Annotated in this window: 55 protein-coding genes and 1 pseudogene (1 of these 56 running past the window's edge); 36 read left to right on the forward strand and 20 right to left on the reverse strand. The window is 28.8% G+C overall.

The window, feature by feature from the left end:
• Positions 1-216: 216 nt before the first annotated feature.
• Positions 217-1,395: a hypothetical protein gene (locus JEY78_RS12805; RefSeq protein ID WP_291851994.1), complete on the reverse strand. Its 1,179-nt coding sequence runs from the start codon at positions 1,393-1,395 to the stop codon at positions 217-219.
• Positions 1,396-1,535: 140 nt separating this feature from the next.
• Positions 1,536-2,480, reverse strand: coding sequence for a cytochrome-c peroxidase (locus tag JEY78_RS12810; RefSeq protein WP_291851996.1), 945 nt, complete (start codon positions 2,478-2,480; stop codon positions 1,536-1,538).
• Between the two features lie 197 nt (positions 2,481-2,677).
• On the opposite strand from JEY78_RS12810, the gene priA reads away from it, so the two are divergent.
• From priA to JEY78_RS12855, 9 genes and pseudogenes are all read left to right on the forward strand, one after another.
• Entirely contained in the window at positions 2,678-5,122 is a 2,445-nt protein-coding gene (priA, locus tag JEY78_RS12815) for a primosomal protein N' (protein ID WP_291851999.1), read from the forward strand.
• 213 nt (positions 5,123-5,335) lie between these two features.
• Positions 5,336-5,908 (forward strand): cobalamin-dependent protein, encoded by a 573-nt coding sequence (locus JEY78_RS12820; protein ID WP_291852003.1) that lies wholly within the window; start codon positions 5,336-5,338, stop codon positions 5,906-5,908.
• Positions 5,901-6,356 carry a hypothetical protein gene (locus JEY78_RS12825; RefSeq protein WP_291852007.1) on the forward strand — a complete coding sequence of 152 codons (456 nt, stop codon included), beginning with the start codon at positions 5,901-5,903 and terminating at the stop codon, positions 6,354-6,356. Before JEY78_RS12820 ends, JEY78_RS12825 begins: the two co-directional genes overlap by 8 nt.
• 367 nt (positions 6,357-6,723) lie before the next feature.
• A pseudogene (locus JEY78_RS12830) lies at positions 6,724-7,527 on the forward strand (sensor histidine kinase).
• A 117-nt stretch (positions 7,528-7,644) separates the two neighbouring features.
• Complete coding sequence (gene rpsF / locus JEY78_RS12835) at positions 7,645-7,995, forward strand: 30S ribosomal protein S6 (RefSeq protein ID WP_291852010.1); 351 nt, start codon at positions 7,645-7,647, stop codon at positions 7,993-7,995.
• Between the two features lie 5 nt (positions 7,996-8,000).
• Complete coding sequence (rpsR, locus tag JEY78_RS12840) at positions 8,001-8,294, forward strand: 30S ribosomal protein S18 (RefSeq protein WP_090223048.1); 294 nt, start codon at positions 8,001-8,003, stop codon at positions 8,292-8,294.
• A 13-nt stretch (positions 8,295-8,307) separates the two neighbouring features.
• Positions 8,308-8,760 (forward strand): 50S ribosomal protein L9, encoded by a 453-nt coding sequence (gene rplI / locus JEY78_RS12845; protein WP_291852018.1) that lies wholly within the window; start codon positions 8,308-8,310, stop codon positions 8,758-8,760.
• Positions 8,761-8,993: 233 nt separating this feature from the next.
• Positions 8,994-12,101 (forward strand): carboxypeptidase regulatory-like domain-containing protein, encoded by a 3,108-nt coding sequence (locus tag JEY78_RS12850; RefSeq protein WP_291852021.1) that lies wholly within the window; start codon positions 8,994-8,996, stop codon positions 12,099-12,101.
• A 66-nt stretch (positions 12,102-12,167) separates the two neighbouring features.
• Entirely contained in the window at positions 12,168-12,638 is a 471-nt protein-coding gene (locus JEY78_RS12855; RefSeq protein WP_291852023.1) for a DUF6495 family protein, read from the forward strand.
• Here JEY78_RS12855 and JEY78_RS12860 read toward each other — a convergent pair.
• Positions 12,616-13,302, reverse strand: coding sequence for a Sir2 family NAD-dependent protein deacetylase (locus tag JEY78_RS12860; RefSeq protein WP_291852026.1), 687 nt, complete (start codon positions 13,300-13,302; stop codon positions 12,616-12,618). The two genes, JEY78_RS12855 and JEY78_RS12860, sit on opposite strands and share 23 nt — an antisense overlap.
• Positions 13,303-13,356: 54 nt before the next feature.
• On the opposite strand from JEY78_RS12860, the gene JEY78_RS12865 reads away from it, so the two are divergent.
• Positions 13,357-14,040: an RNA methyltransferase gene (locus JEY78_RS12865; protein ID WP_291852200.1), complete on the forward strand. Its 684-nt coding sequence runs from the start codon at positions 13,357-13,359 to the stop codon at positions 14,038-14,040.
• Here JEY78_RS12865 and JEY78_RS12870 read toward each other — a convergent pair.
• Genes JEY78_RS12870 through JEY78_RS12885 form a run of 4 tightly spaced genes read right to left on the reverse strand, consistent with a single transcriptional unit; the run spans position 14,024 to position 17,577 of the window.
• Positions 14,024-14,395 (reverse strand): DUF4258 domain-containing protein, encoded by a 372-nt coding sequence (locus JEY78_RS12870; protein ID WP_291852029.1) that lies wholly within the window; start codon positions 14,393-14,395, stop codon positions 14,024-14,026. The genes JEY78_RS12865 and JEY78_RS12870 overlap by 17 nt on opposite strands.
• Before the next feature lies 1 nt (position 14,396).
• A complete protein-coding gene (locus JEY78_RS12875) occupies positions 14,397-15,599 on the reverse strand; it encodes an alanine dehydrogenase (RefSeq protein WP_291852032.1) in 1,203 nt (400 codons plus the stop codon).
• Positions 15,592-16,008 carry a tRNA (adenosine(37)-N6)-threonylcarbamoyltransferase complex ATPase subunit type 1 TsaE gene (gene tsaE / locus JEY78_RS12880; RefSeq protein WP_291852035.1) on the reverse strand — a complete coding sequence of 139 codons (417 nt, stop codon included), beginning with the start codon at positions 16,006-16,008 and terminating at the stop codon, positions 15,592-15,594. Before tsaE ends, JEY78_RS12875 begins: the two co-directional genes overlap by 8 nt.
• Positions 16,009-16,029: 21 nt before the next feature.
• The gene (locus JEY78_RS12885; RefSeq protein WP_291852038.1) at positions 16,030-17,577 is read right to left on the reverse strand and encodes a response regulator; all 1,548 of its coding nucleotides are present in this window, start codon (positions 17,575-17,577) and stop codon (positions 16,030-16,032) included.
• Positions 17,578-17,611: 34 nt separating this feature from the next.
• On the opposite strand from JEY78_RS12885, the gene JEY78_RS12890 reads away from it, so the two are divergent.
• The 13 genes from JEY78_RS12890 to JEY78_RS12950 all read left to right on the forward strand — a co-directional run bounded on the left by JEY78_RS12890 (position 17,612) and on the right by JEY78_RS12950 (position 29,629).
• Positions 17,612-18,841: an HD domain-containing protein gene (locus JEY78_RS12890; protein ID WP_291852040.1), complete on the forward strand. Its 1,230-nt coding sequence runs from the start codon at positions 17,612-17,614 to the stop codon at positions 18,839-18,841.
• A 33-nt stretch (positions 18,842-18,874) separates the two neighbouring features.
• On the forward strand, positions 18,875-19,912 hold the full coding sequence (gene lpxD, locus JEY78_RS12895) for a UDP-3-O-(3-hydroxymyristoyl)glucosamine N-acyltransferase (protein WP_291852043.1): 1,038 nt from the start codon (positions 18,875-18,877) through the stop codon (positions 19,910-19,912).
• Entirely contained in the window at positions 19,912-21,309 is a 1,398-nt protein-coding gene (locus tag JEY78_RS12900) for a bifunctional UDP-3-O-[3-hydroxymyristoyl] N-acetylglucosamine deacetylase/3-hydroxyacyl-ACP dehydratase (protein WP_291852048.1), read from the forward strand. The genes lpxD and JEY78_RS12900 overlap by 1 nt, the downstream gene beginning before the upstream one ends.
• The gene (lpxA, locus tag JEY78_RS12905; protein WP_291852051.1) at positions 21,309-22,091 is read left to right on the forward strand and encodes an acyl-ACP--UDP-N-acetylglucosamine O-acyltransferase; all 783 of its coding nucleotides are present in this window, start codon (positions 21,309-21,311) and stop codon (positions 22,089-22,091) included. The genes JEY78_RS12900 and lpxA overlap by 1 nt, the downstream gene beginning before the upstream one ends.
• A 71-nt stretch (positions 22,092-22,162) precedes the next feature.
• Positions 22,163-22,729 (forward strand): elongation factor P, encoded by a 567-nt coding sequence (gene efp / locus JEY78_RS12910; protein ID WP_291852053.1) that lies wholly within the window; start codon positions 22,163-22,165, stop codon positions 22,727-22,729.
• A gap of 5 nt (positions 22,730-22,734) precedes the next feature.
• Positions 22,735-23,658, forward strand: a complete 924-nt coding sequence (locus tag JEY78_RS12915) for a UDP-3-O-(3-hydroxymyristoyl)glucosamine N-acyltransferase (protein ID WP_291852054.1) — start codon at positions 22,735-22,737, stop codon at positions 23,656-23,658.
• 75 nt (positions 23,659-23,733) lie between these two features.
• Positions 23,734-24,606 carry a succinate--CoA ligase subunit alpha gene (gene sucD, locus JEY78_RS12920; RefSeq protein WP_291852057.1) on the forward strand — a complete coding sequence of 291 codons (873 nt, stop codon included), beginning with the start codon at positions 23,734-23,736 and terminating at the stop codon, positions 24,604-24,606.
• 130 nt (positions 24,607-24,736) lie between these two features.
• On the forward strand, positions 24,737-25,294 hold the full coding sequence (locus JEY78_RS12925) for a TlpA disulfide reductase family protein (RefSeq protein ID WP_291852062.1): 558 nt from the start codon (positions 24,737-24,739) through the stop codon (positions 25,292-25,294).
• 79 nt (positions 25,295-25,373) lie between these two features.
• Positions 25,374-25,808, forward strand: a complete 435-nt coding sequence (locus JEY78_RS12930) for a hypothetical protein (protein ID WP_291852065.1) — start codon at positions 25,374-25,376, stop codon at positions 25,806-25,808.
• 53 nt (positions 25,809-25,861) lie between these two features.
• Entirely contained in the window at positions 25,862-26,365 is a 504-nt protein-coding gene (locus JEY78_RS12935; protein ID WP_291852068.1) for a hypothetical protein, read from the forward strand.
• A 45-nt stretch (positions 26,366-26,410) separates the two neighbouring features.
• Positions 26,411-26,968: an RNA polymerase sigma factor gene (locus JEY78_RS12940; RefSeq protein ID WP_291852071.1), complete on the forward strand. Its 558-nt coding sequence runs from the start codon at positions 26,411-26,413 to the stop codon at positions 26,966-26,968.
• Between the two features lie 5 nt (positions 26,969-26,973).
• Positions 26,974-28,296 carry an outer membrane beta-barrel protein gene (locus JEY78_RS12945; protein WP_291852074.1) on the forward strand — a complete coding sequence of 441 codons (1,323 nt, stop codon included), beginning with the start codon at positions 26,974-26,976 and terminating at the stop codon, positions 28,294-28,296.
• A gap of 169 nt (positions 28,297-28,465) precedes the next feature.
• A complete protein-coding gene (locus tag JEY78_RS12950) occupies positions 28,466-29,629 on the forward strand; it encodes a vWA domain-containing protein (RefSeq protein WP_291852077.1) in 1,164 nt (387 codons plus the stop codon).
• Positions 29,630-29,704: 75 nt separating this feature from the next.
• Here the strand turns inward: JEY78_RS12950 and JEY78_RS12955 are convergent, their stop codons facing one another.
• The 9 genes from JEY78_RS12955 to JEY78_RS12995 all read right to left on the reverse strand — a co-directional run bounded on the left by JEY78_RS12955 (position 29,705) and on the right by JEY78_RS12995 (position 40,066).
• Positions 29,705-29,827, reverse strand: a complete 123-nt coding sequence (locus JEY78_RS12955) for a hypothetical protein (protein ID WP_291852080.1) — start codon at positions 29,825-29,827, stop codon at positions 29,705-29,707.
• Positions 29,828-29,969: 142 nt separating this feature from the next.
• Complete coding sequence (locus tag JEY78_RS12960) at positions 29,970-31,169, reverse strand: aspartate aminotransferase family protein (protein WP_291852083.1); 1,200 nt, start codon at positions 31,167-31,169, stop codon at positions 29,970-29,972.
• A 9-nt stretch (positions 31,170-31,178) separates the two neighbouring features.
• Positions 31,179-32,723, reverse strand: a complete 1,545-nt coding sequence (locus tag JEY78_RS12965) for an OstA-like protein (RefSeq protein ID WP_291852086.1) — start codon at positions 32,721-32,723, stop codon at positions 31,179-31,181.
• 102 nt (positions 32,724-32,825) lie between these two features.
• Positions 32,826-34,097: an adenylosuccinate synthase gene (locus JEY78_RS12970; protein ID WP_291852089.1), complete on the reverse strand. Its 1,272-nt coding sequence runs from the start codon at positions 34,095-34,097 to the stop codon at positions 32,826-32,828.
• An 18-nt stretch (positions 34,098-34,115) separates the two neighbouring features.
• Complete coding sequence (locus JEY78_RS12975) at positions 34,116-34,556, reverse strand: Fur family transcriptional regulator (protein ID WP_291852092.1); 441 nt, start codon at positions 34,554-34,556, stop codon at positions 34,116-34,118.
• A 105-nt stretch (positions 34,557-34,661) separates the two neighbouring features.
• Complete coding sequence (locus tag JEY78_RS12980; protein WP_291852095.1) at positions 34,662-36,881, reverse strand: RelA/SpoT family protein; 2,220 nt, start codon at positions 36,879-36,881, stop codon at positions 34,662-34,664.
• Between the two features lie 44 nt (positions 36,882-36,925).
• Complete coding sequence (locus JEY78_RS12985) at positions 36,926-38,158, reverse strand: M48 family metallopeptidase (protein ID WP_291852098.1); 1,233 nt, start codon at positions 38,156-38,158, stop codon at positions 36,926-36,928.
• A 7-nt stretch (positions 38,159-38,165) separates the two neighbouring features.
• Complete coding sequence (locus tag JEY78_RS12990; RefSeq protein WP_291852101.1) at positions 38,166-38,969, reverse strand: RNA methyltransferase; 804 nt, start codon at positions 38,967-38,969, stop codon at positions 38,166-38,168.
• Between the two features lie 23 nt (positions 38,970-38,992).
• Complete coding sequence (locus JEY78_RS12995) at positions 38,993-40,066, reverse strand: DUF3810 domain-containing protein (protein ID WP_291852105.1); 1,074 nt, start codon at positions 40,064-40,066, stop codon at positions 38,993-38,995.
• Positions 40,067-40,303: 237 nt separating this feature from the next.
• On the opposite strand from JEY78_RS12995, the gene dnaB reads away from it, so the two are divergent.
• From dnaB to bshA, 4 genes are all read left to right on the forward strand, one after another.
• The gene (dnaB, locus tag JEY78_RS13000) at positions 40,304-41,827 is read left to right on the forward strand and encodes a replicative DNA helicase (RefSeq protein ID WP_291852108.1); all 1,524 of its coding nucleotides are present in this window, start codon (positions 40,304-40,306) and stop codon (positions 41,825-41,827) included.
• 52 nt (positions 41,828-41,879) lie between these two features.
• Positions 41,880-43,124 carry an asparagine synthetase B gene (locus JEY78_RS13005; protein WP_291852110.1) on the forward strand — a complete coding sequence of 415 codons (1,245 nt, stop codon included), beginning with the start codon at positions 41,880-41,882 and terminating at the stop codon, positions 43,122-43,124.
• A 96-nt stretch (positions 43,125-43,220) separates the two neighbouring features.
• A complete protein-coding gene (locus JEY78_RS13010; protein WP_291852113.1) occupies positions 43,221-44,066 on the forward strand; it encodes a transketolase in 846 nt (281 codons plus the stop codon).
• A 158-nt stretch (positions 44,067-44,224) separates the two neighbouring features.
• On the forward strand, positions 44,225-45,358 hold the full coding sequence (bshA, locus tag JEY78_RS13015; RefSeq protein WP_291852115.1) for an N-acetyl-alpha-D-glucosaminyl L-malate synthase BshA: 1,134 nt from the start codon (positions 44,225-44,227) through the stop codon (positions 45,356-45,358).
• On the opposite strand, the gene aroB is transcribed toward bshA, so the two are convergent.
• The gene (gene aroB / locus JEY78_RS13020) at positions 45,355-46,422 is read right to left on the reverse strand and encodes a 3-dehydroquinate synthase (RefSeq protein ID WP_291852118.1); all 1,068 of its coding nucleotides are present in this window, start codon (positions 46,420-46,422) and stop codon (positions 45,355-45,357) included. The two genes, bshA and aroB, sit on opposite strands and share 4 nt — an antisense overlap.
• An 86-nt stretch (positions 46,423-46,508) precedes the next feature.
• Between aroB and JEY78_RS13025 the strand changes: the two genes are divergently transcribed.
• The 8 genes from JEY78_RS13025 (at position 46,509) to JEY78_RS13060 (ending at position 53,799) form a co-directional block, all read left to right on the forward strand.
• Positions 46,509-47,675 carry a proline dehydrogenase family protein gene (locus tag JEY78_RS13025; protein WP_291852121.1) on the forward strand — a complete coding sequence of 389 codons (1,167 nt, stop codon included), beginning with the start codon at positions 46,509-46,511 and terminating at the stop codon, positions 47,673-47,675.
• Positions 47,676-47,826: 151 nt separating this feature from the next.
• Entirely contained in the window at positions 47,827-49,596 is a 1,770-nt protein-coding gene (gene typA, locus JEY78_RS13030; RefSeq protein ID WP_291852124.1) for a translational GTPase TypA, read from the forward strand.
• 199 nt (positions 49,597-49,795) lie between these two features.
• A complete protein-coding gene (locus tag JEY78_RS13035; protein ID WP_291852127.1) occupies positions 49,796-50,434 on the forward strand; it encodes a DUF2202 domain-containing protein in 639 nt (212 codons plus the stop codon).
• Between the two features lie 21 nt (positions 50,435-50,455).
• Positions 50,456-50,959: a hypothetical protein gene (locus JEY78_RS13040; protein WP_291852131.1), complete on the forward strand. Its 504-nt coding sequence runs from the start codon at positions 50,456-50,458 to the stop codon at positions 50,957-50,959.
• 365 nt (positions 50,960-51,324) lie between these two features.
• Entirely contained in the window at positions 51,325-51,771 is a 447-nt protein-coding gene (locus JEY78_RS13045; RefSeq protein WP_291852133.1) for a MarR family transcriptional regulator, read from the forward strand.
• Positions 51,772-52,365: 594 nt separating this feature from the next.
• Positions 52,366-52,869, forward strand: coding sequence for a CAP domain-containing protein (locus JEY78_RS13050; RefSeq protein WP_291852136.1), 504 nt, complete (start codon positions 52,366-52,368; stop codon positions 52,867-52,869).
• A 16-nt stretch (positions 52,870-52,885) separates the two neighbouring features.
• The gene (locus tag JEY78_RS13055; RefSeq protein WP_291852139.1) at positions 52,886-53,011 is read left to right on the forward strand and encodes a hypothetical protein; all 126 of its coding nucleotides are present in this window, start codon (positions 52,886-52,888) and stop codon (positions 53,009-53,011) included.
• 386 nt (positions 53,012-53,397) lie between these two features.
• The gene (locus JEY78_RS13060; protein WP_291852141.1) at positions 53,398-53,799 is read left to right on the forward strand and encodes a thioesterase family protein; all 402 of its coding nucleotides are present in this window, start codon (positions 53,398-53,400) and stop codon (positions 53,797-53,799) included.
• Here the strand turns inward: JEY78_RS13060 and JEY78_RS13065 are convergent.
• Together JEY78_RS13065 and JEY78_RS13070 are read right to left on the reverse strand one after the other, a co-directional pair.
• Positions 53,794-55,029 (reverse strand): glycosyltransferase, encoded by a 1,236-nt coding sequence (locus JEY78_RS13065; protein ID WP_291852144.1) that lies wholly within the window; start codon positions 55,027-55,029, stop codon positions 53,794-53,796. The two genes, JEY78_RS13060 and JEY78_RS13065, sit on opposite strands and share 6 nt — an antisense overlap.
• Positions 55,030-55,129: 100 nt before the next feature.
• On the reverse strand, positions 55,130-55,561 hold the full coding sequence (locus tag JEY78_RS13070; protein ID WP_291852147.1) for a hypothetical protein: 432 nt from the start codon (positions 55,559-55,561) through the stop codon (positions 55,130-55,132).
• A 317-nt stretch (positions 55,562-55,878) separates the two neighbouring features.
• Between JEY78_RS13070 and JEY78_RS13075 the strand changes: the two genes are divergently transcribed.
• Positions 55,879-56,319: a cold-shock protein gene (locus JEY78_RS13075; protein ID WP_291852151.1), complete on the forward strand. Its 441-nt coding sequence runs from the start codon at positions 55,879-55,881 to the stop codon at positions 56,317-56,319.
• Positions 56,320-56,392: 73 nt separating this feature from the next.
• Here JEY78_RS13075 and JEY78_RS13080 read toward each other — a convergent pair whose 3' ends face one another.
• A protein-coding gene (locus JEY78_RS13080) for a S41 family peptidase (protein ID WP_291852154.1) crosses the window boundary here: on the reverse strand, positions 56,393-57,671 show its 3' portion. Its footprint extends 224 nt past the window's final position; the window shows 1,279 of its 1,503 coding nt (coding positions 225-1,503); the start codon falls outside the window, past its right edge; the stop codon is at positions 56,393-56,395.

Raw genomic sequence — 57,671 nt, forward strand, 5'->3', positions numbered from 1 at the left:
TCATTTCGCCTTTTTCTACTTGAGATACTACGGCTAATTTAAAGCCTAAATTATAATCTCTTTGGGTACGCTTCTTACGCGGTTTCTCTGAATAATACATAATAAGTTGATTTTGTGTCAACTTATTTTAGGACGGGACAGTTTGGTTAATTAAAAAGCCTTTTAGTTTTTAAGCTAAAAGGCTTTTTGTTTTTAAAAAATAATTCAACAATAATATTATCCTCTTCTTCTTGAGTTTGTATCTGAACTACGTTCATTTGTAGTTGATCTACTAGTACTTTTTGTTGCTCTGCTTGAATCTTTTGAACTTCTATCTGAAGTTTTGGATGTATTTGCATTTCTGTTTTCAACTTTCACAGATTTTTCTGGAGCTCGTTTTGTAATAGTTGTAGATCTTTCATTTGAATTTCTATTTACACTAGTTTCTCTTTCTCTAGAAACATTTCTGTCAATTTCATTTCTGTTTGTATTTATTGAACGATTAACATTTGTGCTTCTGCCAGCATCATTTCTATTCGTATTTACAGAACGATCTACAGTGGTGTTTCTTTGTGTTGTTGTATTTCTACCTGAATTATTATTTCCATAATTTATAGATCTGTTGGTCGTATTTCCTCTTTGAATACTGTTATTTGAATTACTTTCAGTTCTTCTGTTAGTGCTTGTAACTCTAGAATTACTTCTGTCATCATTTCTTTTTGGAACGTTATTAGTTGTAACTCTAGAATGTGAACTATTATTTCCGCCTCTTTGGCTATAATTTCTATAATTTTTATTATAGTATGTGTTTTTAGAATGATCACTGTAATACGCGTAACGAGTTGGTTTGTAGTGATCTCTATAAGGTTTGTAGCTTACTATTCTAAAATCGAATAAAGGTCTCACAAAATAATTATGGTATGGATGATAATTATAATTACGGTTGTAACTATTTATATATCCTGAACAATGAGAATAATATCCTCGGCTGTTGTAATACACGTGCAATCCACCTAAACTAATTAATCTACCACGATTGTAATTAATTCTAATATTTCCAACTCTAGAAACTCTTCCATAATAATCATAATCTATATAAATATCTTCAACTTGAATTATTGCTCCAAAATTGTCGTATTGTACATAAGCATCATAGTTATAACCAGAGTTAAAAGTAATGTCCATTCCGTTTCCGTGATACCCAACGTGAAGTCCGTTTCTCGGATTGATATAAAAATCAAATTCTCCATTTTGAAAAACAGCAAAAGTAACGCCTCTTTCTACAAAAGTGAATGAATTGTCATATTCATTATAATCTGGATATACATATGAAGAACTTTCAGTATTATTTGTTGAAGCAATTGCTCCAAAGCTAACTAATACAAATGTTGCGAATAAAAATAATGTGTTTTTCATAATAAAAAATTTAAAGGGTTCATACTATATACTAATGATTAGCATTACGCTTTAGATTATACAAACAGCGTGCCAAAAAAAAATACGCCCAATATTGTGGACGTATTTTTTTAAAATTTAAGACTATAATGTATTGATTGTTAGATGTTTTTAGGTAGCTCTCCTGTTAGAGAATTTAAAAAAGCAATTAAGGAATTTAAATCTTTTTCAGAAAGATCTTTATTTAATTGAACCTTAGCCATTATACTAACAGCTTCTTTTAAATTGTTTACACTTCCGTCATGAAAATACGGATATGTTTTCTCAATATTTCTTAATGATGGAGCTTTAAAAACATATTTATCACCGTCTTTTTTACTAACAACAAATTTTCCTTCATCAATTTTTGTGCTTTTAGTATATTTCCAATAATCATCATACACTCCAAATTTTTGATAGATATTTCCACCTAAAACATTTCCTGAATGACAAGCAATACAACCTGTACTTATAAATAGTTGCATACCATCTTTTTCAATAGTTGATAAAGCGTTTAAATCACCTGCAATAAAATCATCAAATCTAGATGGTGTTATTAGTTTTCTTTCAAATGCTCCAATGGCATTTTGAATATTTTTGTAATTAATAGGATTTTTCTCATCTGGGAAAACTTTTGAAAATATAGTGTTGTATTCTTCAATTTTAGACAATCTTTCTACAACAATTTTTTCACTTGGCATTGCCATTTCAACTGGATTTAAGATAGGTCCACCTGCTTGTGCTTCAACATCAGGCTCTCTGCCGTCCCAAAATTGAGACATATGCAACGCGGCATTAAATACTGTTGGCGAATTTCTTGTTCCAAAACCACCATTATTTCCTGGAGAAGTACTTAAATTATCAACTCCATAGGTTTCTAAATTGTGGCAAGTATTGCAACTCTGCGTATTGTCTTTAGACAATCTATTATCAAAATAAAGTTTTTTACCTAACAAAACTTTATCTGCTGTTATAGGGTTATTTGGGTTGTCAGCAACTAAAGGCAATTTGCCAAATATTGATGAAGCAGTTTTTTGTAAAGCTGCATATTCAGGGTTAGTCTCCATCTTTTTTTCTTTTTTTGTATTTGTACAACTTATAAAGCTGACAATTACGACTAGTAATAGTAGATTTTTCATTTTTTTATAATTATTTTATTATAAATTTAATCTTAATCTCTGAAAATAAAGCAACTTAGATTACAGTTTTTGGTAAAATTTAAATTGATTTGAATACTTTTACTTTTTGTTAAAATTTAATTGATTTGAACTACTTTATAGATGTTATTTTACCCATTCCGATTCAAAAACAATTTACTTATAAAATTACGGAAGCAGAAGCCGCATTTTTAAAGTCTGGAATGCGTGTTGCTGTAGAATTTGGTAAATCTAAAATATATACGGCTTTAGCATATAAAATTCATACAGAACCTCCAGTTGGATATGAAGCCAAAGAAATTTTTCAAATATTAGATGAGCAACCAATAGCAAATGCTACTCAATTAAAACATTGGGAGTGGATTGCATCATATTACATGTGTTCTTTGGGTGAAGTTTTTAGAGCTGCATTGCCATCGGCTTTTTTGTTGGAAAGTGAAACTGTTATTCAGCAAATGGTTGGTTTTAATACTGAAGAAATTTTAAATGATGATGAATTTTTAATTTATGAAGCTTTACAACATCAATCGCAATTAACAATTAACCAAGTTGTTGATATATTGGGTAAAAAGGCTGTTTTTCCAGTTATTAAAGATTTAATTGAAAAAAATGTAATATTCGTTAAAGAGCAAATTTACGAACAATATAAGCCTAAATTAATAAAATACGTTCGCCTAAATACAATTTGGAATTCAAATGAAAAGCTTTCAGAATTATTAGAAACACTCAATAGGGCTCAAAAACAACGCGATGTAATTTTAACGTATTTTCAACTTCAAACAACTAAAAAGCCTATAAAAGTTTCAGATCTTCAGGAGAAATCTAAAAGTACAAATGCCGTTATAAAATCGTTGGTAGATAAAAATATTTTAGAATATTATTTTATTCAAACTGATAGAATAAATTTTAATGGAGATTCAAAAGAAATAAAAGTACTAACAACATTTCAAGAAGAAGCTTTTACAACTATTGAGAAATGTTTTGAAACCAAACAAGTAACCTTATTAAAAGGAATTACAAGTAGCGGAAAAACAGAGATTTACGCCAAATTAATAAAACAACAACTTGAACAAGGAAAGCAGGTATTGTATTTATTGCCAGAAATTGCCTTAACTACGCAATTAATTGAGCGTTTGCAAATATATTTTGGTGAATATTTATCCGTTTTTCATTCTAAATACTCCATGAATGAACGCGTTGAAGTTTGGAATAATGTATTGGAAAATAAACAAAAAGCGCAATTACTTTTAGGGGCACGTTCATCATTGTTTTTACCATATTCTAATTTAGGTTTAATTATAGTGGATGAAGAACATGAGCCTTCCTTTAAGCAATATGATCCATCACCAAGATATCATGCTCGAGATGCTTCAATTGTTTTAGCAAACCAGCACAATGCAAAAGTATTATTAGGATCAGCAACACCAAGTATTGAAACATTTTTTAATGCACAACAAGGAAAATATGGCTATGTTGAATTAAATAGACGTTTTGGAAATGTACTATTGCCTGAAATTGAATTGGTTGATGTAAAAGAAAAACATCGAAAAAAAAGAATGAAAGGTCATTTCTCTGATCGTTTATTAGAAATGATTTCAGATGCATTAAAAGAAAAAGAGCAGGTTATTTTATTTCAAAATAGGAGAGGATTTGCGCCAGTTGTTGAGTGTCAAACGTGTGGTGTTTCTCCGCAATGTCCGCAATGCGATGTGAGTTTAACCTTCCATAGTTATAGAAAAGAATTGCGCTGTCATTATTGCGGTTATAGGCAAGCTATGTTGCATAATTGTGGTGCTTGTGGAAGTGAAAAATTAAATACAAAAGGTTTTGGTACTGAGCAAATTGAGTTAGAATTACAAGAGCTGTTCCCAAATGTAAATATTGGAAGAATGGATTTAGATACCACGCGAGGAAAATATGGTTATCAAAAAATATTAGGTCAATTTCAAGCGCAAGAAATAGATATTTTGGTGGGTACACAAATGCTTTCAAAAGGGTTGGATTTTACAAATGTTTCATTGGTTGGTATTATGAATGCCGATACAATGTTAAATTTTCCTGATTTTAGAGCTCATGAGCGCAGCTTTCAATTAATGGTTCAAGTTTCGGGTAGAGCAGGGAGAGATCAAAAAAGAGGAAAAGTGGCTATTCAAACTTACAATCCATATCATAAAATATTACAACAGGTTTCAACCAATTCTTATGATGAAATGTTTAAGGAGCAATTAGAAGAACGTTGGCAATATCATTATCCACCTTTTTATAGGATTATTAAAATTACGTTGCGGCATAAAAATTTTAATAACGTTGAAGAAGGTGCTAATTGGTTGGGAAAATCTTTTTCTTCAAATTTAAAAGAACAGGTTTTAGGACCAACAACACCTGCAATTTCAAAAATTAGAAACTATTATATCCGTCAAATTATTATTAAAATTCCACCAAAGCAATCTATTGGAGGAACAAAAAATAAAATTAGTAGAATTATTAATGCTTTTCAGGCAGTAAAAGAATTTAGATCTATTAAGTTAACTATTGATGTTGATAATTATTAGCTGTGGGGAATGCAAATTTCATCACTTTTATTGTATTAATAGCTATTTCCATATTAATATCCAGTACATTTATTGGTGACTTAATATTTTTTTTGGGTCATACTGATGTTTAAAATTCAGGAACAATAAATAATGGTTGAAATAACTAAAAATTTGCAAGAAAATTTTCTTGAAAAATTACTTATTGGAAATAGATAGGAATGTTCATTAATAGTGCAATCATTATTAAAAAAGGATGTTTCAATTAAAATTATTTATGAAGATTTATTAAAGGTATCGCTATACGAAGTTGGTAAACTTTGGGAATACAATAAAATAAGTGTTGCATCTGAACATTTGGCCTCTGCAATTGTTGAAGCAATTTTAAATGATAATTATTTAAACATTATTTCTGAAAAAAGGGTCAATAAAAACGTATTACTTTCTTGTGTTGAAAAAGAATTCCATCAAATTGGTGTTAAAATGATTGGTGATATTTTTGAAATGAATGGTTGGACATCTTACTTTTTAGGGTCTAATACACCTACAAAAGATGTTTTATTATTTTCAAAAACTATTCCTATTGATATTATAGCAATTTCACTAAGTATTTATTCTCATTTACCAGAACTTACAAAATTAATTGAGAAATTTAGATTAGAGTTTCCTGAAACTCCTATTTTAGTTGGTGGTCAGGCTTTTAGGCATGGTGGAGAAAAAACGCTTTTAAAGTATTACAAGGTAATTTATAAACCAGATATAGCTAGCACCGAATTATTTATAAATAAAATAAACACTTATGAATAAAGCATATTTATTACAAACTTGCGGAGAATTGAAAAGGTTTTCTGATAAGGCATCTGAAGAATATTTCATAAAATCTGAAGTATTATTATCTGAAATGAACACCATTATGTTAAAAAGAGGTGACATTAAGGATTTAGTGGGTGAAGAAAATTTATTAATGATGCAAGATAATCACTCCAATCATATCAGATTTATAGCATCTATATTAAAAGAATTCAATCCGGAAGTATTAGTAGAAACAATACTTTGGGTATTTAGAGCGTATAGAAGCCACGGTTTTTCAACCAATTACTGGGCAGCTCAATTAAATACGTGGATTGAGGTGCTTAAAAATCAGCTATCTGCTGAGTCGTATCTAGAAATAAATCCGCTATATAATTGGATGCAAATTAATATTCCTATTTTTGTGAAATTATCAGATGATAATTTAGAAATTCCAAACAATTAAATTATTGATGCAAAAAGAAAATGTATTACAATTATTTTTAGATTTTGAAAAAGAATTTATAGAAACGTTAAGTACATCTAATAATTTTTGCATTGCACTTTTTAATAGAAATAAAGAATTGCTTTTTTCTAATGATGCTTTTCAAGGACTTATTAAAGGGAAGGCTCCAGAGAGTTTAATAAATCCAACTTTTGATAAACTACTTAAGTTAAATTCTAATAATGCTCTCATTTTTGAAGGAATACTAACCATTGGAGATAGTTTTTCAATTAATCCAAGCATAGAAGCCAAAATTTTCAGTAAAAAGAATAAAATTCTGATTTTAGGAGAAATAAGTGCTATTCATTTGTTGGAACAAAATGCTACAATGCATCTTTTAAATAATGAAATTAATAACTTACAGCGCAAGTTAATTAAAGAAAAACATTTACTGCAACAAACCCTAAAAGAGTTGGGAAAGGCGAATGAAGAATTAAGTGAATTGAATGCAACTAAGGATAAGTTTTTTTCAATTATAGCCCATGATTTAAAAAGTCCGTTTAATACAATTTTAGGTTTTAGCGAATTATTGTATTCAAATACGTCAAGTTATTCTCCTGAAAAAAACGAAGAATATGCCGGGCATATTTTTAAATCTGCAAAAAGTACATTTGATCTTTTGGAAAACCTGTTAGATTGGTCAAGTCATCAAACGGGTAAATTAGCACCTAAAATAGCTCCAATTAATTTACTGCAAGTAATTGAAAATGTTGCATTACTATGCACGCCAATAGCAAGTTCAAAAAATATTTTATTAGAGCTAAAGTTAGACGAACCACTTAAAGTTCAGGGAGATTCACAAATGATAAATGTTATTTTAAGAAATTTGGTAACAAACTCCATAAAATTTACGTATCCGAAAGGAAAAGTGACTGTTGAAACTAAAAATTTAAAGAATGAAGTGGTCGTAATAGTTTCAGATACAGGAATTGGTATAGAAACTTCAAAATTAAATAAATTATTTTCAATTGAATGTGAGTTATAGGTTAGAGGAACAAATAATGAAAAAGGAACAGGTTTAGGTCTTATTTTATGCAAAGAATTTGTAGAAATACAAGGTGGAAAAATTTGGGTAGAAAGTGAATTGGGAAAAGGAAGTTCTTTTAAGTTTACCTTGCCAATGGCTAAATAATAATAGAATAAAAAGTGTGTGTTTTTAAATATAAAATATATTTTACCTAAACATTTGCTGAATAGTTATAAAATTGTACATTTGCACCCTTAAAAGTAAAACTTAAAATTATTAATTATGAATCATTACGAAACTGTTTTCATTTTGAATCCCGTTTTATCTGATGTTCAGGTAAAGGAAACAGTAAAGAAGTTTGAGGACTATCTTGTTTCTAAAGGTGCCGAAATGATATCAAAAGAAGATTGGGGGCTAAAAAAATTAGCTTACACAATCCAACACAAAAAGAGTGGATTTTATCACTTATTTGAATACAAAGTTGCTGGAGAAGTAATTGCTCCATTTGAACTTGAATTCAGAAGAGATGATAGCATTATGCGTTATTTAACCGTTGCGTTAGATAAACATGCTGTTGCTTGGGCTGAAAAGAGAAGACAAAGAAATAGTAACGCGAAAGCAACTAAAAAATAAGAGATATGTCTATAGAACAACAAGCAAAAGGAGGTAAAACGGGTGATGTTCGTTACCTAACTCCATTAGATATTGATACTAAAGAAGTAAAAAAATACTGTCGTTTCAAAAAGAACGGTATCAAATATATTGATTATAAAGATGCTGATTTCTTATTGTATTTAGTAAATGAACAAGGTAAAATTTTACCTCGTCGTTTAACTGGAACTTCATTAAAATATCAACGTAAAGTTTCTGTTGCAATAAAAAGAGCACGTCACTTAGCTTTAATGCCATATGTTGGTGATTTATTAAAATAAAAGAAGAAGGATTATGGAAATTATATTAAAACAAGACGTTGAAAACTTAGGTTTTATTGACGATATTGTAACCGTAAAAAACGGTTACGGACGTAACTTCTTAATTCCTCAGGGATTAGCAGTTTTAGCAACTACATCAGCAAAAAAAGTATTAGCTGAAACTTTAAAGCAACGTGCATTTAAAGAAGAAAAGTTAATAAAAGATGCTACTGTAATTGCAGACGCTTTAAAAGAATTAGAGATTAAAATTTCTGCAAAAACTGCAGATAATTCTAAGTTATTTGGTTCTGTGAACAACGCAGATGTTGCAGAGGCTATAGCTGCTGCAGGTCAGGTAGTTGATAAAAAATTCATTAAAGTTGAAGGTGGTACTATTAAAAGAATTGGTAAATACAATGCTACTATTAGATTGCATAGAGCAGTTGTAGTTGAATTACCAATTGATATTATTGCTGAAGCCAATTAAAAGTATATAACTTTTTATAGTTATTAAAACCCACTAATTTTAGTGGGTTTTTTTTGTTTTAATATTTTGATTATTTGAAATGTAAAATTCAATTATACAGTGATTTACTCATTGTTTTTTAAAGAAGTAATTAACATAAGAAAGTTAATAAAGATATTTTTCAATTATTATATGGCTTTTCTTTTTGATTATTTTTGTCTGAAAATCAAACAATAAATTAAACATTAAGACGTATGAAAAAACATTTATTCTTTTCTTTATTAATTATGATATTTGCTTTTTCTACTGCATTTTCTCAAATGACAACTTCTAAAATTGAAGGAAGTGTTTCAGACGATACAGCAGTAGGTTTATTTGGAGCAAATGTTGTCGCTAAACATCTTCCAACAGGAACAGTTTCTGGAACTATGACTCTTGAAGGAGGAAGATATTCCATCACAAATTTACGTGTAGGTGGTCCATACACAATTACATTTAGTTATGTAGGGTATAAAACTATTGAATATACAGATGTATATTTAGATTTAGGTAATGCTTTTGACCTTGACGTAAAAATGAGTACCGAAAGTGAACAATTACAAGAAGTGGTTATAACTAGTGCGAAAAGTTCAATTTTTAATAATGATAGAACAGGAGCTGAAACAAGTGTTGGTAAACGAGAATTAACAAATTTACCTACTATTTCTAGATCTGCATCAGATTTTACACGTCTTGATCCATCAGCTTCTGGTGGTTCTTTTGGTGGAAGAAATGACCAATTTAATAATTTCACCTTAGATGGTTCAATATTTAACAACCCTTTTGGTTTAGATGCAGCAACACCAGGAGGACAAACAAATGCGCAGCCAATTTCATTAGATGCTATTGAACAAATAAGTGTATCAACAGCACCTTATGATGTAACTTTATCTGGCTTTACCGGTGCTTCTGTAAATGCCGTAACAAAAAGTGGAACTAATAAAATTTCAGGAACTGTTTACGGATTCTTTAGAAATCAAGATTTAACAGGTAGTAAAATTAAAGGACAAGATATTTTTGTGCCAAAATTAGAGCAGAGCCAATATGGGTTTAGTTTAGGAGCTCCTATTATTAAAGATAAATTATTTGTTTTTGCAAATTTTGAAAAAGACGAACGATCAGATTTAGGACAATCTTGGTTACCAAATAGAGGAACAGGAGCTATTAATGAATCTAGGGTTTTAGTTGCAGATTTAAATAATGTACAAACTGCTTTGGCTAGTATTGGCTATGATACCGGAGCTTACGAAGGATTTACACATAATTCTAACAGCACAAAAGGTATTTTAAAATTAGATTGGAATATTAATGAAAGTAACAGATTAGCAGTTATTTATAACTTTTTAGATGCCTCTAAGGATAATACAGCACATCCAACAGCTTTAGGATTTAGAGGTCCAAATTCTCAAATGTTGCAATTTGAAAATTCTGGATATCAAATAAATAATAAAATTCAATCTTTTTTAGTTGAATTAAACTCGAAATTGAAAGACAATGTTTCCAATAAATTACAAATAGGATATACACACTTTGATGATTTTAGAAATCCGAAATCCGCTCCAATGCCAGCTTTCAGAATTCAAGATGGAAATGGAGGAAATTATATAATTACGGGTCATGAGCCTTTCTCAATTCATAATAAATTAGATCAAAAAGTATTTCAAATTACAAATAATTTAACTATTAATAAAGCAAATCATAATTACACATTAGGGTTTTCATTTGAAAAATTTCAATTTGATAACTCTTTTAATTTAGGTGCGTATGGTTATGGAGATGCCAGAGGTTATGTTGGAGCATTTTTTGGGGATTTTGCTAATATGGCAGCGTTTAATACTGCAATTTCAAACGGATTATTAGCGGATGCTATGGCCAATGCAGAGGCTGTTTATGCTGCAGATAATTGGAGTTTAGCAGAAACTAATGTTGGTCAGTTAGCATTTTATGCTCAAGATGATTGGAATGTTAATGATAATTTTAAACTGTCGTACGGAGTAAGGTTTGATAAGCCATTATTTTTTGATTCAGCTAAAAAAGCACAGGATGTAATTGATAGAGGATCAGTGTATGTTCCTGAAATTCCATATATTGATCCAGCTACTGGTGAAACGGTTTACTTTGATTCAACTAAAATGCCTAACAACGATTTTCTTATTTCCCCTCGTTTAGGATTTAATTGGGATATGAAAGGAGATAAAACTACGCAATTGAGAGGTGGAACAGGCTTATTTACAGGACGTTTTCCTTTTGTATGGTTAGGAAACCAAATAGCAAATTCAAATGTATATTATTACCAAGTTGTAGATCCAGAATTTAAATTTCCTCAAGTTTGGAGAACAAGTTTAGGGTTAGACAAAAAATTAGAGGATGGGGTAGTACTTTCAACAGATGTATCGTACACAAAAGATATCAATGGTGCTCACGTTCAAAACTGGGGATTAGATAATCCTTCGGGCTTCTTAAATGGTGTTGATACACGTCCAATTTATACTGCTGCAGATAAAGGGAATACAGCTTATGTTTTTACAAATTCTAATAAAGGAAGAACTTTTAATGCGACATTTAAAGGACAAAAATCTTTTGAAAATGGATTATATACTATGTTGGCATATAACTATTTAAATTCAAAAGATGTAAATTCAATTGAAGCTGAAATTACAGGCGATGCTTTTGATTTTAATCCAATATTAGGAAATTCTAATGATGCCAATTTAGCATATTCTAAATACGGAGATACGCATAGAATTATTGGTGTGGTTTCAAAAAATTGGACATATGGAGCTAATGATAAATGGGGAACAACTATTTCTACATTTTTTGAATATGCGCAAGGAGGTAGATTTAATTATACGTATGCAGGAGATATTAATAATGATGGCTCTGGTTTAAACGATTTAATTTATGTTCCAACAGCATCAGAAATTAATTCAATGCAATTCTCAGGAGCTGGACAAGCAGAAGCATTTAATAAATTTATTGAACAAGACAATTATTTAAGTGGAAGAAGAGGGAATTATGCAGAACGTTATGGCGCTCTAGCTCCTTGGAGAGGCAAATGGGATGTTAAAATATTGCAAGATTTAAAAGTTTCAGAAGATAATACGTTACAATTTAGTATTGATATTTTAAATGCTGGGAACTTAATAAACTCAGATTGGGGATTGGTTCAACAACCTAATGCAGTGCAGCCAATTGGTGTTTCTGTTGATAGTTCAGGAATCCCAACCTATACATTTGATCCTAGTTTACAGGATACATTTGTATATGATTCAAGTTTATTATCTAGATGGCAAGTGCAATTTGGATTGCGTTATTCATTCTAAAAAATTAAAATTTAATATATTTGAACCGCTCAATTTTGGGCGGTTTTTTTTATTCAAAAAAAAAATATGAAATATAGAACACTAACAAAAGAACAATTAGAAGAATTGCATGTAGAGTTTTCAACATTTTTAGCAACTCAACAAATTGATGCTAAAGAATGGGAAATTATAAAAAAAGAGAAACCAGCTGTTGCAAAAGAAGAATTGGAAGTTTTTAGTGATGTGGTTTGGGAAGATGTCCTAGCTAAAATTAATTTTTTAGATCATATTTCTGAACATCATATGAATTTATTTAAATGTTCGGAAACTGAAATTTCCAGAATTTATATTCAATGGAATAATCCTACAAAAAGCTTTTTGAATTCAGAAGATTTTAGTTGGTTTATAAATAATCCTTTGGATGCGACAATTGAATATTTTAAAGCTTCAAAAAAATATGATTCAGATAGAAATTCAGAATTATTTAAATTAATAGAATTAGGGAGCGTTATTTCAAAAGGAGAATTATATTCTTCTATAAGTCAATTAGTTGACTAACAACCTTTGGTACTCCGGTTGAAGCGTTTTCAGCTATGATTTTTAAGTTTGGAAAATAATTTTTTTGAATAACAGGTTTTGGGTCTATAAAATATACAGGGGTAGCCAAACTTACATAATTTATTAAATTTGCAGCAGGGTACACTTGCATAGAAGTACCTATAATTATTAATACATCTGCCATAGAAGTTATTTTAGCAGCTGTACTTAACAGCGGAACCTCTTCCCCAAACCAAACAATATGAGGGCGCAATTGCGAGTTTAATTCACAAACATCACCAATAGAAATATCTGTAAAGCAGTCGTAAATTAATTTAGGATTTTCAGTACTTCTAGATTTTAATAATTCTCCATGTAAATGAATTATATGAGAGCTTCCAGCTCGTTCGTGCAAATCATCTATATTTTGTGTAATAATGGAAACTTCGTATTTATATTCAAGTAATTTTAACGATGTGTGAGCTAAATTTGGCTGCACGGTTAATAATTGTGCACGTCTTTGATTGTAAAAATCAAGCACTATTTCTTTGTTATTTTTCCAACCAACAGGAGATGCTACTTCCATAACATCATGGCCTTCCCACAATCCATCAGAACCTCTAAATGTTTGAATACCACTTTCAGCACTAATTCCAGCTCCTGTTAAAATAACTATTTTTTTCATAAGTATATATTTTTCAAAAGTAAAATTTTATATTTGAAAAAAGGAAAAAATTTAATGGTAGATTATAAATATATTGAGCATTTAGAAAAATTAGTAACTGAAAAGCGAAAAAATTTGTTTAAAAAAGTATTAGAAAACAGAACTCGCCATTTTACTATTGCCATTGAAGATATTTTTCAGCCACATAATGCCAGTGCTTTAGTAAGAACTTGTGATGTTTTTGGGATTCAAGATATAAATGTAATTGAGGAAAAATATCAATTTTATGCATCTCGGCTGGTGGCGAAAGGAGCACAAAAATGGATAGATTTTAATATGTATAATAAAAGTGATACAAATAATTCTATAGATTGTATTAATAGCTTAAAAGCGAAAGGATATAAAATAATAGCAACAACACCACACAACGATTCTTGTTTTTTGCAAGATTTTGATATTACACAAAAATCAGCCTTCTTTTTTGGTGTAGAAAAGGCAGGTTTATCTAAAGATGTGCTTGATAATGCTGATGGCTATTTGCAAATACCAATGGTTGGATTTACTGAAAGTTTAAATATATCTGTAGCTGCTGCCATTATTTTGCAAAATGTTCAGGAACGCCTTTTAAAATCCGATTTAAATTGGCAGTTAACACCTGAAGAAAAAAATGAAAAATATTTAGATTGGTTAGAAAAATCTATTAAATCTATTAAAAAAGTAAAAGATAATTATTATTCAACCATTAATTCTGAACAGTAATTTTTTCAATAAAAGCTACTGAATCACAGTTTTTTACAACTATTGAAATGTGCTCTAATTCATCACTTCCTTTAATGGAATATTGAATGCAAGTATCCATTTTAATTTTATTCCACATATCTGCATCACCATTTTTTAATATTTGTGAAATGGCAGCCGTATCTATTTCATAAGTACTTAATGTTAATAAAGCTTCGTTAGAAAAAATGCGCTCTTTTATTCTAATATTTTTAAGTAAACGTGCATTTGGACCATAATCAAAAGTGGTGTTTTTTTTACCTAGAAAAAAAGCTACAATTATGATACCTACTGTTAATCCGCCTAAAAAAAAAGGTAATCGCTGTTTAAATGTCATGCTACAAAAATAATAAATTAATATCTCTAAATGGCAAATTAAACCAATCAGCAACTGTTTTATTTGTTAAAATTCCGTGATAAAAATACATTCCTTTTTGTAAACTCTTGTTCATTCGTGAGGCATTTTCAAATCCGCCTTCTTCGGCAATATTCATTAAATACGGAGTAAAAATGTTACTGATTGATACTGAAGCCGTTCTGGAATATCTAGATGGAATATTTGGAACGCAATAATGTATAACCCCATGTTTTGTAAACGTTGGATTTTTATGTGTTGTTAATTCAGAAGTTTCAATGCAGCCACCTCTGTCAATACTTACATCTACAACTACAGCACCTTCTTTCATTTGTTCAACCATAGCTTCAGTAACTAAAACTGGTGAACGCGCATCTCCACGTGCAGCACCAATAACAACATCGCAACGCATTAAAGCTTTTTGTAACGTTTTTGGTTGAATAGTAGATGTATAAATTAATTGTCCTAAATTATGTTGAAGCGTTCTTAATTTTGTGATTGAATTATCAAAAACTTTTACGCTTGCACCTAAACCAATGGCAGATCTTGCAGCAAATTCGGCAACAGTACCAGCTCCTAAAATAACAACTTCGCATGGAGGAACTCCACCAATGTTTCCTAGTAATAAACCGTTTCCGCCATTATCATTGCTCATAATTTCACCTGCAATTAATATGGAAGCAGTTCCTGCAATTTCACTTAATGATTTTACAACGGAATAAACACCGTGGTCATCTCTAATATAATCAAACGCAATAGCAGTTATTCGTTTACTAGCCAAAGCTTCAAAATATTTTTTGGTTTGGGTTTTAAGTTGTAGTGCAGAAAATAAAATACTTTGTGGATTTATATATTCAATTTCATCTAATGATGGTGGTTCAACTTTTAAAATAATATGACAACCAAAAGCTTCTTTAACATCATATGATATTTTTGCACCTGCTTCAGAATATTCTTTGTCAGAAAATTTAGCGCCATCTCCAGCACCCGTTTCAATAACAAATTTATGGCCTTGTGCAGTTAATGCTCCAACAGCATCAGGTGTTAAACAAACTCTTTTTTCTTGATAATGGGTTTCTTTTGGAATTCCAATAACAAGCGAACCTTTATGTTTGGCAATTTCTAATCGCTCTTCCTGAGGTATTAATTCTAATTTACTAAATGGTGAAGAAATTTGTTTACCCATTATTTTTTAGTTCAATAGTTCGTAGTTGATTTTTATTTGATGTAATTGTGATACTTACAGCATTTAAAGGTAATAAATTTTCAACTTTATTTGGCCATTCTACTAAACACCAATTATTACTATAAAAATATTCTTCAATTCCCATATCTAAGGCTTCTTCTTCCTTATTAATTCTATAAAAATCAAAATGATAAACTTTAGCACCTTTTGTTGAATGATATTCATTTACTAAAGAAAAAGTAGGAGAGCTAACGTTGTCATTTACACCTAATTGTTTCACAATTTCTTTTATAAGCGTTGTTTTACCAACACCCATTTCGCCATAAAAAAGTAACACTTTATTGTTAGAGTATTTTAATACTTCTTTTGCAATTTCTGAAAGTTCAGACAAAGAATAATTTAAAACCATATCTATATTTTAACTAAAAATTTATTTAGGGGCAAATATAGCACAAGGAATTATCATTTCCTCTAAAGAAATTCCTCCATGTTGGTACGTGTTTTTATAATATTGAACAAAATGATTATAATTGTTGGGATAAGCGAAAAAGAAATCTTCTTTAGCAAAAATAAAAGAGCTACTCATATGTAATGATGGCAGCATAATATCTTTTGGATTTTTTACAGCAAATACTTCCTTTTCTTCATAAGAAAGACTTCTTCCTGTTTTATAACGAAGATTTGAACTAATATTTTTATCGCCAATAACCTTTGTTGGAACTTTTGAATTTATGGTTCCGTGATCTGTAGTAATTATAAGTTTTAACCCTAATTTTTGAGCCTTTTGAATGATTTCTAATAACGGAGAATTCATAAACCAGCTATTTGTAAGTGAACGGTACGCCTTATCATCACTAGCTAATTCTTTAATTACTTCCATTTCCGTTTTTGCGTGTGAAAGCATATCAACAAAATTATACACAATTACTGTTAAATCATTTTCTTTGGTTGCGTTAAAATTTTCTGCTAATTGTTTTCCGTTTTTTATATTGGTAATTTTATGAAACCCAACTTTTAAATTTTGATGCAACCTTTTTAGTTGCTCTAATAAAAACTCTTCTTCAAATAAATTTTTACCACCATCATCCGTATCATTTTTCCAATAATTTGGATATTTTTTTTCCATTTCAAGCGGCATTACACCAGAAAATATAGCGTTTCTGGCATATTGTGTTGCTGTTGGTAAAATACTGATGTACGATTTTTCTTCTAGTTTTTTATAAAATTTATTAATGGTTAATTCCAAAATTCTAAACTGATCATATCTTAAATTATCAATCACCACCAATAACGTTCCTTTAGCATTTAAAACTTCGGGTAAAATTATTTTTTTAAATAGTGTATGTGATAGTATCGGCGCATTGTTATCATGTAACCAATCCTGATAATTAGATTTTATAAACTTAAAAAACAAAGAATTCGCTTCTTTTTTCTGACTTTCTAATATTTCAACCATTCCAGTGTCTGAAATATTTTCAAGCTCTAGTTCCCAATAAGTCAAGTTTTTATAAATATCAATCCATTCTTCAATAGAATTCACCATGGCCAAATCCATACTTATTTTCCGAAACTCTTGTTGATAATTTAAGGTGGTTTTTTCTGACACTAACCTAGAATGATCTAAATTCTTTTTTAAACTTAAAAGTATTTGATTTGGGTTAACAGGTTTAATTAAATAATCGGCAATTTTGCTTCCAATTGCATCTTCCATAATATATTCTTCCTCACTTTTTGTAATCATAACAATAGGAAGATTCTGATGCTTATTTTTAATTTTTGAAAGTGTTTCTAAACCACTTAATCCGGGCATATTTTCATCTAAAAAAACAATGTCAAAACCATCGGTTTCACATAAATCAATGGCATCGGCACCATTGGTACATTTAGTAACATTATAGCCTTTTTTTTCTAAAAAGAGGATGTGCGGTTTTAATAAATCTATTTCATCATCTACCCATAAAATTTTTATTGCGCTCATATTACTATATTTGTATATTATTTAAATATTGATTTTGACAGAAAAACTAACCAACAAACTGAAAATATTAAACGATCCAATTTACGGTTTTATTACTATTCCGAATGCTTTAATTTATGATTTAATAGAACATCCTTATTTTCAGCGTTTAAGAAGAGTTTCTCAAATGGGTTTATCCTATTTGGTATATCCTGGTGCTCATCATACCAGATTTCACCATGCTATTGGAAGCATGTATTTAATGCAAAATGCCATTAGAATTTTACGCTTTAAAGGTGTTGAAATTTCTGCAGATGAAGAAAATGCAGTATACATTGCTATTTTGTTACATGATATTGGTCACGGACCTTTTTCTCACGCTTTAGAAAAGAGTATTGTAACCGGTGTTACACACGAAAGTATTTCATTAAAATTTATGGTAGCTTTAAATAATGAATTTAATGGAAAATTGTCTTTAGCTATTACTATTTTTAAAGATGAATATCACCGAAAATTCTTACATCAATTAATTGCGAGTCAGTTAGATATGGATAGGCTAGATTATTTAAAGCGTGATAGTTTTTATACGGGTGTTGCAGAAGGAAATATAAATTCAGAAAGAATATTAACCATGTTAAATGTAAAAGATGATACATTAATGGTTGAAGAAAAAGGAATTTATTCTGTTGAAAAATTTATTGTAGCACGCCGATTAATGTATTGGCAAGCGTATTTGCATAAAGCAGGTTTAGGAGCAGAAAAATTAATGGAAAAAGTGTTAATTAGAGCCAATGAATTAACTTTAAAAGGTGTGAAATTACCAGCAAGTAAGGCGTTTTCATACTTTTTAAACAACCAAATTAATGAAGATAACTTTACCAATGAAACATTAAAAATATTTTCTAGATTAGATGATTATGATGTGTTTTCTTCTATAAAAGAGTGGATTTCTAGCGATGATTTTATTTTATCAACATTATCAGAAAACCTAATTAATAGAAAATTACCAAAGGTAAAAATACAAAGTGAGCCTTTAAGTGAAGAACAAATAAATTCAGTTAAAAATAAAGTGAAAGTAAGTCTGAATTTAAGTGATAATGAAGTCGATTATTTTGTGTATTCAGGCGAAATTTTTAATCAAGCGTACGATTCAACCAAAAATAATATTCAAATTTTATATAAAAATGGCACTATAAAAGATATCACACAAGCATCGGACCACTTGAATATTCAAGCTTTATCTAAACCTGTATATAAGTACTATTTCTGCTACCCAAAGAAATAGGTATAGTTCAACTTTTTTTTTACTTTTGTCGTGATGAAATTTACAGCAAACCAAATAGCAGAAATTTTAGAAGGTGAAATTGTCGGAAATGAAAATGTAGTAGTTTTTAAACTATCTAAAATTGAAGAAGGAAAAGAAGGATCGTTAACCTTTTTGTCCAATCCAAAATATAAAAATTTTATATATACCACAGAGGCATCAATTGTCATTGTAAATAAAGATTTTGTAGCAGAAAAAGAAATTATAACAACATTAATTAAAGTAGATGATGCCTATAATGCATTTTCAAAATTATTAGAATTTTATAATCAAGTTAAACTAAATAAAAAAGGAATTGAACAACCAACAGTTATAAGTGAAACAGCCGTAATTGGCGAAAATTTATATTTGGGTTCATTTTCATATATAGGGAATAATGTTAAAATTGGGGATAATGTGAAAATTTACCCAAGTGTTTATATAGGTGATAATGTTGAAATAGGTTCTAATACAACCATTTTTGCGGGCGCTAAAATATATTCTGAAACATTGATTGGTAATGATTGCTCAATTCATTCAGGTGCAATAATTGGAGCAGATGGATTTGGATTTGCACCAAATACAGAGGGACATTACAGTAAAATTCCTCAAATTGGAAATGTAATAATTGAAGATAATGTGGATATTGGTGCTGCTACAACAATTGATCGTGCAACTTTAGGCTCAACAATTATTAGAAAAGGAGTTAAATTAGACAATCAAATTCAAGTAGCTCACAATGTAGAAATTGGAATAAATACAGTAATAGCAGCTCAAACAGGAATAGCGGGTTCAACAAAAATAGGAGAAAATTGTAAAATTGGTGGGCAAGTTGGTATTGTTGGTCATATTACCATTGGAAATAACGTACAAATACAAGCACAAAGTGGAATAAGCAGAAATATACCTGATAATGATGTCATTCAAGGAACACCAGCAATTGGATATAATGATTTTAATAAATCTTATGTATATTTCAAAAAATTACCACAAATGGCAGCAACATTGTATTCCATTGAAAAAGAAGTTAAAGCTTTAAAAGAAGAAGAATAATGTGTAAAAAACAAAAAACAATTAAAAATGAAGTAACGCTATCTGGTGTTGGTTTGCATACAGGTAACAAAGTTACTATGACGTTTAAACCTGCTCCAATAAATAGTGGTTATGCTTTTGTTAGAATTGATTTAGAAGGCGAACCAATTATTGAAGCAAGTGCTGAATATGTTATAAACACACAAAGAGGCACAAACCTTGAAAAAAGAGGTGTTTTTGTAAATACATCAGAACATGTATTAGCAGCAGTTGTAGCTCTAGATATTGATAATATTATTATAGAATTAAATGCTCCAGAACCTCCAATTATGGATGGATCATCTAAACATTTTGTTGCCGCTTTAGAAAAAGCAGAAATACAAGAACAAGATGCAGAAAGAGAAGAATATGTAGTGAAAGAGGTTATCTCTTATAAAGATGAACAAACAGGTAGTGAAATAATTTTAATGCCAAGTCCTGAGTATCAAATAACATCAATGGTAGATTTTGGTACAAAAGTTTTAGGAACACAAAATGCAACATTAGATAAACTTTCTAATTTTAAAGAAGAAATAGCAGATGCAAGAACCTTTAGTTTTCTTCATGAGTTAGAAGCATTATTAGACAATAATTTAATTAAAGGAGGCGATTTAAATAATGCCATTGTTTATGTTGATAAAGAAATATCAGAGGAAACAATGTTAAAATTAAAAAAAGCTTTTAATAAGGAATCGCTGACAGTAAAACCAAACGGAATATTAGATAATTTAACTTTACGATGGGCAAATGAAGCTGCTCGCCATAAATTATTAGACGTTATTGGAGATTTAGCTTTAGTTGGAACTAGAATTAGAGGAAAAGTTATAGCTAACAAACCAGGTCATTTGGTGAATACAATTTTTGCTAAAAAACTGCAAAAAATTATTAAACAAGAAAAAAGGAATAACGTTCCTTCTTACGATTTAAATTTACCGCCTTTAATGGATATTCATAAAATTATGAATATTCTTCCGCACAGACCACCGTTTTTATTAATTGATAGAATTATTGAGCTATCACCAACGCACGTTGTTGGTATGAAAAATGTAACAATGAATGAATCATTTTTTGTTGGACATTTTCCTGACGCACCTGTAATGCCGGGAGTTTTGCAAGTTGAAGCAATGGCGCAATGTGGAGGAGTGCTAGTGTTAAGTACCGTTCCAGATCCAGAAAATTATTTAACATATTTCATGAAAATGGATAATGTTAAGTTTAAACAAAAAGTATTACCAGGTGATACCTTAATATTTAGAGCAGAACTTATAACACCTATAAGAAGAGGAATATGTCATATGCAAGCTTGTGCTTATGCTAATGGAAGATTAGTTGCAGAAGCTGAATTAATGGCTCAAATTGCTAAAAAACCAACAGAATAATGAATCAACCTTTAGCGTATATACACCCAGGAGCAAAAATTGCAACTAATGTAGTTGTAGAACCGTTTACAACTATCCATAACAATGTAATTATTGGGTCTGGAACTTGGATAGGATCTAATGTTACCATCATGGAAGGTGCAAGAATAGGTAAAAATTGTAGAATTTTTCCAGGAGCTGTTATTTCAGCAATTCCGCAAGACTTAAAGTTTGATGGAGAAGATTCCCTAGCAATTATTGGAGATAATACAACAATTAGAGAATGTTGTACAGTTAACAGAGGTACTAAAGCATTAGGGAAAACTCAAATTGGGGATAATTGTTTAATTATGGCAACTTCACATATTGCACATGATTGTATAATTGGTGATAATTGTATTTTAGCAAATGGGTCCGTAATTGCAGGTCACGTAACAGTAGGTGATTATGCTATTTTAAGTGGCTTAGTTGCAGTGCATCAATTTATTCATATTGGTGAACATGCAATGGTTTCTGGAGGTTCATTAGTTAGAAAAGATGTGCCTCCTTTTGCAAAAGCAGGTAAAGAACCTTTATCTTATATTGGTATAAATTCAATAGGCTTAAGAAGAAGAGGCTTTTCAACTGAAAAAATTAGAGAAGTTCAGGATATTTATAGAATTTTATATCAAAAAACTTATAACAATACACAAGCTTTAGAGATTATTGAAGCTGAAATGGAAGCAACAAAAGAAAGAGACCAAATTATACTTTTCATAAAAAACTCTCAACGAGGAATTATGAAAGGCTATACGGGTAGTTAATTAAATAATAATGTAATAAAAGGGCTTAAAACAAAAAGTTTAAAGCATAAAATTAAAATAGTTCATAAATAATGGCAACAACATCAGATATTAGAAACGGATTGTGTTTAAGATATAATAATGATATTTTTAAAGTAGTAGAGTTTTTACACGTAAAACCTGGAAAAGGTCCTGCTTTTGTAAGAACAAAATTAAAAAGTTTATCGTCAGGAAAAGTATTAGATAATACATTTCCAGCTGGAAGAAAAATTGAAGATATTAGAGTTGAAACTAGAAAATATCAATTTTTATATCCTGAAGGCGATGTATTTCATTTTATGAATACAGATGATTATAACCAAATTACATTGGCTAAAGAAACATTAGACGCTCCAGAATTATTAAAAGAAGGAGAAATAGTTACTGTTATTTTTAATACAGAAGATAACATGCCACTTTCTGTTGATATGCCTGCCAGTGTTATATTAGAAATATCACATACAGAACCAGGCGTGAAAGGAAATACGGCTACAAATGCAACCAAGCCTGCAACAGTTGAAACTGGAGCAACAATTAATGTTCCGTTATTTATTAATGAAGGTGATAAAGTGAAAATTGATACTGCAAAAGGTGCATATTTAGAAAGAGTTAAAGAGTAAAGACTATGAAATTTCCTCGAAAATATAGTTTGTCAGAAATAGCTAAATTATTAGATGTTTCTTTTATTGGTCCTGAAAACTTTCCAATTACTGGATTTAATGAAATTCATGTGGTTGAAGAAGGAGATATTGTATTTGTTGACCATCCAAAATATTACGACAAGGCTTTACAGTCTAAAGCAACAGTTGTTTTAATAAATAAAAGTGTAAAGTGCCCAGTAGGAAAAGCATTGTTAATTTCTAATGATCCTTTTTCAGATTTTAATAAACTATCCGTTTATTTTAATTCTTTTAAAAATTCAACAAATTCAATTTCAGAAACTGCTATTATTGGTGAAAATACTTTCATTCAACCAAATTCATTTATTGGAAATAATGTTGAAATAGGAGATAACTGTTTAATACATTCTAACGTTTCAATTTACGATAATTGTAAAATTGGAAATAATGTAACTATTCATTCTGGATCAGTTTTAGGAGCTGATGCATTTTATTATAAAAAGAGGCCAGAAGGCTATGATAAACTTTTATCAAGCGGAAGTGTTATTATTGAAGATAATGTAGATATTGGTGCTTTATGTACTATTGATAGAGGTGTAACGGCTAATACAACTATTAAACGAGGAACTAAAATAGATAATCAAGTTCAAATTGGTCATGATACAATTATAGGAGAGAATTGTTTAATTGCCGCTCAAACAGGCGTTGCTGGCTGTGTAATTGTAGAAGATGAAGTAATCCTTTGGGGACAAGTAGGAACAAATAGTGGTATAACCATTGGTAAAGGAGCTGTAGTTTTAGGGCAAACTGGAGTCACAAAATCAATTGTTGGTGGAAAAACATATTTTGGTACGCCAATAGAAGAATCTCGTAAAAAATTAAAAGAAATTGCAGAAATAAAGCAATTATTAAAAAAACAAAAAAATTAAATATTATAATAACTAAAATATAATATTTTACATTTGTAATAGTTCAATATAGTTAATTAAAAAAAAAACAGTTCAATGAGCGTATTAGTAAATAAAAATTCGAATATTATTGTTCAAGGATTTACAGGTAGTGAAGGTACTTTCCATGCTACTCAAATGATTGAATATGGTACAAATGTGGTTGGAGGTGTTACACCAGGTAAAGGAGGTCAAACTCATTTAAATAAACCAGTTTTTAATACTGTTCAAGATGCTGTTGATAAAGTTGCAGCAGATACCTCTATTATATTTGTACCGCCAGCTTTTGCAGCAGATGCAATTATGGAAGCGGCAGCAGCTGGAATTAAAGTTATTATTTGTATAACTGAAGGTATTCCTGTAGCAGATATGGTAAAAGTGAAGGCATATATTGCTCATAAAAATTGTAGATTAGTTGGTCCAAATTGTCCAGGTGTTATAACTCCAGATGAAGCAAAAGTTGGAATTATGCCAGGATTTATCTTTAAAAAAGGTAGAGTTGGAATTGTTTCTAAATCTGGAACATTAACATATGAAGCTGCTGATCAGGTTGTTAAAAAAGGTTATGGAATTTCTACAGCAATTGGAATAGGTGGAGATCCTATTATTGGAACAACAACAAAAGATGCTGTGGAATTATTAATGAATGATGATGAAACTGATTGTATTGTTATGATTGGTGAAATTGGTGGTCAGTTAGAAGCAGAAGCTGCACGTTGGGTTAAAGCCAATGGAAATAAAAAACCTGTGATTGGTTTTATTGCTGGGCAAACAGCACCTAAAGGTAGAACAATGGGACATGCAGGAGCTATTGTTGGTGGAGCAGATGATACAGCACAAGCTAAAATGGCTATTTTAAAAGAAAATGGAATTCATGTTGTTAATTCGCCTGCAAAAATTGGTGAAAAAGTTGCTGAAATTTTAGGATAGAAATAATTTATAGATGAAATATAAAGCCTTCGAAATATATCGAAGGCTTTTTTTGTTACATAATTTTAAAAATTATATATTAATATTGTAAGTTTTAAAATATATAACTACTACTTCAAAAATAATTTTAATGAAAAAAATACTTTCTAAAAATAATATTTCAAACCTAATATTTATACTAGTTTTAGCAATGATGTTATATCCACCAACACGTGAGTGGTTTATGCGTCAAATTGCATTTTCACCTTCAATAAATAATTCTAGTGAAAAAGTTATAGATACTTATAATTGGGAATTAAAAGGTTTAAACACCAAAAGTATAAATTTTACAAATTTTGAAGATAAAGTAATTTTCGTAAATTTTTGGGCAACTTGGTGCCCTCCTTGTAGAGCAGAAATGCCTATAATTCAAAAACTTTATGATGATTATAAAGATAAAATTTCATTTGTATTTGTAACTGCTGAAAATTGGGAAACTGTAAATACGTATTTTAATAAAAATGGATACAATTTACCTGTATACAATTCCTTAAGTAGTCCTCCTCAGCTTTTTTTAGAAACAAATAGTATTCCGGCTACTTATATTATAAATTCAAAGGGAATTGTTCTTGTTAATAAAACGGGTGCAGCAGATTGGAATAGTTCAAAAATTAGAAATTTATTAGATGAATCAATAAAAAATAAATAGTAGGTGTAGCGTTTTTAATTCTTTTAACGTAAAGATTATATAGATAAAATTTAAAGTATAATTTTAACTGAATTTAAACATGAGAAAATACTTATTATTGTTTGTGATTTTAGTGACTTTCAATAGCTGTAACAATGCTGATTGTGCACTTTATGCAACGGGCCCTCCAATTACTTATATTGAATTAGTAGATAGTGACACCGGTGAAAATATATTTACCTCTGGAACTTATCAATATTCAGATATTGAAGTAATTAACGATAATAATGAACCTGTTACTTTTGATTTTATAAATGAAAATGATTACAATATTATTAGGTTTATTCCATATACATACTCCAATTCAAATACGGTATTTATTAAATTAGATGATACTATTAATATTAAAGTCACATTTGATATTAAAAAAATTGAGACGGAGTGCTATACAAATTATTATATTGAAAATTTAGTTGTAGAAAATTATCCATCTGAACTTAATGTTAACACAGGATTGTTAATTATAAAAGTTTAAGCTTTTAAGAGAATTAAAACTAAATTTGTTAACGCATCATAAAATCATATATAATGAATATTATAAATTATAAATCATTTTTAAAAATTTTCATTTTATTTATATTTTTTTCTTGTAGTAATTCAGATGAAAGCGTTGCTTTTGATGAATTTTCAAGTAATTTGTCTGCTTCAAATGTAATTTTAAGAATAAATAAAACATTTTTTGACGAGATCAACAATAATAGAATTAATAATATTTCGGAAGGTGATTATATTAAAGTAAATAGTGGGAAAAAAAATGGCGATTTTATAGAATTATCTGTTTCATATAGTGGCGGATGTAAATTACATAATTTCGAAATTATTTGGGATGGTGTAGTATACACAAATAATCCTTGCAATATGAATTTTCTTTTGGTTCATAATAGTAATAACGATAGCTGTGAAGCTTATGTTACAGAAACTATTATTATAAATTTAAAAGAATTATTAGGTGATGTTACTTACAGTAGCGATTGTAGTTTTAATATTTTTGACACCTATAATTTAACAAATACTCCTACAATTAAAATATAAAAGAGTAAATAAACGAAATAATTATGCTGTAGGAATTTAACTAATTTGGAACCTAAAATAAGTAAAGATATCCTTGTTAACAAGCTCTTAATTGAGTGTGAAAAAGGAAACGTATTACATCAAGAAATGTTGTATAAGCATTTTTACGGGTATGCTTTAACTATTTGCAGGTTGTATTCATACTCAAATGATGAGGCTGTCAGTATTTTAAATGATAGTTTTTTAAAAATTTTTGAAGCAATTCAAAAAAAACAATATAATAAAGATTTATCTTTTAAAGGCTGGTTAAGAAAAATACTCATAAATACCGCAATTGATTATTATAGAAAAAATTTTAAGCATAATAATCACCTTGATATAAATGATGTAGTTTATATTGAAACTGACGAAACAAATGCAATAAGTAATTTACAAGCTGAAGATATTTTAAACCTATTAGATAAACTACCAGAATTACATAGAATTGTGTTTAATTTATATGAAATTCAAGGCTATAGTCATCAAGAAATAGCCGAACAATTATCCATTGCAGAAAGTACTTCAAGGGTTTTTTTAACAAGAGCAAAAACAAAGTTAAGAGTTTTAATAAATAAAAACTTTTAGGATTAATGAATAAAGATTTTGATAAAATAATAAGTGATAAAATTAAGGCTACTTTAGACAACCAAAATGTGCCTTATAATGTAGAACATTGGAAAATGTTACTTGCCAAAAAAGAAAAGAACAAGAAAAAGGGTTTTATTTTTTGGCGTGTTGCTGCTATTTTAGTGTTTTTATTAGTAGCTGGAGGTTATATTCATTTTTTTAATACAACATCAAATTTTGAAAAATCAGCAGAACCCCAATTAATATTAGATACAAAAACGGATTCTTTAAAAAGTGATTCTTTAAACTTAAAAAAAGGAATATATATAACTTCAAGTATAAAAGATACAACAAATAAGAAAAATGATAAATACAAAAAATCTGATAAATTATTAAAAAGTACCTCAAAGCAAATTAATTCAATTAACACGTTTATTGGAAAGAATAAAATAGCTACAAATAAGCCAAAATTTGAAAATTCTATAAAAACATATGCTAGTACATTAGATGAATTGATGGATACTTTAAGTATAAAATCTGATGCTATTTTTGAATCTAGTTTAATTTTAGAAAAAAGAGAATCAATTATAGTTCAACAAGATTCAGTTGTTGCCAAGAATGAATTTCTTGTAGCGCTTGAGTCACTTAAAAACATTGAAGAGGAGCAAGATAAAAAAGATTCAAACAAGAATATTAAAATTGGATTAGGCGTTGCTCCAATTTTTAATTATACATCAGAAAATAACAATTCTACAACGGGCTTGGCTGGAGGATTTTCAATAGATTATGCAATTTCTAATAAGTTTGAAATTTCTACAGGAATTTTATATTCTAGTCAGAAATTTGATTTAAATAAAGGTTCAAATTATTTAAAGGATGCCGTTAGTCGCTCAAATTCAAGTCAATTAACAGAAAAAAATGCAACTTTTGAGGGAGTTGAAATTCCAATAAATATAAAATATAATTTTTCTGTTGATGATAAAAATATTTTTGTTTCTGTTGGTTTTTCATCAACATCTAGTTTTAATGAAAATACAGAATCTAAATATATACTTAATAGTACAACTCAAACAAAAACAAAAGACGCTTTAGGAAATAATATTGTAAAGTATGAATTGTATCAAGTAGATAAAACTATTTTAACACCAAACACTTCTAATGTATTTAATTTTGCTAATATAATTAATGCTTCGTTAGGAATTGACATACCTACAAAAAATAATCAATCTATAATAATTGAACCATATTTAAAGTATTATGTTAGTCCTGTTTCACAACAAAAAGTGGATGTTTTAGGCGCTGGAATTCATTTACGCTATATTTTTATATTTAAAAAAAATATTTAAATCCTTCTGTAGCGTTTTATAATTCTTATTCGTATAAGTAAGTATAGGTTATAAACTTTTAGTGCAATTTAAAGGTTTAATGTAAAATCTTCATGCTTATTCTATATTGAATAAGCATAGATTTTACAAAATATAAATTCTAAAAACAGCAACCATTAAAAATTCAAAGATGAAAAAAAGTAGTTCAATTTTATTAGTAACCATATTATTATTTATTGCGGGTTGTAGCAATGATATTTCAACAAGTGATGATTTATTGTCTTCTGATGTATATGGAGAAGCGAGTGGAGGAAGTCCTGAAGGAGGACAGGGAAATCAGTCTGGTTTAGTATCAGCAGGAGAGTGGAATGATTTAAATAATTGGAGCTTTTGGAATAATTTATTAAATGGACAAGAGTATTCAAAAAATCCTGAATACTGGGGTTTTTACACAAATAATAGAATTTCTGTAAGTGTAAAATTTAATACGATACCAGCTGTAAATGTAAAAGTAGCTGTTAAAAAAAATCAAGATGTAATTTGGGAAAGTTATACCGATAATTTTGGAACTGCTGAATTATGGATTGGACTATTTCAAAAGGAAAACACTATAGATTTAACTAATTATAAATTATTTGTAAATGATGAAGAAGTTTCAGTTCCGTTAAAATTATTTAATGATGGGATAGTTTCAGTCCCAATTAATTCCACACAAAATATTTCAAATAAAGTAGAATTAAGTTTTATTGTAGACGCTACAGGGTCTATGAGTGATGAACTTGAGTTTTTAAAAGATGATTTAAAAAGCGTAATTCAAAAGGTTAAAAATGGAAATTCAGCATTAAATATATTTACATCAACAGTGTTTTATAGAGATGAAGGTGATGATTATTTAATTAAAAGTTCGGATTTTACGAATGACATTTCTATTACACAAAATTTTATAAATCAGCAAAGTGCGAATGGAGGAGGAGACTTTCCAGAAGCAGTTCATACGGCATTAAATCAAGCAATTAATAACTTACAATGGTCGGTTGATTCAAAAACGAGAATAGCCTTTCTTTTACTAGATGCACCACCACATTATGAACCACAAATTATTGATGCCATTCAAAATTTAATTAAAAAAGCAGCACAAAAAGGTATTAAATTAATTCCTGTAACAGCAAGTGGGATTGATAAAGAAACAGAGTTTTTAATGCGATTTTTTTCCATTTCTACTAATGGCACTTATGTTTTTATTACCAATCATAGTGGGATTGGGAATGATCATATAGAAGCAAGTGTTGGAGACTATGAAGTTGAAACTTTAAATGATTTAATGGTACGTCTAATTAATAAGTACTCTGAGTAATTATTGTATAACTATGATATATTAAAAACCCAGTTTGATAATTTCAAACTGGGTTTTAATGTGCTTTAAAGCGAGTTAAGATGAATAAATACCGTAACGTCTAAATCTATCCCATTGTAATCTTTTAGTGTTTGAAAAATTTACTAAATGAACTTGTTTAGTATTTTCTTGTGGTAAGTTTTGATTTAAAGTTTTCATAATAAGTAGTTTTAATTATTTTTTGTTTACTTAAATGACGACAATAAAACAAAAATGTTACGCTATTATGTATAACATAGTACTAAATTAACGAAAATTTAACTAATGTGTTAGTATTTAACATTTTAATGTTAATAAAATCTTAAGAGTTTTGTTTAACTCCTTCAAATATTTCATTTAAAGTTTCAATTATTATATTGCAACCTTTATAAATTTCATCCTCAGAAATAGTAAGAGGAGGAGATATTCTTACTGCTTTTCCTTCAAATAATAACCAATATAATAATAATCCTTTTTCTAAACATTTTAAAATAACTTGAGAAGCCATTTCACTAGATTCAACCATTGCTGCCAACATTAATCCTTTTCCTCTAATTTCAGTTATTAACGGATGAACTAATAATTTTCTAAATAAAGATTCTTTTAAAGCAATTTCATCTAAAATATTAGAATTTAAAAGTTCCTTTAAATTAGCCAAAGCAGCTGCAGCTATTACAGGATGTCCACCAAAAGTAGTAATATGTCCTAACTTTGGATGTTCCTTTAAACAACTCATTATTGTATCGGAAGAAATAAATGCACCAATTGGCATTCCACCACCTAAACCTTTGCCAGTTACAATTATATCAGGAACTACGTTGTAATTTTCAAAACCAAATAATTTTCCTGTTCTACCAATGCCAGATTGAATTTCATCTAAAATTAAAAGAGCTCCAACTTCTTCACATTTTTCTTTAACAATTTTTAAATAATCATTTTCAGGTTGAATAAAACCAGCACCTCCCTGAATTGTTTCAAAAATTACAGCAGCGGTTTTTGTTGTTATTTTTGAAATATCTTGTAAGTTGTTGAATTCAACAAATTTAATACCAGGGACTAAAGGTCTGAATGCGCTATTTTGTTCTTCTGCACCACAAACACTCATAGATCCTTGAGTATTTCCATGATATCCATTTTTTGCAGCAATTATTTCACTTCTACCAGTATATCTTTTTGCTAATTTTAAAGCACCTTCCGTAGCTTCTGTTCCTGAATTTGTTAAATAGGTTGTGCAAAGGTTTTCTGGTAAATTATCTGCTAAAAGCTTGCATAAATTTAATTGTGGCTGTTGAATAAATTCGCCATAAACCATTACATGTGTATATTTATCAACTTGATTTTTAATGGCTTCTGAAATTTTAGGATGGTTATGACCTAAAGTGTTTGCGGAAACTCCAGCTATAAAATCTAAATAGCTTTTATTATTTACATCATATACATAACATCCTTTAGCTGAAGCAATTTCTATTGCCAATGGGTAAGGACTTGTTTGTGCTTGATATTTTAAAAAATCTTTTTTCAATTTTCAGTATTATTGTTTTATAATTTTTGCAGCATTCTTTTTAGGAATTATATCATCATCCTTGTCATGTATAAAAATATCTTCCATTTTTTTTGGTCGTTCTGTTTCTCGCCAAATAAAACCTTTTAACAATTTATCTTTTTCTAAAAAAAGTGATGGTGGATACGTTTTTCCATCTGCTTTAATATTAAAATCTATAGTTTCAATTTCATTATTATTCATGGTAATAAATATACTTTTACTACTCTGCATTTTTGAAATACCTATTAAAACTTGAGCTTCATCTCTCATATAATAAATAACTTCACTATTTCCAACATCGTTCAGGGTTTTTAAATTATTATTCTCAAATTTCCCATACATGTTTTTACCTTTTAACTGACTGAATCCAGCGGAATCTTTTTGAATCATAAAGGCATTATTTAGCACTTTTAAAGAATCTAATTGTTCTGTTTTAGCATTGGATATAAAGTGTATAGTATCTCCAGTAATTTGATTTCCTTGTGCCCACATTACTGGGTTTCGTAATAATTTTGTTAAACCTGTTTTTTCATTTGTAATTAACGAATCACATTTACCTTGTAAATCAACTTTAAAAAACTTCACTTTATTAAAGGCTCGTACAATACGCTCATCAACCTTACCAGTAACCATTAATTTATTTCCATGGATATATAATGAATCTTTCTCTACTAATGATATTGCTACAGCTTTATCGGTTATATAAACAGAGTCTTTTAATTTGTAATATTCTGCATAACCACCTTTAATTACTGAACTGTTTGCAGTATCTAACACCTTTATATTTCCAGTTGCAGACGCAAATTCTTTGTTTTTATTGTAGTACAGACTATCTCCAGAAATAATTCTATCTTCATAATATATTTTAGAATTTTTTAAGAAGTGTGAAATATTGGTTTTTGAATTATGATGTCCATTTTCTGTATAAATGGAGTTTTTATCATTTGTTATTGTTGAAGGACCCGTTAAATCAGCAATTCCAGTATAGGTGTTATAATCTAATTGGTTTGTTTTTAAGTTACTTTCTTTATTTTTTACTTCAACGTTTGTAAAAGCCTGAAATTTTTTTGTCTGCAAATAATAATGTCCAATTTTACTAGTTAAAACATTGGTAGTATCTTTTATTTTTCCTCCAGAAACATAATGCAACAGTTGTTTTTCTCTGTCAAATTTTAAAGTATCAGTTTCTAAAGTCATCATAGGATCTTTCAACACAACTTTACCCCAAGAGGTTGCAAACTTTTTATTTCCGTCATAATCAACATATTTACTGTATTGTACAACGGTATCTCCTTGATTCATTATTACATTTCCTAAAGCTTTTACCAATTTTAATTCTTGATAAATATATGCTTTATCACAGCGTAACGTAGCGCCATCATGTTCAACAAAAACATTACCGATAGAAACTGTTGCTCCAGGATATTGGGGGTCAGTATAGGTATTATCTGCCTGAAGAATTTTAATTTTTTTAGTTTGAGAATAACCAATACTAAAAATAATTAAAAAAGTAAGAAAAATAAGTTTTTTCAAATTATAAATATTTAGAGGCAAATTTAATTAAAACTTAAATTTGAATATTATAAATGTACGTTAAAAAAAAAGCTTCAAATTTTTGAAGCTTTTTTTTTAATGTTATCTCATTATTGTTTGTTTCCTGTCTGGTCCAACAGAAACAATTTTTACTGGAACTTCCACAAAGTCTTCAATAAATTTAATATACTCTTTTAATTCCTTTGGAAGTGTTGCTTCTGAAGTCATACTAGTTAAATCTTCTTTCCACCCTTTAAATTCAGTATAAATAGGAGTAACGTTATGTTCTTCAATATTATAAGGTAAATGACTTACTTCAGTTCCTTTGTAATTATATGATGTACAAGCTTTTAAAGTATCAAACCCAGATAGAACATCACCTTTCATCATCATTAATTGTGTAACTCCATTTACTTGAACAGCATATTTTAAAGCTACTAAATCTAACCAACCACATCTTCTTGGTCTTCCAGTTGTAGCGCCAAACTCCATTCCAACTTTAGACATTGTAGCTCCATCTTCATCAAATAATTCAGTAGGGAATGGGCCAGATCCAACTCTAGTTGTGTATGCTTTAAAAATACCAAATACATCTCCAATTTTATTTGGAGCAACACCTAAACCGGTACAAGCACCAGCGGCAGTTGTATTTGAAGATGTTACATATGGATATGTTCCAAAATCAATATCTAATAAAGATCCTTGAGCACCTTCAGCTAAAATTGTTTTATTATTTTTAATAGCATTATTCAAATATTCTTCACTATCAATAAATGTTAATTGCTTTAATACATCAATAGCTTCACAAAATTCAGCTTCAAGTTCTTCTAAATTATATTGAATATCTACATTAAAAAAGTCAATCATTTTAATGTGTTTTTCAGTTAACGCAGCATATTTATCTTTCCAATCATCTAATTCTAAATCTCCAACACGCATTCCATTTCTACCCGTTTTGTCCATATATGTTGGGCCAATTCCTTTTAAAGTAGAACCAATTTTGGCTTTTCCTTTTGAAGTTTCACTTGCTGCATCTAATAAACGATGCGTTGGTAAAATTAAATGTGCTTTTCTTGAAATTAATAGTTTAGTTTTAAAATCTAAATTAAATTGAGCAAGATTTTCTAATTCTTTTTTAAAAATTACTGGATCAATAACCACACCGTTTCCAACAACATTTACAGCTTCTTTATGAAAAATTCCTGAAGGAATTGTATGTAAAACGTGTTTGTGTCCATCAAAAATAAGTGTGTGTCCTGCGTTTGGACCGCCTTGAAAACGAGCAATTATGTCATAGTTTTTTGTAAGAACGTCTACAATTTTACCTTTACCTTCGTCTCCCCATTGAAGTCCTAATAATAAATTTACAGCCATGTTGTTTTATATAATATGTTAGTTGTTTTGTTTTTTTGTTCCGTAGAAATAAAGTGAATGATTATGAATATCAATATTGAAAGTTTCTTCAATAGCTTTTTTAATAATTTGAATTCGTGGATCACAAAATTCAATTACTTCACCTGAATCCGTTAAAATAATGTGGTCATGTTGTTTGTCAAAATATGATTTTTCGTAATGTGCTTGATTTTGACCAAATTGATGCTTTCTAACTAAACCAGATTCTAATAATAATTCAATAGTATTGTAAAGCGTAGCTCTACTAACTCTATAATTTTTATTTTTCATTTGAATATATAAAGATTCTATATCAAAATGATGGTTTAGGTCATAAATTTCTTGTAAAATAGCAAAACGTTCTGGTGTTTTTCTATGGCTATTTGCTTCCAAAAAATTCACAAAAACGTTTTTTACAATTTTCTGATTATCATTACTCATATATTCAACTTTTTAGGTTGTGGCACTAAACAACAAAGTTACTTCTTATTTTTTAAAATTAAACTAGAAAAAAATCATATTTATTAACGTTTAATTGTTTATAAATTAATGTTTATAAATTCTGTCTACAGAATCAATTCCTTCAATTTTTTTAATGCTATCACTTAATTTTTGCAACTGACTTTTATTTTGAACGCTTACTGTAATTTTTCCATCAAAAATGCCATCTATACCTGATATATTTAAACTTAAAATATTTACACTCATGTTTTTTGAAATAATTTGTGTTATTTCATTCACCATTCCCACATGGTCAACTCCATGAATTTTTAAAATTACTTTAAATTCTTGTTTAGAAGAATCAATCCATTTGGCTTGAATAATTCTATATGCATAATTTGCCTGTAAACTTATAGCGTTTGGACAATCTTTTTTATGCACTTTTATTCCATCATTAATAGTTACAAATCCAAAAACTTTATCTCCAGGTATAGGGTTGCAGCAAGGAGACATTTTAAAATCTAAACGTTCTTCTTCACTACCAAAAACTAAAGAATCATATTTATCAACAATTTCATCTTTGTCTACAGCTTCAGGATTCTGAGCACTTCTTTTTATTCTATTTTTAAAGAAATTTACAAATGCATTGTTTCTATGTGAAACAAAATCTTTTAATTCATTATTATCAATAGAACCGTTACCCATTCTATAAAATAAATCTAAGCTTGTTTTTAGTTTAAAGAAAACCACCAATTCATTAACTACTTTTTCATTTAAAGTGATTTTTAAATGTCGAAGTTTTCTAGTTAAAACTTCCTTTCCTTCTTCAGCTATACTTTTTTGTCCTTCTTTTAGCGCACTTTTAATACGTGTTCTTGCTCTTGCTGTTACAACAAAATCTAACCAACCAACGTTTGGTTTTTGATTTTTTGAAGTAATTATTTCTACCTGATCACCACTAAATAATTCTTGGCTTATTGGTTTTAATTTTCCATTTATTTTAGCTCCTCTACAGTTCATACCTACTTGGGTATGAATTGAAAAAGCGAAATCTAAAGCAGTTGCATTTTTTGGCAACGCTTTTAATTCTCCGTTTGGAGTGAATATAAATATTTCCTTCGCGTATAAATTTAACTTAAAGTCCTCAACAAAGTCAATAGCGCTACTATCTTGATTTTCAAATGTTTCCTTAATTTTATTTAACCAATTATCTAATCCGCTTTCTCGTTCATTTTGGTTTTTATATTTGTAATGAGCAGCATATCCTTTTTCGGCAATTTCATCCATTCTTGAAGATCTAATTTGAACTTCAACCCATTTACCTTGCGGTCCCATAACAGTAATGTGTAACGATTCGTATCCTGTAGATTTAGGTTGACTAATCCAATCTCGCATTCTACTTGGGTTGGGCCTAAAGTGATCTGTTACAATAGAATATATTTTCCAAGCATCAAATTTTTCATTTTTTTCAGATGATTTATAAATAATTCTAATAGCAAATTTATCGTAAATTTCTTCGTAAGAAACTCCTTGAGAAAGCATCTTTTTTCGGATAGAATAAATAGATTTTCTTCGTCCTTTTATAAAATAATCAAAACCTTCTTTATCTAGTGCTTCTTTAATAATGCTTGAAAAACCCTCAATGTATTGATCTTGTAAATCTTTATTTAACCTTATTTTATCTTGAATTTCACCGTAAACCTCAGGTTCTGTATATTTTAATCCTAGGTTTTCTAATTCTGTTTTAATATTATATAAACCTAAACGATGTGCTAATGGTGCATAAATGTAGAGTGTTTCAGAAGCAATTTTTAATTGTTTATCAGTTGGCATTGCATCCATTGTTTGCATATTATGCAATCTATCCGCAATTTTAATTAAAATAACGCGTACATCATCGTTTAAAGTAAGTAACATCTTTCTGAAATTTTCTGCTTGCACAGATGCATCCTGATCTTTCTTTAAATGTGATATTTTCGTTAATCCATATACAATTTTAGCTACACTCTCACCAAATAAGCGCTCAATGTCTTCAGTGGTATAATCCGTATCTTCAACAACATCATGCAGTAATGCTGAAACAATAGATGTAGTATCTAATCCAATCTCATACGCTACAATTTTAGCAACAGCTATTGGATGATAGATATAAGGTTCACCAGTTTTTCGTCTTTGAGAGCTATGTGCTTCCACAGCCATATCAAAGGCTTTTCTAATTTCCTTTTTATCTTCATCAGTAAAAGTTTGATAAGCGCCTTGTAAAAGGTCTTTATAACGCCTAGCAATCTCTTTATTTTCTTCTTCGGAGCTAATAGTGTATGCCATGTTTTAAAAATAATACTTTAAACCAATTAAACAATGCCTAACAACTATTTTTTTAAATTTAAAATACGTTGCAATAAAGTTGGGTGTGAATAGTGAAATTTCACATAAAAACTATCTGGAGTTAAATTACTCAGACTATTTTTTGATAATTTTTTTAATGCTGAAATTAATGAATTTCCGTTAAAATTATTTTTAGCATAATCATCTGCCTGATATTCAAATTTCCGTGATAAAATATTCATTAAAAAACCTGTTATTTCTGAAATTGGACTGTATAAAATGGTAAAAGCAATTAAACCAATATGAAAGCTTGCTTGGTCAACACCTAATGCCTGAGATAAAATTGTATTCCCTATTAGTAATGACAAAATAAACAGTGTAAATCCCATTAAAAGTAACGAAGAAAACAGATTATAAATAATATGTTTCTTTTTATAATGACCGACTTCATGCGCTAAAACAGCTACAATTTCATCAGTTTCTAAATCATTTATAAGTGTATCGTACAGCGTAATTCTTTTTTGCGAACCAAATCCAGAAAAATAAGCGTTTGCTTTTGTAGAACGTTTAGAACCATCAATCACAAAAATATTATCTATTTTAAATCCAACTTTTTTTGAAAAATTTTCAATAGCAGTTTTTAAATCTCCAGCTTCTAAAGGAGTTTGTTTGTTAAAAATAGGTACAATTAATTTTGAATAAAACAAATTCATAAAAATTGTAAAAACAGCAATTAAAGCCCACGTATATAGCCAAAAATTAGTGGTTGTTAATTGAAAAAACCACGTAATTAAGGCTAAAATTCCTCCTCCAATAATTACCATCATTAGCCAGCCTTTAATTTTATCGAAAATAAATGTTTTTAAGGTAGATTTGTTAAATCCATATTTTTCTTCAATTACAAAAGTTTTATAATATGAAAAGGGGATAGAAATTAAATCGCTCGCAAAAATTATAATACCAAAGAAAATTAATGTAATGACAATTTGATGATTAGAGATACTTTTGGCAATAGTATCTACAAATGCAAAACCATCAAAAATAAAAAATAATAGCGTAGTCAAAATAGAAAAACCACTTACAATTGTTGAAAATGCATGATTTTCTTTTTTGTATGCTTGTGATTTTTTATATTCTTCCTCATTATAAATTCCATCTAATTCTTTTGGAATAGGATCGTTAAAATGTTTTGCATTTAAATAATCTAAATACGTGTCAAAAAGATACTTAATAAGTATTATTCCAATTAACATATAAAATACTATCGTAGGGTTCATTTTTTTGTTATTTAATTAATTGTCGTTGGCGAACTCCTTCAAATAAAATAATTGCTGCACTAACTGAAACATTCATAGAATCTATGGCTCCACGCATTGGAATTATAATGTTTTTTGTGGTGTTCTTTAGCCATTCATTGGTTAAACCTGTATCTTCCGTTCCAACAACTATAGCGCTTGGCTGAGTATAATCAATAGTTTGATATTCTACAGAAGCAGTTAAAGCAGCCCCGTACATATTTATATTTTTTTGTTTTAAAAAATCGATAATTTCTTCGGTTGTTCCAGTTGCAATATTTATGGTAAAAATACAACCTACACTGCTTCTTATAATGTTTGGATTGTACATATCCGTTTTTGGATTTGCAATTAAAACAGCATCAATTCCTGCAGCATCTGCTGTACGTAATAAAGCTCCAATATTTCCAGGTTTTTCAGGTGCTTCAGCCACTAAAATTAAAGGGTTTTTAGTTGTTAGTTGAAGCTCTTTTATTGAAAGGTTTTTAAATTTTACAACAGCAATTACGCCTTCTGTGGTATCGCGAAGCGCTAATTTTTTATATACGTCACTTGAAATTTCTATGATTTCAATATCATTATTAGTTAAAATGTCAACTAATAATTCTTCTTTTAAAATTGAAGTGTCAATTAGCAAATTTTCAATTATATAACCTCCTTTTAAGGCTAAAATAATTTCGCGTAAGCCTTCAACCAAAAAAGTTTGATTTTTTTTTCTTGTACGCGATTTTTCCTTTAGTTGTACTAATTCTTTTATATATGAATTTTGAGTACTTGTAATCACTTTTTTCATACTGCAAACTTAATTTAAATTGCTTATAATTCGTTATTTTTATAGTAATTTACAAGTAGTACTACCATTTTACTGTAGCTTTTAATTCCGTCTTCTTGATTGTTCGCTTTTAAAAAATTATCATAAAAAATTTCGAAATATTTTTCAGACCAATTTTGATATAATTCCCAAAAATCTTGATTTTGTTGTAAATCTTTTAAAATTCCAACATTTAGTAGCGCTTTTAATTCTTCAAACTTTTCTGGACTAGTATAAAATAGTTCATTTAAACAATAACGCAACGCATTTAAATAGGCGCCATATTGAAAATATTTGTCAGATGAATTAATGCCCGCCAAATAACCAACAAAATTAGCTTCGCTTTCTGGTCCAATTCCAATTTGATGCGCCAATTCATGACAAACCGTTGCTGTATATGTGTTTTTTGGAATTAAATAATTAACCTGAGCTTCATTAGTAAACGGATTTAAATAGCCTGCAAAACCCATATAAGCTAAAGGAACACTAAATAAGGAACTTTTAACATGTAACTTTTGATGTTTGAAATCAGGAAGGTTTTGCTGAAACTCATTATAAACTAAATAAGATTTCTCTCTAATTTCCTTTTTAGTAGCTGGGTTATCAATTAAAATAGTATCATTTTTTGTGATTGAAATATGAGTTTCATTCAGTTTTGTAATTAATCGTTTTGTGAAAAGCTCTAAATCATTAGAAGAGTAGGGTTGAATGTCAATTTTTAATTTTTCTGAAATACGGATTCTATAATAATTTAAACCCCAATTAAAATGAAATACAAAAAATACTATTGAAATAATTGCGCCAAGTTTCCATAAACTCTTCTTAGCATTAAAAGTTTTCTTTTTAATTGAATTTACCAGTTGTTTAATCAAATAAAGAATTAATAGTAAGTACAAAATATCTCCTATTGAAAAAGGAATCCAGCCCAATAAAAATTGATAAATTTTATTTAAAAATACATATAACCCGTTAGAATAAAACCTTTCAATATAATTTGGAAATTTGCTAATTAATTGTACAAATGCCCATTGCATAACTAATAAAAGGACTAAAATTTTAGATATTTTTTTTTGTTCCATAATTCAAAAATAATGAATTAAAAAAGAGTTTCACATAAAAATAGTTATTAACAATTAACCTACTTTTCAACAAAATATGTGTAAAAAATATTAAAAAAACAATGTTTATTCACCTATTAAAATTTACATTTGCTTTTGTTGAAATAGAAAAAATATTGCGCTAATTTTTAGCATAATATTTTGTATATTAAGCAATATAAATAGAAGTTAAATTCAGTTAAAAGTTAAAAATATCTAGTGAAAAATTTACAACCTATTCCATCAAAATCCCTAAAGAAAAGTACTGTTATTAGCCTTGAAAAAGGTAAAATTCCTCCGCAAGCTATTGAATTAGAGGAAGCTGTATTAGGAGCTATGATGATTGATAAAAAGGGTGTTGATGATGTAATTGATATTTTACATCCTGAAGCTTTTTACAAGGAAGGGCATCAATTTATTTATGAAGCTATTTATTCACTATTTCAAAATTCCGAACCTACCGATTTATTAACGGTTTCAAATCAATTGCGAAAAACAGGGCATTTAGAAGTGGCTGGCGGCGATTTTTACTTGGTTGGTTTAACTCAAAAAGTTTCATCTTCTGCACATATTGAATTTCACGCTCGAATTATTCTTCAAAAATATATTCAACGCAAGTTAATTTCTATTTCTTCTGAAATAATTGAAGAATCTTATGATGAAACTGTAGATGTTTTTGATTTATTAGATTCTGCTGAAACCAAACTATTTGAAGTTACGCAAGGAAACTTAAAAAAAGGTTCTGAAGACGCTCAAGGATTAGTAAATCAGGCGATTAAAAAAATTCAAGAAATTTCTAATAAACAAGGAATGAGTGGTATAGCCACTGGTTTTACACGTTTAGATGAATTAACTTCGGGTTGGCAACCTTCAGATTTGGTAATTTTAGCTGCACGTCCTGGTATGGGGAAAACTGCGTTTGTAATGTCTATGGCAAAAAATATGGCGATAGATTTTGATGAACCTGTTGCAATATTTTCGTTAGAGATGTCGTCAGTTCAGTTAATAACACGTATGATTTCTAGTGAAACTGGAATTTCTTCAGGAAAATTAAGAAAAGGAAATTTAGAACCACACGAATGGGAACAATTAAACGTAAAAGTAAAAAACTTATCGAAAGCTCCTATGTTTATTGATGATACACCTTCTTTATCAATTTTTGATTTACGTGCAAAAGCACGTCGTTTAGCATCACAACATGGTATAAAAATTATAATTATTGATTATTTACAATTAATGACTGCTGGAACTTCTCAAAAAGGAGGAGGGAATAGAGAACAAGAAATTTCTACTATTTCTCGAAATTTAAAAGCACTTGCCAAAGAATTAGCAATTCCGGTTATTGCACTTTCTCAGTTATCTCGTGCTGTTGAAACACGTGGAGGAAGTAAAAGACCATTGTTATCAGATTTACGTGAATCTGGAGCAATTGAGCAAGATGCGGATATTGTATCGTTTATTTACCGTCCTGAATATTACGGACTTACAGAGTGGGATGATGAAGAAAGAACTCCTTGTGAAGGGCAAGCTGAGTTTATTGTTGCAAAACACAGAAATGGAGGTTTGGATAATATTCGTTTAAAATTTACTGGGCATTTAGCACAATTTAGTAATTTAGATGAGGATTATGGAAATGAATTTCATTCTAAAATGAATAGTGCCATTTCTCAAAGTAATATTCCATCAGCAGAAGATGCTTTTGGAGCTCCTGATAATTTTGATGATGATGATGTACCTTTTTAAACTAAAAACACCGTTAAAATACATAGCTAAAACAGTATCAAACTTAAAGTTGATGCTGTTTTTTGCAATTATATGTTCTCAAAACATGTTGGCTTCATTTATTTTAATTCCTATGGATGAAGTAACGCAAACCAATCATTTAAAAGCATATGGGATTACTTATTGGTCTTTAAATCAAGGGAATAAAGCAAAATGGTTATTGAATTATGAAGGCGGTTCTTTTTTGTTAGAAGATAGTGAAGCTACCCGAAATGAATGTAAAATTAGAGGTGTTACTTTTCATGTTATTTCAGATACGCAGGCGTTAACAATTTTAGAAGAAATTAGCAGTCCTTCAAAAAATATGGAGGCCGTAGATTTAGAAAAAGCTCCAAAAATTGCGGTGTATTCTCCAAAAGATAAAATGCCTTGGGATGATGCAGTAACTATGGTTTTAAGTTATGCTGAAATTCCATTTGATGTTATTTATGATGAAGATGTTTTAGAAGATAAACTAATACTTTACGAGTGGTTACACTTACATCACGAGGATTTTACAGGTCAGTTTGGAAAATTTTATGGAAGTTATAAAACGGCGCCTTGGTACATAGAACAAAAGAAAGCGGCAGAAGAATTAGCTCAAAAATTAGGTTATAAAAAGGTTTCAGAAGAAAAATTAGCAGTTTCATTAAAAATTAGAGATTTTGTAATTGGTGGCGGATTTATGTTTGCCATGTGTTCGGCAACGGATAGTTTTGATATTTCTTTGGCCGCAGAAGGGATTGATATTTGTGAATCTATGTTTGATGGTGATCCTTCCGAAGTTGATTATCAAACTAAGTTAGATTTTAATAAAACCTTTGCGTTTAAAGATTTTACATTGGTGAGAAACCCAATGGAGTATGAGTTTTCTTCTATCGATATGACCGCAAAAAGAACTATTCAACGTACTTCAGACTATTTTTCATTACAAGAATATTCTGCAAAATGGGATCCAATTCCAACAATGTTATGTCAAAATCACACACAATTAATTAAAGGTTTTATGGGGCAAACCACTTCTTTTGATAGCAATGAAATAAAGTCTAATGTGCTGATTATGGGTGAAATTAAATCGAACAAAGAAGCGCGCTATATTCACGGAGTTAAAGGAAAAGGAATGTTCACTTTTTATGGTGGTCACGATCCGGAAGATTATCAACATAGAGTGGGAGATGCCAAAACTGAATTAGATTTGTTTCCAAATTCACCAGGGTACAGATTAATATTAAATAATGTGTTGTTTCCTGCAGCAAAAAAGAAAAAACAAAAAACTTAAAATTTGTTAATAACACGCAAATAAGTTTCTTTTATTTTTTTAGTCAAACCAACATCAAAAATGCTATTTTTGCGTTTTAAAATTTAAACTATAAAAATGTCAACTACACAACAACTGCAAGATTTTGCACAACAAGTACGAAGAGATATTGTGAGAATGGTTCATGCTGTAAATTCTGGACATCCGGGAGGTTCTTTAGGCTGTAATGAATTTTTAACGGTACTTTACCAAGATGTAATGGAATATTCTACAGATTTTACTATGGATGGTAAAAACGAAGACTTATTCTTTTTATCAAACGGTCATATTTCGCCAGTTATGTATAGTGTATTGGCTAGAAGTGGTTTTTTTCCAGTATCTGAATTGGCAACATTTAGATTGTTAAACTCTCGTTTACAAGGCCATCCAACAACACATGATGGTTTACCAGGTATTAGAATTGCTTCAGGATCATTAGGTCAAGGAATGAGTGTTGCTATAGGAGCAGCTCAGGCTAAAAAATTAAATGGTGATACCAAATTAGTATATTCTTTGCACGGAGACGGTGAGTTACAAGAAGGTCAAAACTGGGAAGCAATTATGTATGCAGCGGGTAAAAAAGTTGATAATTTAATTGCAACGGTAGATTATAATGGTCAGCAAATTGATGGATCTACAGATCACGTTTTACCTTTAGGTGATTTAAAAGCTAAGTTTGAAGCTTTTGGCTGGATTGTTTTAGAAGTTGAAAAAGGAAATGATATAGAAAGTATAAAAAATGGTTTAGCTAAAGCAAAATCATTGACTGGAAATGGAAAACCTGTGTGTATTTTATTAAAAACAATGATGGGGAATGGTATTGATTTTATGATGCATACACATGCTTGGCACGGAAAAGCACCAAATGACGCACAATTAGAAAGTGCTTTAAACCAAAATCCAGAAACTTTAGGAGATTATTAATATCAATTTTATTTTTGATATTTTATTTATAGAAGCCTCTTTCATACTTGTTTATGAAAGAGGTTTTAAATTTTAAGCTATTTATAACGCATCTTTTTAAGTTATTTGTAAGATTACAGTTATATTTACGTCTGTTCAAAAACTTTTAAAATTATTAAATGAAAATAGGTATTGTTTGTTATCCAACATTTGGAGGAAGTGGAGTAGTTGCAACTGAATTAGGAATGGCTTTGGCTAAAAAAGGACATCATGTACATTTTATAACCTATAAGCAACCAGTTAGGTTAGATTTTATTTCCAACGATATTCATTTTCATGAAGTTTTTGTAGAAGAATATCCATTATTTCAATTTCAACCATATGAATTGGCATTGTCAAGTAAAATGGTGGAAGTGGTTTTAGCTCACGAATTGGAAATTCTACACGTTCATTATGCCATTCCTCATGCATATGCTGCGTATATGGCAAAGCAAATGCTAAAAGAAAAAGGTGTTGATATTAAAGTAGTTACAACTTTACACGGTACCGATATAACATTGGTTGGTAGTCATCCAAATTATAAAACTGCGGTAGAATTTAGTATTAATAATTCGGATATTGTTACAACTGTTTCTGAAAGTTTAAAAAGAGATACTTTACGCTTATTCAACATTAGAAAAGACATAAAAGTTATTCATAATTTTATTGATTTTGAAAAATATCCTGAAATCCATTCAGAAGAATGCCAACGTAATAATATAGCGAACGAAAATGAACGTATTATTACACATATCAGTAATTTACGTCCGGTTAAAAGAGCTAAAGATGTGATTAAAATTTTCTATAAAATTCAACAAGAAATTCCTTCAAAATTATTGTTAGTTGGAGAAGGTCCAGATAGAGAAAGCATAGAAAATTTAGCAAAAGAATTAGGTATTATTGATAAAATTTTATTTCTAGGAAACAGTAATGAAGTCAATAAACTACTGTGTTATTCAGATTTATTTTTATTACCATCAGAAACTGAAAGTTTTGGGTTGGCAGCTTTAGAAGCCATGGCCGCTAGAACTCCGGTAATATCAACAAATTCAGGAGGGTTGCCAGAAGTTAATATTCAAGGAGTTACAGGTTTTTTAAGTGATGTTGGTGATACAGACGATATGGCTAAAAATGGTATCTTTATTTTAAAAGACGATAAAACACTGCAACAATTTAAACACAACGCTTTAGAACAAGCAAAACAATTTAGTATGCAAAATGTATTGCCAAGTTATAAAGAAGTTTACCGAGAAGTTGTAACGGATTGTTGTTAAGCGTTATAAAAGTCTAAAGCAGCAATTAAAAGCTCTTTTTCAACTTTACAATCTAATTTGTACTTTTCAAAATCTGAGAGTAATACAAAATTTACTTTTCCACCCACATTTTTTTTATCGTGGATTAATAAATCTAATATTGGTTGGTAATCTGAATTTTCAATAGTTACTTTTCCGTAAATTTTAATAAGAATATCTTTTATCTCATTCAATTTATTTTCAGGAAAATTCAATAATTTTTGAGAAATAAAAGTTTCAGTTATCATACCAATAATAATTGCTTCACCATGCGTAAGTTTTTCTTTAGCTTCAGATTCTAAAAAATAGGACTCCACAGCGTGTCCTAAAGTATGCCCAAAATTTAAAATTTTACGCAATCCAGCTTCTTTAGGATCTTCAGTTACAACTTCATTTTTAATTTCAATAGAGCGGTGAATTAATTTACTTATATTTTTGATTGACAATTCATTAAATGAAGTTATTTGATTCCATAATTTAACATCATAAGAGAGTCCATATTTTAATATTTCAGCTAAACCAGAGTGTAATTCTCTTGCTGAAATTGTTTCTAAATAAGTTGTGTCAATTAGTACCATTTCTGGGTCAGAAAATAAACCAATTTGATTTTTTAAAACACCTAAATCAACACCAGTTTTTCCTCCAACAGAAGCATCAACCATACTTAATAATGTAGTTGGAATATTTACAAAAGCAATTCCTCTTTTAAAGCAAGAAGCAACAAAACCACCTAAATCTGTTATTACGCCTCCTCCTAAATTAATTAATAAGCTTTTTCTATCCGCACCCAATTCGGTAAGTGCGTGCCAAACTCCTGAACAGGTATCTAAATTTTTATTTTCTTCTCCAGATTCTATTTCAATAATTTCAATAGTAGCCTTACATTCAAGTTGTTGTAGTAAAATTGGCAAGCAATTTTCATTAGTGTTTTCATCAACTAAAACAAAAATTGTTGACGGATTATAGGACGCTACAAAACCGTTTAATTTTTTGTAAGCATCTTCTTGAAAGTTAACATAGTAATTATTGGATAAAATAGGTGTCATTTTGGATAGAATTTGCGCAAAATTAAAGATAAAAAATTAAAAATATAATCACTTTGAAAACTATCTTTGTGTAAACACTTAATATAATGGAAAAATTATTTAATAATACAGAAGTTGCTTTCGCTTTAAAAACTAATTCAGAGCTAGATAGAGCTTTTTATTTGTTTGAAATGATTAAAAGAGAGCCGCTTGTTAAAATTGGAACAGCTGTAACTAAATTTGCTTTAAAAACACATCTTCCTGTTGAAGGTATTATTAGAGCTACCGTTTTTGATCATTTTTGTGGAGGAGTTACGGAACAAGATTGCATGTCTACTATTGATAAAATGTACACCAAAAATGTACATTCTGTTTTAGATTATTCTGCAGAAGGAAAAGAAGTGGAAGAACAATTTGATTTAGCAATGGAAAAAACGTTAAATACCATAAAATTTGGTACAGAACGTAAAAGTATTCCATTTGCAGTTTTTAAACCAACTGGTTTTGGGAAATTGAGCCTATATCAAAAAATAACAGAAGGAACTCCTTTATCTGCTCACGAAGAAGTAGAATGGAAGCGTGTAAAAGAACGCTATGAAATTGTAAGTAAAGCCGCTTACGAAAGAGATGTGCCTTTATTAATTGATGCTGAAGAAACTTGGATGCAAGGCGCTGCAGATGATTTAATTGAAGCAATGATGAAAAAATACAATAAAAAGAAAGTAATTGTATTTGGAACCTTGCAATTGTATCGTTGGGATAGGTTAGATTATTTAAAGGAATTGCACATCAGATCAAAAGAACAAGGCTTTAAAATAGGAATGAAATTAGTACGTGGAGCGTATATGGAAAAAGAACGTGAACGTGCCGAAGAATACGGTTATAAAGATCCTATTTGTAAAAATAAAGAAGCAACAGATAAAATGTTTGACGATGTTTTAACTTATATGTTTAAAAATATTGAAGACATGGCTATTTTTGCAGGTACTCATAATGAAGAAAGTTCATATTTATTAATGGATTTAATTGCCAAATCTGGCTTAGATAAAAATGATAAAAGAGTTTGGTTTGGACAATTATATGGAATGAGTGACCACATAAGTTATAACTTGGCAAAAGAAGGGTTTAACGTTGCAAAATACCTTCCATTTGGACCAGTTCGTGATGTTATGCCTTATTTAATTAGAAGAGCAGAAGAGAATACTTCTGTTGCAGGACAAACAAGTAGAGAGCTTAACTTATTAAAGACGGAACGTGTAAGAAGAAAAATTTAATTATAATTTATATTTAAAAAAGGAAGAGCTATTTATAGCTCTTTTTTTATGTAATTGTAAATCAGTAATTTAAATTTAAATTAATATTTATAATTTCATAGTAAAAAACAAAATAAATCAACTACTTTTGCACCTGCTTAAAAAATCAAATATGCAATCTATTAGAAACATCGCTATTATAGCCCACGTTGACCACGGTAAAACTACATTGGTTGATAAAATAATTGACCAAGCTCACATTTTAGATGAGCGTAAAGTCCGCACAGATTTATTATTAGATAATAACGATTTAGAAAGAGAAAGAGGAATCACGATTCTATCTAAAAACGTTTCTATTATTTATAAAGGTGTAAAGATTAACATTATAGATACTCCTGGTCATGCCGATTTTGGTGGTGAAGTAGAGCGTGTATTAAAAATGGCTGATGGTGTTTTATTATTAGTAGATGCTTTTGAAGGTCCAATGCCTCAAACACGTTTTGTACTTGGAAAGGCTCTAGAATTAGGGTTAACACCAATTGTTGTTATTAATAAAGTAGATAAAATAAACTGTACACCAGATTTAGTTCATGATAAAGTGTTTGATTTAATGTTTGCATTAGATGCTTCTGAAGAACAATTAAATTTTGCATCTGTTTATGGTTCTGCTAAGCAAGGTTGGATGAGTTATGATTGGAAAGAACAAACAGATAATATTATTCCTTTATTAGATTCTATTTTAGAAAACATTCCTGCAGCCCCTTATTTTGAAGGAACTCCACAAATGCAAATTACATCATTAGATTTTACATCTTTCGTAGGACGTATTGCAATTGGACGTGTTTTTAGAGGAGATTTAATTGAAAATAAAGATTATTCTCTTTGTAAGGCTGATGGAACAACTAAAAAGGTGCGAATTAAAGAACTACACACTTTTGAAGGTTTAGGAAAAGATAGAGCAGAAAATGTAAGAAGTGGAGATATTTGTTCAATTACAGGTATTGAAGGTTTTGATATTGGAGATACTATTTCAGATTTAGAAAACCCAGAACCATTGCCAAGATTAAAAGTAGATGAACCTACTATGAGTATGTTATTTACAATTAATAACTCTCCATTTTATGGCAAAGAAGGTAAATATGTTACTTCTCGTCATTTACGTGATAGATTATTTAAAGAAACTGAAAAAAACTTGGCTTTACGTGTTGAAACTACAGATTCTGAAGATAAATTCAATGTGTTTGGTCGTGGAATATTGCATTTATCAGTATTAATTGAAACAATGCGTAGAGAAGGTTATGAATTGCAAGTTGGTCGCCCACAAGTAATTATAAAAGAAATTGACGGTGTTAAATGTGAGCCTTATGAAACTTTAGTTATAAATGTACCTGAAGAATTAGCAAGTAAAGCAATTAACTTAGTTAGTTTAAGAAAAGGGGATATGTTAGTAATGGAGCCAAAAGGCGATATGCAACATTTAGAATTTGATATTCCTTCACGTGGTTTAATAGGTTTACGTAATAAAATATTAACAGCTACTCAAGGTGAAGCAATTATTAACCATAGATTACGTGGTTTTGATGCATATAAAGGCGAAATTGCCACTTCTAATAATGGAGCTATAATTTCTGCAGAAACTGGAAAAGCTACAGCTTATTCAATAGATAAATTACAAGATAGAGGGAAATTCTTTATTGACCCTAACCAAGATATTTACAAAGGTCAAATTGTTGGAGAAAACAACAAACAAGAAGATATGGCCGTGAATTTAATTAAAGGTAAAAAATTAACAAACGTTCGTAAGTCTGGTACTGATGACAGTGTTAAAATTGCACCTAAAATTGATTATTCATTAGAAGAATGTATGGAATATATTAAAGATGATGAATATTTAGAGGTTACACCTCAAAGTTTACGTATGCGTAAAATATTTTTTAGATAACACTTTATAACAATTTTAATATGTAAAAGCTCTCAATTTTTTGGGAGCTTTTTTTGTTATAACTGAGTAAAGTATTACAAAATATTATGTGAATTAACGCAACCTTTGTTACTATAATCGTTTTAAACCTTTTTAAAATATTAGGGTCAAAGAAGTAATATATTAAATAAAAGAAATAATAAATTAAAGAATTAAAATCATGAAAAATAAAATTTTAGCAATTAGCATTATTTTTACACTTTTAACAATAGGATGTTCTAATGATGACAATGATAGTATTAATGATACTATTTTAATAGAAACAACATCTGAAGAACTTAGTTTAACATCCCAGGAAATTGAGGATTTACTATTTTTAAGAGAAGAAGAAAAATTGGCAAGAGATGTATATTTATATTCATATGAAAAATACAATTTGCAAATTTTTAAAAATATTTCAAATAGTGAATCGCAACATATGAACAGTGTTCTTGAATTACTAAATGATTATAACCTTCAAGATCCTGCTTCAACTGAAATTGGAGTTTTTAACAATGAAGTATTACAAAGTATTTATAATCAGTTAGTTGAACAGTCAAGTATTTCACTTTTAGAAGCTTTGAAAGTAGGAGATAAAATTGAAGATTTAGATATAAAAGATTTAGCATTAAATGAAAACAGAACAAATAAAATAGATTTACTTTTGGTTTATGGTTCTTTAAAATGTGGCTCAAGAAACCATTTAAGAAATTTCCACAGCCAAGTGTTACAAAATAATGGAGAATATTCTCCAGAATTTATTTCAATAGAGGAGTTTATTGAAATCATTTCTTCTTCTAACGAAAAATGTGGGATTTAATAAATTTAAATATAAAATAACATGAGAAAAGTGTGTTTAATTCTTACAATTATAGGATTTATAATGGTAAGCTGTTCAAATTCAAAAAAAGATGTAAATATAATAGCTAATGAAAATGTTAGCTTTAATAGAATTGAAAGTGAAAGTTTAACACTTTTTAAGAAAAATTGCTATGCCTGCCATTCTGTTGTTTCAAAATCACATGATGAAATTATAGCTCCTCCAATGGTAGCTGTAAAAAGACGATATTTAATGTCTTACCCAAATAAAAAAGAATTTATTGAAGCCTTTACAAATTGGGCTTTAAATCCGAGTGAAGAAAATGCTTTAATGAGAGGTGCTGTAGCAAATTTTAAAATAATGCCAAAACAAAGTTTTAATAAAATTGATGTTGAAAAAATATCAACCTATATATTTGAAAATGAGATAGAAAAGCCCGTATGGTTTGAAACTCATTTTAATAATGAGCATCCAAATGGAATGGGAAACGGAAATGGAAAGGGCAGGGGAAGAGGAAAATTTTAATATAATTTTAAAAATTTATATCAATTTTAGCTTAAAATAATCTTTTAATATGTATAAAAAGTAAATATTAACCCTAATAATTGTTCTTTAAGTACTAAAATTATTAATTTATTGAAATTATTTTAAACTTTTTTTTTATGAAAACAGCTTACAATATTGAAATAACAAAAACGCTTCAAGAGCTTTTAATTATTGGTTTTTTAACAAATAATTATAATTTCAAACGTTGTAGTTCAAACTTAGTCTAAATAAATTTTACACTTTTTATTGATTTTTTTTAATCCATAAATTTGGATTATATAATAATTGTATATACATTTGATGTCTATACAACAGTAGTATAGAAAATAGTTGTCCCCCCGAAGTTGAATAAAAATGATAAAAAGGATGAGTTAAACTTACCTGGTTATACAATTAATAACATATTACAAACAGGTAACTGGATGACTGAAATCTACTCAGAGCATCTAAAACAATACGCTTTATCAATTCAACAATATCAAGTTTTACGTTCTTTGAGAGATTTAAAAGGTGAACCTACAGATTTGTTAACCCTTTCAGCACAAATGGTTAGTAAGAATAGCAACACCACACGTTTAGTTGAAAAATTAAGACTTAAGAAGTTAATATCTAGAGTGCAAAATGAAGAAAATAGGAGGAAAGTAGATATTACAATTACAGAAAAAGGATTAGTTCTACTTTCGGAAATTGATAATGTACAGCAGCAATTTGAAATGAGCTCTGTCACTAATTTAAATGAAAATGAAATTAAAACTCTCAATATATTATTGGAAAAATTAAGAAATAAATAAACCCCAAATAAGATTATTATTTTTAACTATTTACACCCCTAAATAGTTGAAAATTTAATCTGATAAATTAGTAAGAATAGTAAGAATTAGAATTAATGTAAGAATTAATGAAAAAGTAAATCAACCCCAAGTACTCTAAGAGGTAGTTGCACTGTAGTCACATACTTATTTAAAGTGATCCGAAAATGCTTTAAAAAGTTAGATGGTTAGTAAGAACTTTGTTTCTGCCTCTTTTTTTTAAAATTAAATGAATGTAAAGAAAAAAAATCAACCCCAAACACAAGCCAAAACCCCAAAGACATGAATATATCTTCATTAATCTACCCAAGATTTTTAATTTGTACTATAACCCAAAATAGTAGCAAAAATTTAAGAAAAAATAAAATTTCAACTTTATTTGAATATATAAGTGTTCAACCTATTTGGAATTTAACAATTACACCAATCGTTTTTTTTCAAAAGTTATTTCTGCAAAATTTTTGCGGCCGTAAACTATTTATCAACATTCACTTATCCCCACAACGGTAATAATAACGATAATATTTACGGTCGCTTTTTCATTATAATAAATTAACCCCTTTTAAACCCCAAAAAATGAATTTTTTAAAATTTAACCTCGCGCTATTAATTGTAGCTGTTTTAACAATGTCATCATGTGCTTCTGAAGATGACGGAATTTATTTCGATAAAGTAAATGAAATCACAGAGTTAAAAATTGAATATTCTGAAATTGAACTAGAAATTTTAGATTTAGTGAATAATTATAGAATTGAAAATGGCCTAAATCCATTGAAAAAATTAGATTTTATTTCAACTATTGCAAAGACTCACACAACTTATATGCTTGAAACAGGGTTAGTTAATCATGATTTTTTCTATGAAAGAAATGAAAAATTAGTAACCCTAGTAGGAGCCAAAAATGTTGGAGAAAATGTAGCTTATGGATATACTTCAGCACAAGGTGTATTTGAAGCCTGGTTAAATAGTGAGCATCATAGAGAGATTATAGAAAATGACAGTTATACACATTTTGGTATTTCAACGGAATGTAATATGAATGGAAAAAATTATTTTACTCAAATGTTTATTAATAAATAACTAAAATTCAATTATTATGGAAACAGTTAAAGACAAAAAAAACATGCAGGATACTAAACAAGCCTGTAAAGTTATAAATGTATTAACTCCTTATTTTGAATATAAAAATAAAAAAGGTAATACAATTAAGTATATCATTTAAAGAATAATTAGAGAAAATTGTTGTCCCAAAAAAAACAGTTGCAAAATCTTTAGAAATTCGTCGTCCCCACAACGTGTAGTATTTTAAATAGATTTAAACAACTGTTTTATTAAATTTTTCAGAAAAAAACAGTCGCAAAACTTTTGAAAAAACTGTCGTCCCCACGATAATTTTTTTTTAATTTAGTATTACGACTGTAAATTATTCCTTAAACTTAATTATAATAGTTAAGTTTAAGGAATTACTATTTTATAGCGGTAAATTTATAGCTTTACCATAAAATATACAATTTTTTGAAAGGATAATATTAACAAAATTGAGAATAATAAATACCATTTATTTAAATCTTAATTTTTATTTTTTTTAAGTAAAAAACTTCAATAATTATGAACAATTTATTTTACGAATTTGAATACCAAGTAAAGGATAATGAAATTGATGATTTAAACCATGTTAATAACATTAATTATTTAAATTGGGTACAGCTAGCAGCCAATAAACATTGGGCTTTATTAACAAATTCTAAATTTGATAATCAATATGTTTGGGTAGTTTTAAGACACGAAATAGATTACATTTCTCCGGCATTTTTAAATGAAATAATAACTATAAAAACTTGGATTGGTGACTCTTATGGAGTTAAGTCTGATAGGTTTGTTGAAGTCCATAGAAATAATGAGTTATTAACAAAAGCTAAAACTACTTGGTGTTTATTGGATAAAAAATTAATGAAACCAGTTCGAATCCCAAAAGAAATATTGCAATTGTTGGAAGAAATGAAATTATAAATTTTTATTTTTTTCTTCAATCCATTTAGAAAGGTATTTAGTACTTTTCATTTTATGATGTGAAAGCATTAAACCAATAAAATTATTTTGCCGGTGTTTTTCTAAATGATTCAAAATAAAATTAACATTTTCAGAAAAAAGTAAACCGTATTTTTCTTTTGAAAAGCAATTATTAATAATATTAACACCATTTTCTTGAGATTGAAGCCAAATTTTTTGGTTTTCATATAATTCAATAGCCTTATCCGCAAATTTTTCTGCATCATTTTCAATAAATCCATTCCAATTTAAACCGTTGAACATTCCTTCAGCACCAATAGTTGTTGTAATATTTGGAGTGCCAAATTGCATAGATTCTATTAATTTTCCTTTTAAACCGGCTCCAAATTGAATAGGAGCTAGGCAAATTCTTGAATTTATATAGGCTTCTTCAGAATTTTCAATCCAACCTTTAATAAAAAAGTGATCTTTAACATTTTGTAATTGGTATACTTTTTCAGATGCGTAAGCACCATAAACATGCATTTCGGCTTTTGGTAATTTGTTTTTAATGAGTGGCCAAATATTATTTTTTAAATTTAGTACAGCATTGTAGTTAGGTTCATGTCTAAAATTTCCTATTGTCATAAAATGAGCGCGTTCATTAAAACTTGGGTAAATGTGCATCTTTTTATGCTCAATTGAATTTAGTAGAAATGGTAAATAACACAACAAAGATGTATCTAAATTAAATTCTTCAATCAATAAATCCAGTTCAAATTGTGAAATTATAAGTGTTAAATCGCATCTATAAATACTGGCTAATTCTCTTAAAGTAATATCATTTCTTATAAATTCTTTAAAATTAGTGGAGTTTTTTTTAAGTGCAGTTTTACGTGCATATCGTAAAAAATGCAGATCTTCAGTGTCTAAAATTTTAAGAGCTTTGGGGCAATTTTCAAGAATTCTCCAACCAAACTGTTCTTCAGTTAAATATCTGTCAAATAGTACTATTGATGGATTTACTTGAAGTATAAGTTCATCAAAACTATTATTATTTAATTCAATATTAAAAGTGGTTATTCCTAAATTTTCTAACGGAAAAGAAGTTTTATTTTTTGTTGCCGTACTTACAAAAGTTATGTTGTAGTTTTCTTCTAAAAAAAGTTCTATAATTTGAAGCATTCTTTTTCCAGCTGCTGTAGAGCTTGGTTCTGGCCAAACAAATCCAATTATTAATAGATTTTTCATGAAGTTCAAAATTATAAAACGCTTTCCATTTAAATTCGATAATGAATAAAAAAAAGACCTTAATTTTAAAAATAAGGTCTTTTAATTTATAAATTTTTAGTTAAGATAAAATTCCTTTCTTATTTGAATTATTAGAAAACCAAACTAACAGCAATGCTATTAATATAATAGAGATTGGCATTATAGCCTTATCAGTAGTAATTTCAACAAAATTTTGAATTAAAAAAGTGTATGTTGATTGCACTAATACTGCTATAAATGAAATTATAAATAAAATAGTTGCCCATTTTTTTCGTAGTAATAAAATAAAACAACCAAAAGTTCCGGAAAAAACTGCAATTGCAAATGCAGCTGTAACCCAAGCAGGAACGTTCGTATACCAAGCTTGTTGATCTTCTGATAATAATGCTAAAGTTTCGGGTGTCATATAAGCTTGTTTTAAATAGGCGATAACTCCCATAATATTCCAGAATAACGCAATAATACTTATAACCCAAAAATTGATTGGAGTTTTGGTAGATGACTTTGACATACTTTTATAGATTTAATTGATTTTACGTTATGAATGTAGAAAAAAAATATTTGTAAAACAACTATTAAAATAAACTAAAAAAGGATTTAAAATAGGGATTTGTTTAAAAACAAAATTGATTTCATTTCATATGTAATTAAAAAAATTAAATAGTTTATTGTATTTTAGTTTTATTATTATTTTTAAATTAAAAATTAAAAATAATCAAAACTTAATTTTATATTTGCAATATGTTTACTTTTTTTATTATAATAAAGTAATCCTATAACTGTTTAGGAATTAACAGCATAAAATAACTTAAATCATAAAAATAATTAATGGCAGGATCACAAGAAACCTTTGGTAAAAAAGAAAGAGAAAAAAAGCGTTTAAAAAAGAAACAAGATAAACTGCTTAAAAAAGAAGAACGCAAGGCAAGTGGTCAGGAAAGTATGTTTGTTTATGTTGATGAATATGGTCAACTTACAGATACGCCTCCAGATCCGTCAAGAAAAATTAAGGTGGACGCTGCAAGTATTGAGATTGGAATTCCTAAAAAAGAAGATAGAGTTGAAGAACCAGATGTTCCTAATGAAGGGAAAGTTTCATTTTTTGATACTTCAAAAGGATTTGGTTTTATAATTGATTCTAAAACTCAAGAGAAATTCTTTGTTCACGTTAGTGGATTATTAGAAGAGATTAAAGAAAATGATAAAGTTACCTATGAACTTGAAAAAGGTTTAAAAGGTTTAAATGCGGTTAGAGTTAAAAAAATCTAATTCAATTAAAACAATATATTAAAAAAGCCGTAAATAAATATTTACGGCTTTTTTTGTTTTAAAATATTCCTTTTTAATTTTTTCTAATAAAAAGGTCTTTTGGTAATTCTTTATCAATATGCATACCTGTGTCATATTTTGAATCTCCTGAATATCCTTTAAATTCTTCTATATAAATAGAAGGTTTCTTTTTAACTGAAGTTTTTGCACTAGGTGCAATTTGCTCAATAGCTTTTGCTAAAAGAGGCTCTGTTTCTAGTCCTAATTCCTGAAAATCAGAAACATACTCAATTAATTCAATAGTAGGATCAAAACCATCTTTATCATTATCACCTAATTTATTAACTGTTTCTAAAACAATTGGTTGTATTGCCCAAGTATGTCTTGGATTTAAATTTGCTCCTGTTCTTCCAAAAGTATCAGAATCATATAAAGTAATGGACCCTGTATATTTACCTGAAGTTGTTGTTCCAATGGTAACTACATCAATATAAGGTTTTAATCCATTTATAATTAACTCACTAGCAGAAGCAGAACTTCCAGTAGTTATTACAAAAACTCTAGTTAAATTTAAACTATTAATTGGTAATTGTACAGTGTTTCCGCTCGTATCAGTTTTTGATATCTGATTTACAAAATTGTTAACAACCCAATCTGGATGGTTTGTTTCAAACCAACTCTGCAATTCTGTATTCCATTTTTCTTTAGCAAATAATTGTCCATTAAACTGGCCCGTAATCATACTTGCTAAGTAAACTGATGTTTGAACTGAACCACCTCCATTATATCTTAAATCTAAAACTAATTCAGTTGCTCCTTCAGATTTTAATTGTCCAAAAGCCTCATTTAATTGTTGATCATAAGTGCTAGTAAATGCATTATACATAATATAACCTATTTTTTTTCCACTAATATCTAATGTTTTAGCAATTAAAACAGGATTTTCTTGATACGCACTTTTTGTTAAAGTAACTGATTTTCCGTTAGAAATTGGAACTCCACCATTTAAATCTGCAAAATTCATAATGTAGGTATCTTGTTCTAAAAGGCTACTGTAGTTGTCAACTGTTAATTGAATTCCATCAATAGCATCAAAAACATAACCACGTTTTACATCTTTTGTTGAAGCATCAGAGTTTGGTTGAATATATCTAACATATCCTAGAATATTATAATCGCTACCAGATTCATAAGATAATCTAAACTTTACCCCATTACTAGTGCTAATTCCTTGAAATGAATTTTCTAAAGCAACATAATCATCTACAACCCAAGACCATTTATCTATATTTTGTCTATTATAAATTAAACTTTCAAAAAAATCGTCTGGATTTGGGTATGAATTTAAATAA

It is taken from the genome of Lutibacter sp. (assembly GCF_016342705.1).
Classification (GTDB): domain Bacteria; phylum Bacteroidota; class Bacteroidia; order Flavobacteriales; family Flavobacteriaceae; genus Lutibacter.

Coding starts and splice junctions, on each gene's coding strand:
- JEY78_RS12805 (WP_291851994.1), bottom strand. CDS start 1,395: ATGAAAAACACATTATTTTTATTCGCAACATTTGTATTAGTTAGCTTT.
- JEY78_RS12810 (WP_291851996.1), bottom strand. CDS start 2,480: ATGGAGACTAACCCTGAATATGCAGCTTTACAAAAAACTGCTTCATCA.
- JEY78_RS12825 (WP_291852007.1), top strand. CDS start 5,901: ATGAATAAAGCATATTTATTACAAACTTGCGGAGAATTGAAAAGGTTT.
- rpsF (WP_291852010.1), top strand. CDS start 7,645: ATGAATCATTACGAAACTGTTTTCATTTTGAATCCCGTTTTATCTGAT.
- rpsR (WP_090223048.1), top strand. CDS start 8,001: ATGTCTATAGAACAACAAGCAAAAGGAGGTAAAACGGGTGATGTTCGT.
- rplI (WP_291852018.1), top strand. CDS start 8,308: ATGGAAATTATATTAAAACAAGACGTTGAAAACTTAGGTTTTATTGAC.
- JEY78_RS12850 (WP_291852021.1), top strand. CDS start 8,994: ATGAAAAAACATTTATTCTTTTCTTTATTAATTATGATATTTGCTTTT.
- JEY78_RS12855 (WP_291852023.1), top strand. CDS start 12,168: ATGAAATATAGAACACTAACAAAAGAACAATTAGAAGAATTGCATGTA.
- JEY78_RS12860 (WP_291852026.1), bottom strand. CDS start 13,302: ATGAAAAAAATAGTTATTTTAACAGGAGCTGGAATTAGTGCTGAAAGT.
- JEY78_RS12865 (WP_291852200.1), top strand. CDS start 13,357: ATGGTAGATTATAAATATATTGAGCATTTAGAAAAATTAGTAACTGAA.
- JEY78_RS12870 (WP_291852029.1), bottom strand. CDS start 14,395: ATGACATTTAAACAGCGATTACCTTTTTTTTTAGGCGGATTAACAGTA.
- JEY78_RS12875 (WP_291852032.1), bottom strand. CDS start 15,599: ATGGGTAAACAAATTTCTTCACCATTTAGTAAATTAGAATTAATACCT.
- tsaE (WP_291852035.1), bottom strand. CDS start 16,008: ATGGTTTTAAATTATTCTTTGTCTGAACTTTCAGAAATTGCAAAAGAA.
- JEY78_RS12885 (WP_291852038.1), bottom strand. CDS start 17,577: ATGAGCGCAATAAAAATTTTATGGGTAGATGATGAAATAGATTTATTA.
- lpxD (WP_291852043.1), top strand. CDS start 18,875: ATGAAATTTACAGCAAACCAAATAGCAGAAATTTTAGAAGGTGAAATT.
- JEY78_RS12900 (WP_291852048.1), top strand. CDS start 19,912: ATGTGTAAAAAACAAAAAACAATTAAAAATGAAGTAACGCTATCTGGT.
- lpxA (WP_291852051.1), top strand. CDS start 21,309: ATGAATCAACCTTTAGCGTATATACACCCAGGAGCAAAAATTGCAACT.
- efp (WP_291852053.1), top strand. CDS start 22,163: ATGGCAACAACATCAGATATTAGAAACGGATTGTGTTTAAGATATAAT.
- JEY78_RS12915 (WP_291852054.1), top strand. CDS start 22,735: ATGAAATTTCCTCGAAAATATAGTTTGTCAGAAATAGCTAAATTATTA.
- sucD (WP_291852057.1), top strand. CDS start 23,734: ATGAGCGTATTAGTAAATAAAAATTCGAATATTATTGTTCAAGGATTT.
- JEY78_RS12925 (WP_291852062.1), top strand. CDS start 24,737: ATGAAAAAAATACTTTCTAAAAATAATATTTCAAACCTAATATTTATA.
- JEY78_RS12930 (WP_291852065.1), top strand. CDS start 25,374: ATGAGAAAATACTTATTATTGTTTGTGATTTTAGTGACTTTCAATAGC.
- JEY78_RS12935 (WP_291852068.1), top strand. CDS start 25,862: ATGAATATTATAAATTATAAATCATTTTTAAAAATTTTCATTTTATTT.
- JEY78_RS12945 (WP_291852074.1), top strand. CDS start 26,974: ATGAATAAAGATTTTGATAAAATAATAAGTGATAAAATTAAGGCTACT.
- JEY78_RS12950 (WP_291852077.1), top strand. CDS start 28,466: ATGAAAAAAAGTAGTTCAATTTTATTAGTAACCATATTATTATTTATT.
- JEY78_RS12955 (WP_291852080.1), bottom strand. CDS start 29,827: ATGAAAACTTTAAATCAAAACTTACCACAAGAAAATACTAAACAAGTT.
- JEY78_RS12970 (WP_291852089.1), bottom strand. CDS start 34,097: ATGGCTGTAAATTTATTATTAGGACTTCAATGGGGAGACGAAGGTAAA.
- JEY78_RS12975 (WP_291852092.1), bottom strand. CDS start 34,556: ATGAGTAATGATAATCAGAAAATTGTAAAAAACGTTTTTGTGAATTTT.
- JEY78_RS12980 (WP_291852095.1), bottom strand. CDS start 36,881: ATGGCATACACTATTAGCTCCGAAGAAGAAAATAAAGAGATTGCTAGG.
- JEY78_RS12985 (WP_291852098.1), bottom strand. CDS start 38,158: ATGAACCCTACGATAGTATTTTATATGTTAATTGGAATAATACTTATT.
- JEY78_RS12990 (WP_291852101.1), bottom strand. CDS start 38,969: ATGAAAAAAGTGATTACAAGTACTCAAAATTCATATATAAAAGAATTA.
- JEY78_RS12995 (WP_291852105.1), bottom strand. CDS start 40,066: ATGGAACAAAAAAAAATATCTAAAATTTTAGTCCTTTTATTAGTTATG.
- JEY78_RS13005 (WP_291852110.1), top strand. CDS start 41,880: ATGCTGTTTTTTGCAATTATATGTTCTCAAAACATGTTGGCTTCATTT.
- JEY78_RS13010 (WP_291852113.1), top strand. CDS start 43,221: ATGTCAACTACACAACAACTGCAAGATTTTGCACAACAAGTACGAAGA.
- bshA (WP_291852115.1), top strand. CDS start 44,225: ATGAAAATAGGTATTGTTTGTTATCCAACATTTGGAGGAAGTGGAGTA.
- aroB (WP_291852118.1), bottom strand. CDS start 46,422: ATGACACCTATTTTATCCAATAATTACTATGTTAACTTTCAAGAAGAT.
- JEY78_RS13025 (WP_291852121.1), top strand. CDS start 46,509: ATGGAAAAATTATTTAATAATACAGAAGTTGCTTTCGCTTTAAAAACT.
- typA (WP_291852124.1), top strand. CDS start 47,827: ATGCAATCTATTAGAAACATCGCTATTATAGCCCACGTTGACCACGGT.
- JEY78_RS13035 (WP_291852127.1), top strand. CDS start 49,796: ATGAAAAATAAAATTTTAGCAATTAGCATTATTTTTACACTTTTAACA.
- JEY78_RS13040 (WP_291852131.1), top strand. CDS start 50,456: ATGAGAAAAGTGTGTTTAATTCTTACAATTATAGGATTTATAATGGTA.
- JEY78_RS13050 (WP_291852136.1), top strand. CDS start 52,366: ATGAATTTTTTAAAATTTAACCTCGCGCTATTAATTGTAGCTGTTTTA.
- JEY78_RS13055 (WP_291852139.1), top strand. CDS start 52,886: ATGGAAACAGTTAAAGACAAAAAAAACATGCAGGATACTAAACAAGCC.
- JEY78_RS13060 (WP_291852141.1), top strand. CDS start 53,398: ATGAACAATTTATTTTACGAATTTGAATACCAAGTAAAGGATAATGAA.
- JEY78_RS13065 (WP_291852144.1), bottom strand. CDS start 55,029: ATGAAAAATCTATTAATAATTGGATTTGTTTGGCCAGAACCAAGCTCT.
- JEY78_RS13070 (WP_291852147.1), bottom strand. CDS start 55,561: ATGTCAAAGTCATCTACCAAAACTCCAATCAATTTTTGGGTTATAAGT.
- JEY78_RS13075 (WP_291852151.1), top strand. CDS start 55,879: ATGGCAGGATCACAAGAAACCTTTGGTAAAAAAGAAAGAGAAAAAAAG.